Here is a 55,591-nt window from a genome sequence, read left to right on the forward strand (position 1 = left end):
AACATCGGCGGTGCATCGGTGGTGGTCAATGCCATCGACCCGAACACCAGCTACCAGCAGGGCCAGCAGTACACGATCATCAACGCAGGCGGCGGCGTCAGCGGGCAGTTCGTGCCGCCAACCACCACCTCTGCGTTCCTCTCACTGAGCCCGGTGTACACACCGAATGCTGCGCAGCTGAAGATCGATGTGAAGCAGACGGCGGCCTTCGTTACGGCTGCGCAGACCCGCAACCAGCTGGGCGTGGCATCGGCGCTGGACAGCCTGCCGCAGTCCGGCGCGGCGCTGGGCCTGTACAACACGCTGCTGGCCTACGACACCGCCACCGCGCGCAACGCCTTCAACCAGCTCTCCGGTGAAGTGCATGCGGCCAGCCGTGCAGTGCTGCTGTATGACAACTACCTGGAAGAGGGCATCCGCCAGCGTCTGGGCAGCGAGCTGCCGACGGTGCGTGGCGAGCGCGCTTCGGCATGGCTGGCCGGTAGCGGCAAGGTGTTCAAGCAGGACGGTGATGGCAACGGTGACGAGATCCGTGCCAACCGCAATGCACTGATGGCCGGCGTCGACTGGAAGCTCGGCGAGCACGTGGTGCTGGGTGCGGCGGCAGGCAGCGAGCGGCTGGACACGCGTCTGTACGATCGCCAGTCGCGTGCACGCCTGCGTGGCAATACCTATGGGCTGTATGCGCAGGGCGAGTGGAACAACGGGTTTGCGGTCGGTGGCAGCGTGTCGCGCGGTGATTACCGCACGCGCACCACGCGTGAAGTGCCGCTGCTGGCACAGACGCTGCACAGCCGCCAGGATTCGGATGTCACCATCGCCCAGATCGAAGGCAGCTGGACCTGGACCCATGGCAGGACGCAGCTGCAGCCGTACGTGCAGTTCACCAAGCACTGGGTGGACAGCGATCGCGCGGTGGAGCAGGGCGGCAGCGCAGCACTGGTACTGGAAGGCGGCAAGGACACGCTCAACGTCAGCACCGTCGGCGTACGCGGCCGCTGGGATGTGGGTAGCGGCGAGCGCTATCCGGCACAGCTGACGGTCGGGCTGGGCTGGCAGCACGCGTCCGGTGACACCGACGTGGCCAGCCGGCAGAGTTTCGCCGTCGGTGGCAATGCGTTCGATGCCTACAGTGCCGTGATGGCGCGCAATGCGCTGGTCAGCCAGGTCGGCGTAGCGGTTGGCCTGGGACGCAGCAGCCAGCTGTCGCTGTTCGTGCAGGGCCAGCATGGTGACGGTCGCAACGATATCGGCGGCCAGTTGAACCTGCGCGTCGGGTTCTGAGCTGGTTTGCCAACGGTAGATCCACGCTATGCGTGGATCCGTCGGGAGCGGGGGCTACAGCACCCGCTCCATTTCCACGGCGTCGATCCCGGCGCCGTGGCCGTCGGCCACCACGCGTACCGCCTGGAAGCCGAGGCCGGCATAGAAGCCCTGCGTATGCTGGCTGGTGCTGAGCGTGATGCGCTGGATCGACCGGTCTGCTTCAGCCTGGTGCAGGCGGGCCATTGCCAGCGCGCGTCCCAGCCCCTGTCTGTGGCGACCGCGTTCAACCATGCCCCAGCAGAAGCTGGCGCTGCCTTCGCCACAGTTCCAGAGGCCGCCACAGGCCACCACCTGGCCCTCGACTTCGATCACCTGGAATGCGCACTGCGCGGCGTGTTCATGCAGGAAGCGCTCGAAGTCTCCTCGCTCCTGGGGGGCGAAATAGGTCGGCACGTTGCTGTCGAAGATCGACAGGCAGGCGGTGATATCGCTGCAGCGGTAGGGGCGGGGTGTCATGAAGGAACGTCATCGTGGTGGCGCACTCATTGTGCGCGACGTCCGCATCATTGATGTCCGAACATGGCGAGCCCGGAAACCGGTTCGGGCGCAGACTGCAGGTCCCCGTCATCAGGAGGTTCCATGTCGAATGCTCATGCCCGTTTCGTAAAACTCCACCAAGGCGCCGATCTTTACGTGCTGCCCAACGTATGGGATGCCGGTGGCGCCCGCCTCGTCCAGCAGCAGGGGGCTCTCGCGGTGGGAACATCGAGTGCTGCGATGGCGTGGTCCTGCGGTCATGCCGATGGCGGTGCGCTGCCTGATACCGCGCTGCTGCAGCGGGTTTCCGAAATCGTTGGTGTGACCTCGTTGCCGGTCACGGTCGATATCGAGGACGGCTACAGCGATGCCCCCGACGTGGTCGCTGCGAGGGTGCTGCGCCTGGTGGAAGCGGGTGCGGTCGGGATCAACATCGAAGACGGCGCTGGCAGCCCTGAGGTGCTGGTGGCGAAGATCAGCGCCATCCGTTCTGCGCTTGGCGGGCGATCACTGTTCATCAATGCGCGCACCGATGTGTATCTGCGCGGACTGGCCGAAGGCGATGAGGCGGTCAGGATGAGCATCGATCGGCTGCAGGCCTATGCGCGCGCCGGTGCCGACGGCGGCTTTGTGCCGGGGCTGCGCGCGCTGGACGAGGCTGCTTCGGTTGCCGGTGCCGTGCCGCTGCCTCTCAACCTGATGTGGCTGCCGGGGATGGCGTCGTTTGCTGCGCAGTCGCAGGCCGGCGTGCGGCGGCTGAGCGCAGGGCCCGCGTTGTTCATGCACGCATGGACGGCGATGGCTGCGGCGACCACGGATTTTCTCGGCGACGCGATGGCGATGCCGGAGGGGGCGCCGGGGTATGCGGCCTTGAACCAGCTGTTCAGCGAAAGGTGAGGGCGCTGGGGACGACGGCAGCGGGAGGCTGGGGCATGGGCGGGTAGTCGACTCGACCGGGCCGAGACATCCACGCATGGCGTGGATCTCCTGCCGTATCTGGAGGAACAAGCCCCTCTGTTGAGGGGGGCCGACAGGGGCGGTGAGAGGCAGGCAAAGGGAGGGGCCCGGACGTTGCGCAGCAACGTCTGGGGCGAAGCGCGCGCAGCGCACTTCGCGTCCCCAGCCAGATAAATAAAAAAGGCCGTTGTCCGCTTCTACTCCTGCAGAACCGTCGAGCCCTGGCGGGCGCCGTTCCATCGGACATCCACGCATGGCGTGGATCTACTGCCGTATCTGGAGGAACAAGCTCCTCTGTTGAGGGGGGCCGACAGGGGCGGTGAGAGGCAGGCAAAGGGAGGGGCCCGGACGTTGCGCAGCAACGTCTGGGGCGAAGCGCGCGCAGCGCACTTCGCGTCCCCAGCCAGATAAATAAAAAAGGCCGTTGTCCGCTTCTACTCCTGCAGAACCGTCGAGCCCTGGCGGGCGCCGTTCCATCGGACATCCACGCATGGCGTGGATCTACTGCCGTATCTGGAGGAACAAGCCCCTCTGTTGAGGGGCTGCCCCGACAGGGGCGGGGAGAGGCAGGCAAAGGGAGGGGCCCGGACGTTGCGCAGCAACGTCTGGGGCGAAGCGCGCGCAGCGCACTTCGCGTCCCCAGCCAGATAAATAAAAAAGGCCACCCGAAGGGCAGCCTTTTTTATTTGTCTGGCGGAGAGAGGGGGATTCGAACCCCCGAAGCGCGGTTTAGACGCTTACACACTTTCCAGGCGTGCTCCTTCAACCACTCGGACACCTCTCCGGATCCCTGCCATCGGCAAACGCCTCAGCAGGGGCGCAAATTCTAGCGGGCGCAGCGGCAGGACACAAGCACTGGTTTGCAGGGCGAGAGGGCTGGACAGGCGTGGCACAATGGAACATCCGATGGAAGACGGTGGCCTGATGTCCTATCTCGTCCTTGCCCGCAAGTGGCGTCCGAAGCGTTTTGCCGAGCTGGTGGGCCAGGAACACGTGGTCCGTGCGCTCAGCAATGCGCTGGACAGCGGCCGGGTCCACCATGCGTTCCTGTTTACCGGTACCCGCGGCGTGGGCAAGACCACGATCGCGCGCATCTTCGCCAAATCGCTGAACTGCGAGCAGGGCACCAGTGCCGATCCCTGCGGCCAGTGTGCGGCCTGCCTGGACATCGACGCCGGTCGCTACATCGACCTGCTGGAAATCGATGCCGCGTCCAATACCGGCGTGGACGATGTGCGCGAGGTGATCGAGAACGCCCAGTACATGCCTTCGCGTGGCAAGTACAAGGTGTACCTGATCGACGAAGTGCACATGCTGTCCAAGGCTGCGTTCAATGCGCTGCTGAAGACGCTGGAAGAGCCGCCGGAACATGTGAAGTTCCTGCTGGCCACCACCGACCCGCAGAAGCTGCCGGTCACCGTGCTCAGCCGCTGCCTGCAGTTCAACCTCAAGCGCCTGGACGAAGATCAGATCCAGGGGCAGATGACCCGCATCCTCGCCGCCGAGGAGATCGAGTCTGACCCGACCGCCATCGTGCAGCTGGCCAAGGCCGCCGACGGCAGCCTGCGTGATGGCCTGTCGCTGCTCGACCAGGCCATCGCCTACGCCGGCGGTGCGCTGCGCGAGGACGTGGTGCGCGCCATGCTGGGGACGGTCGACCGTACCCAGGTGGCGGCCATGCTCGATGCCTTGGCCGAGGGCGATGGCCCGCGTCTGCTGCAGGTGGTGGCGGCGCTTGCCGAGTTCTCGCCGGACTGGAGCGGCGTGCTTGATGCGCTGGCCGAGGGCCTGCACCGCATCCAGGTGCAGCAGCTGGTGCCGGGCGCATCCGCCGCTGCCGAAGGACTGGATGCCAGCGTATTCGCCGAGCGCCTGCGCCCGGAAGTGGTCCAGCTCTGGTATCAGATGGCCTTGAACGGTCGTCGTGATCTGCCATTGGCGCCCAGCCCGCGCGCCGGCTTTGAAATGGCCGTGCTGCGCATGCTGGCGTTCCGCCCTGCGGCTGCCGTGCCGTCGGTGCCGCGTACCCCGGAATCCTCCGGTGGCAGCGCACCGACCGGTACGGGCCAGACCGGGGGCGGCGTTGCTGGCAGCCACGAAGGAGCTGCCCCGGCCGCCGCTGCTGCGCAGGGAGCCGTCGCCGTCACCCAGGCCGCTGCAGCACCGGCGCCGGCGGAGGCAACCGCACAGACCCCGACCCCGGCACCACAGCGCGAGCCGGAGCCGGAGCCGGAGCCGACCCCGGAACCGGATCCGTCGCCTGAACCTGAACCGGTTCCGGTCGAGGAACCCGGGTCGCCGCCGCCGATGAAGGTGCAGCTGGCTCCCGAGGCGGCCACGCCCAAGGCGCCCGCCGAGGCAGACGACCTGCCGCCGTGGGCGACCGACGAGGACACCGCCCGCGATGAGGCGCTGGCCGCCGAAATGGCGACGCCCGACGCGGCCATGGTCGCCCCGTGGCACGAGCCGCCAGCGCCGGCGCCGCAGCCGGTTGCAGAGGCTGTCGCGGTGCCGGAGCGTCAGTTCCGTGCGGAGGGCATCCCGATCGCCCCGGCCGTCGCGGCTGTCGCTTCCGACCGCGCCGCGGTGGGCAGCGTCAGCGATCTGGCCTGCGCCGAGGACTGGCTCGACCTGATCGCCAACAGTGGCCTGAGCGGTCCATCGCGACAGCTTGCGGCCAATGCGGCCTTCATCAGTTGCCAGCATGGGGTCTTGAAACTGTGCCTTTCGCCCGGATTTGAATACCTGCGCTCCGAGCGCGCGCTGGCAGCGCTGGGCGAGGTGCTGGAAAAGTCCCTTGGCCACGCGCTGAAGATCGTGGTCGAAACCGTGGAAACCGAGCAGGTCCCGGCCGAGACCCTGCACCAGCGCGCCGACCGCCAGCGTGGCGAGCGGCAGCAGGCTGCCGAGGCCATTTTCATGGACGATCCGGAAGTCCAGCTGCTGATCCAGCAGCACGGCGCCCGGGTTGTTTCCGATTCCATCCGTTCTTTTGACGAGTAAGACGACATGCGCGGCAATATCGCCCAACTGATGCAGCAGGCCCAGAAGATGCAGGAAAACCTGCAGAAGGCCCAGGAAGAAATCGCCAAGATCGAAGTGACCGGCAGCGCCGGTGGCGGCATGGTCAGCGTCACCCTGACCGGTGCCAAGGAGTGCCGCAAGGTGCGCATCGATCCGTCGCTGGCCAGCGATCCGGAAATGCTGGAAGACCTGATCGCCGCCGCCTTCAACGATGCGTCCAACAAGATCGACGCCGAGTCGAAGTCGAAGATGGGTTCGGCCACCGCCGGTATGCAGCTGCCGCCGGGCATGAAGATGCCGTTCTGATGTGCCGCGTGGCATCCGCACTGCCGGGTGCCACGCACTGTGTAGCGTCGAGCGTGCTCGACTGCCCGCAATTTCCAGTCGAGCACGCTCGGCTCTACAGAACACACCGCCGTGTCCGCACCGCTGCTTGAACAACTGATCGATGCACTGCGGGTGTTGCCTGGCGTAGGCCAGAAGACGGCACAGCGCATGGCCTACCACCTGCTCGAGCGCGAGCGCGAAGGTGGCAAACGCCTTGCCGGGACGCTGGCAGAGGCGGTCGAACGCATCGGTCACTGTGCGCAGTGCCGCGACTTCAGCGAAACCGAGCTGTGCCCGACCTGCGCCAATGGCAGCCGCGAGCGCAGCCAGTTGTGCGTGGTGGAATCGCCGGCTGACCGCCTGGCGATCGAGAACGCCACCGGCTATCGCGGCGTCTACTTCGTGCTGCAAGGGCGCCTGTCGCCGCTGGATGGCATCGGTCCGCGCGAGCTGGGTCTGGAGCAGCTGGAACAGCGTCTGGCCGAAGCGGAAGTGCAGGAGCTGATCATCGCCACCAGCGCCACCGTCGAAGGCGAAGCCACCGCGCACTACCTCGCGCAGTTGGCGCGTGCCCGCCAGGTGCGGCCGAGTCGACTGGCCCAGGGCCTGCCCCTCGGCGGTGAGCTGGAGTACGTCGATCGCGGCACGCTGTCGCACGCGTTCGGCACCCGCAGCGAAGTGCGCGACTGAGTCGATGCCGGGCATGCCCCGGCGTTACCGGCCTACAATGCGGTGACACCCCGCCGAGGCCGACCATGAGCAGCGAAACCCTCTTCAGCAAGATCATCCGTCGCGAGATCCCGGCCACCATCGTCTATGAAGACGAGGACGTGCTGGCGTTCAAGGACATCGCGCCGCAGGCGCCGGTGCACGTGCTGTTCATTCCGAAGAACGAGGTCATTCCGACCCTGGATGACCTGCAGCCGTCGCAGGCGCACCTGATCGGCAAGCTGGCCCTGGCCGCCGCCGAGTACGCGCGGCAGGAAGGCTTCGCGCAGGACGGCTACCGCATCGTGATGAACTGCCGCGAAGATGCCGGGCAGACCGTGTTCCATATCCACATGCATCTGCTGGCTGGCGCGCCGCTGGGTCATTTCGGCACGCCGGGGCACTGACGCGGTCATCCACACATGGCGTGGATCTACAGCGCACGCCAACAGCAGTAGATCCACGCCATGCGTGGATGAAAAAAGGCCGCCCCATGGGCGGCCTTCTGCATCATGCGTACCGGGCCTGGACTACCACCAGCCCCAGCCGCGGTAACCGCCCCAGTACGGGCCGTATGGGCCCGGGCCCCACGGTCCGTAGGGGTAGGGCACCACATCGACCTGGCGCTGCTCCGGCCACAGGTAGATCACGTCGGCCGCCAGCTTCGGCAGTCGGTAATCGTAATCACCGATACGGGTGTTGGCGTAGCCATCGATCTTGCCGATGAAGGTCACGTCGCGGCCGGCTTCGAACACGGCCGGATCGTAGAAGCCGGCACGGCAGGCAATGAAGCGGCCGTCACTGGCATCGGAGGAGGTCGTGTTCGGGCGGCCGCTACCGTTGAGCGGGCGCGAGATGATCTGGAAACAGGTCTCGCCCTGGGCGGGCTTGGTTTCGATGATCCGGCCACCCCAGCGCACCGGCGTGCCGACCTGCTGGGTGGCAACCGAGTCGCGCGGGGAAACCAGGCTGAACTGTCCCTGCAGCGGCTTGGGAGCCGTGGCGCAGGCCGACAGGGCCAGGGCGGCCACGGCGGTGAGGAGGAACTTGGTATTCATGGGGAGGCTCCGGAAGTCGGGCGATGCCTGCGCAGGTCCCGCAATAATGGGGCGAGCTCGGTACAAGTGCCAGCGTAGCGTGCATCAGCGAAACGCTGGCTGAGTGTGATGAGGCCCGGGTCGGGTCGTTGCGCGTTGACCCGCCGCGCCCAGTGCAGGGCGGGTTCGTGCGGTTCGCGGCCCAGCCCAAGCCGCGCATAGCGCTGCCCCAGCCGGTGCCAGGCGCGCAGCAGCGGGTCGCGCTCGCGTTCGCCACGGGCCAGCAGCCACGACATCCACGCCAGCGCCAGCAACGCGGCCATCACGAAGCCGGCCAGCAGCTGTCCCGGCTGCAGATCGTCCAGCCCGAACGGTTGCAGCAGTTGCTGCTGGCGGCGCGCGTCGAAGGACAGGACCAGTTCGTTCCAGCCCCTGCGCATCCAGTCGCGGACCTGGCCCAACTGCAGCCAGCGCTGCTGCAGGCCGGTATCGGCCCCGGCCTGCAGACGGTCGTCGAGCGTGTCCAGGATGCGCTCGGGTGCTACTGCCGCTGTCGGGTCGATGCGCACCCAGCCGCGTTGCGGCAGCCACACCTCGGCCCAGGCGTGGGCGTCCATCCGCCGCAGTACCCAGTAGTCGCCGATCCGGTTGCGCGTGCCGCCAGCGAACCCGGTGACCACCCGCGCCGGAATGCCGGCATTGCGCATCAGCACCACGAAGGCAGAGCTGAAATGCTGGCAGTAGCCGGCCTTGTAGTCGAACAGGAATGCATCGACGGGATCGCGGCCGGCGGCCGGTGTCTCCAGCGTGTACGAGAAGTCCGCGGTTATCCACGCGAGGGCGCGACGGACCACGGCGGCGTCATCGTTTCCTGCGTCCTGCCGCCACTGTCGGGCCAGGGTTGCCGTGCGGGGGTTGAAGCCTTCCGGCAACTGCAGCGCAGCGCGGCGCTGATACGACGACAAACTGGCATCAAAGCGCAGCGGCGGGGCCGAGTGCAGGCGCCACCGGCTCAACGCGGACAAGGTGCGGTCGCTGCTCAGGCTCAGGGCTGCATCAAGCCGGCTGCCTTCCGGTGCGGCGGTCGGGAGATCCAGCGCGACCAGCTGGCGACGGTCGGTGGGCTCGTAGTCGATCTGGTAGTTCCAGCCCTTCGTGCCGTGCTCGACCACTGCAGGGAGGAAACGCTCGGTACGGCGGTCGCGTTTCCAGACATGCCCATCGAACTGCGTCAGTACCGGCCCGCGCCAGTAGCGCTGTGCCGGTTCCGGAACCGCGCCGAAGAACTGCGCCCGCAGGGCCGGGGTGTCATCGGCCATCAGATCCAGCCACTTGTCCGGCTCCATCGTGTCCGACAGGCCGGGTGTGCCGACGGCGCGATCGGGAATGCCCCACAGCGGCGTGGCCAATCGTGGGAACAGCCAGAAGCAGGCCAGCGCCAGCGGCAGGCCGATCAGCAGCAGCCGACCGACGCCGCGAAGCTGCGCGGACAGCGGGGGTGGCGTACTGCGGCCTTCACCCTGTGCCAGTCGCTGCAGCGCAATCAGGGTGCTGATGCCGGCCAGCACGGCGAGCACGGTGGTCAGCGGCCCCTGGTCGAGCAGGAAGGCAGCGAACGGTGAAAACAGGGCAAAGCCGAGCAGGCTGCGTGCATCGCGCAGGGTGCGCAGCTCGCTGGACTTGATCGCCAGCATCGCCGCCAGCAGTGCACAACCGGTATCCCGGCCCGGGCGCACCGCCCCCATCTGCCAGACGATGGCGGCCAGCATGCCCAGCACCAGCAGTACGCGCACCGGCATCGGCAGCATGCCGCGCTGCGACAGTGCTGCAGTGACCAGTGCTGCCACGGCGATCAACGCGGCCAGCGTGGTGGGTAGCTGCAGCAGCAGCGGCAACAGGGCCAGTGCGGCGCTGGCCAGCGTCCACGTGCGGGAGTTGCGGTCCAGCAGCAGGGCAGACTCAGTCATGGGGAAGCAACGCCAGCGCGCGCAGGCACAGATGGTGGTGGCTGGCACCCTGGCCGGGGCCGATCGGTGGGTGCATCGGCAGCAGCAGCGTGTAGCGGCGGCCTTCGCGCTCGGCGCTGTCCACCCAGCGTGCCAGCCGCGCGATGCGGGCCTCCTGGCCCAACGGTGCCAGCGCGCGCCAGTCCAGCACCACTTCGATGCCTATCGGCTTCTCATATTCGCGTACCAGCAGCGTGTCGCGGCGCGCGGAGTGTTTCCAGGCAATGCTGCGCGGTGGATCTCCAGCGCGATACGGGCGCAGCTGATGCAGTTCCTCGCCGTTGGCGTGGGCGCGGGTGTGCAGTGGATCGCTGCCCTGCTGTGGCAACGGCGGCGCCTTCGCTTCGGCCAGCGGGTAGACCAGCAGTGGTTCTTCCGGCCACACCCATGACCACGCCCTGACCAGGCCAAGCGGTTGTGTGGTGGACAGGCGGATACGCGGCAGTTCCAGCCAACCACGGCGTTCGCTGGGCACTTCCAGCTCGGCTTCCCCGCGGCCGTGTGCGGGCAGGTCGAGCCACGCCTCGCTGTCGCCCAGCTGCAGGTGCAGGCCATGGCGCGCTCGCGGGTCGCGCAGCGACAGGTCCACGCGCAGGCGCAATGGTTGCCCGGCCGGCAGCGGTTCGGCGGAGATCGCGTCGATCTGCACACCCGACAGCTGCAGGTGCGCGGCGATGGCGCTGGCGATCGCTGCCGCGGCCAGCAGCAGCGCCAGCAACAGCGCAGGGTTGTTGTTGTAGTTCAGCGCGCCCAGCAGCATCGCGACCAGCAGGCAGGCCACAAACAGGCCGAAGCGGGTCGGCAGCACGTAGATGCGCCGTCGGTCCAGCCGTTGCGGCAACGACTCCGGCGTGCGTGGGCGTGCCAGCTGCAACAGTCGCCGGGCATGCGATGCCATCTTCAATCGACCGCGACGGTCTGCAGGATCGCGCGAGCCAGCGCCGGCCCCGAGCTCGACTCGGCTTCACCCACAAGGCGATGGCCAGCCACCGCTACGAACAGCGTCTGCACGTCTTCGGGCACCACGTGGCCACGGCCGAGCAGCAGCGCATGTGCCTTGGCCGCGCGCAGCAGAGCCAGGCCGGCGCGTGGCGACAATCCCACGCGCACGCCGGCGTGCTGGCGGCTGCGGGTCAGCAGTGCCTGCACGTAGTCCACCAGCGCGTCGCTGACATGCACCTGGCCGACCGCCTCGCGCAGTGCGCGTACCTGGGTGTCGTCCAGCTGGGGCAGCGCGCGGGCGATCAGGTCGCGACGATCGCTGCCACGCAGCAGCTCACGTTCCGCCTGCGCGCTGGGGTAGCCCATCGCCAGCCTCAGCAGGAAACGGTCCAGTTGCGAATCGGGCAGCGGGAACGTGCCCGACAGATCCACCGGGTTCTGCGTGGCGATCACGAAGAATGGATCGGGCAGGGCATGGGTTTGGCCGTCGAGGGTGACCTGCTGCTCGGCCATCGCTTCCAGCAGTGCGCTCTGCGTGCGCGGCGGCGCCCGGTTGATTTCGTCGGCCAGCAGCACGTGGGTGAAGACCGGCCCGGGATGGAACTGGAACTGGCGGCTGCCGGCGTCGTAGACCGATACGCCGAGTACGTCGGCCGGCAGCAGGTCGGAGGTGAACTGCACGCGCTGGAAGCTCAGCCCCAGGCTGCTGGCCAGGGCATGGGCCAATGTGGTCTTGCCGAGACCGGGCAGGTCTTCGATCAGCAGGTGGCCGCCAGAGAGCAGGGCCACAAAGGCCAGTCGAACCTCCTGCACCTTGCCCAGCACCAGTGCATTGACCTGGTCCTGCGCGTTGCGCAGGGACTGACGCAGTTGATCGGTTAGCATGCTGGGCATGGGGGACGAAGCTGTCATGGTCGTCTCAAGTTCGGTAACCGGTCGATTCTATCCATAGAGCAATGCAGGGCGAACAACGCGCACGTACGATTTTTCTCTGGTTATGGACGCTCGTCACAGCGGCCAAGCTGGTCGTGGCCGCACGCCTGCCGTTGTTCGTCGATGAGGCGTTCTACTGGCAGGAAGGCCAGCATCTGGCTGCGGCCTATTCGGATCTGCCGGGGCTGACGGCCTGGTTGACCCGGTTGGGTGTGGAGCTTGGCGGCCAGCACGTGCTGGCGCTGCGCCTGCCATTCCTGGCCATCGGTGCACTGCTGCCGCTGCTGGTATCGCGCATTGCGGCGCGCTGGTTCGGCAACGTTGCAGGTTGGCAGGCCGGCAGCTTGACGCTGCTGATGCCGTTGTCGGCCACGCTGGGTCTGCTGGCCGTACCCGATGTGCCGATGGCACTGGCGGCAGTGCTGTGCCTGGACGCCGGCGCACGCCTGCTGCGCAACGTAGACGCGTCCTCGGCGGTGAAGCTGGCGCTGGGCCTGCTGATCGGCGCGCTCAGCCACTATCGCTTCATCGGTGTGATCGGCGTCGGCTTCGTTGCCCTGCTGGCGCTGCCGCAGGGCCGGCGCATGCTGGCCGATCCGCGCGTCTGGGTGGCCCTGGCCGTTGGCGTACTGGCATGGCTGCCGCTGCTGGCCTGGAATGCCGACAATCACGATGCCGGTCTGAAGTTCCAGGTGGTCGAGCGTCATCCGTGGGCGTTCGAGTGGCGCGGACTATGGTTCCTGGTGATCCAGCCGATGCTGGTGACGCCCATCCTGTGCATCGCGATGTGGAAGGTGGCGCTGGCGGGTACCCGCAGTGGTGGCGGCGCGCGCGTGCAGTGGCGTTATTTCGGCCTGGTCGGCGGCGTGTCGACGCTGGGCATCTTCGCACTGGGCTTCTTCACCGACGTCGAGCGCATCAGCTTCCATTGGCCGCTGCCGGGCTACCTGGCGCTGCTGGTGGCGGTGCCGGTGATCCTCAACGGCTGGCCGCGCTGGTTGCGGCGTACCGGCTGGTGGCTGGCCGGGCTGGGCATGGTGCTGGCCTTCGGCTATTACCTGATGGCGTCCTCGTCATCGCTGCGCGAGCAGTTGGCCGGCGACAAGTACTACCCGCGCAACTTCGCCGGCTGGCAGCCGCTGGCTGCTGCGGTCCGCGAAGAACTGCAGCAGATGCCTGAAGGCAGCCGCGTACTGGCCGGCAACTTCAAGGTGGGCGCCGAACTGGGCTTCCAGCTGGGCCGCGGTGACATTGAAGTGCTGCCGCATCCGCTCAACGACAAGCACGGCCGTACCGCGCAGCTGGCGCAATGGAACCAGGTGCATGAAGGCGAGCGCGACGTGCCGATGCTGCTGGTGCTGTCGCCCAGCGATCAGCGTTTCCGCGATCTGCTCACCCGCTATCACGCCCTCTGCGAACAGGTCGGGCCGCTGCCGGCGCCGCGCGTGGTCAGCAACGATCATGGATTCCAGCGCTTCCTGCTGTTCCGCCTGCCGGTGCAGCGCGCGCAGGGCCCATGTGTAGCCCCCGCACTGGCTTGGCTGGACACCCCTTCCAACGGCGACGTGGTGAGCGGCACGCTGGCGATCAAGGGCTGGGCGTTCAAGGAAGGTGTCGGCCTGTCGCGGGTTGAAGTGCTGGTGGATGGTCGTTCGATCGGCGACGCCAGCTACGGGCGGGTGTTCGATATCCGACATGCCTGGCCAGACAGCACCGACCCGCAACATCCGGCTGTCGGTTTCGATGCAACGCTCGATACGGGTACGTTGTCACCGGGAAAACACTGGCTGGGCCTGCGCCTGCATGGTCGCGATGGCAGCGTGGAGCAGTGGCAGGAACAGCCCTTTGTGGTGAAGAAACGCTGAGGTGTCGTGCCTCGTGTAGCGGGCCGGGTTACGGCACCGCGAATCCGGCCCTGCGCAGCAATCCGCACAGTGCGATCAGTGGCAGCCCGATCAGGGCCGTGGGGTCGCGATTGTCGATGGCCTCGAACAGGCTGATGCCCAGGCCTTCGCACTTGAAGCTGCCAGCGCAGTCCAGCGGTTGTTCGATGGCCACGTAGCGGGCGATCTCCGGCGCCTGCAGCGCGCGGAAGTGCACCTGGGTCAGATCCATTGCCGTGAAGGATTCTCCGTCATGGGTGAGACTGATCGCAGTGTGGAAGCGCACCGTCTGCCCGGACATGGCCGCCAGCTGCGCGCACGCCGCCTCGACCGTACCCGGCTTGCCCAGCGGCTGCCCGTTCAGGTCCGCCACCTGGTCCGAGCCGATCACCCAGCTGCCGGGATGGCGGGCGGCCACGTCGGCCGCCTTGGCGCTGGCCAGGCGTGCCGCCAGCGCCAGCGGGGCCTCGTTGGCGTGCGGGGTCTCATCCACCTCCGGGCGTGCGCAGCCGAAGGGCAACCCCAACCGTTCCAGCAGGTCGCGGCGGTAGCGGGAGGTGGAGGCCAGGACCAGGGCAGGCATGCGGGAATTCCGGGGGCGGGGCGCGGCAGTCTGGCCCGGCACAGCCAGCCACAGCAAGCCTTTCATGGCAGTCATTTGACACGCGACCTGCCGATCCTTAATATTCGGCGGCTTATGTCCGCGAACGTACCCGAAACGCTGGATGCCTGGCGGATGGTCGTAGCGCGAAGGCGCTTCGACGGTCAGGTCTCCCTGGCTGAATTGACTCGCCTGCAGGGGCTTGTCGCAGATACCGAAGGCGAGTGTAATTACTCGCTCGAATTCGGTCGCGACGAGATCTTGCGGGTATCCTATGTGGAACTCAGCATCGATACCGCGTTGCCGCTGACCTGTCAGCGCAGCATGCAGCGTTTCCTGCTGCCGGTGAAGATGACCCAGAGGCTTGGCCTGATCCGCGACGAAGACGAGGAATCGTCCTTGCCGGAGGAATACGAGCCGTTGCTGGTGCCGGAAGATGGCCAGCTGCGCCCGTTGGACCTGGTCGAAGACGAACTGGTGCTGGCGGTGCCGGTGGTACCCCTGTCGCCGTACGGTGAGGCAGTCGACAAGGACTGGGCACCGACCGAAGAAGAAATTGAAAAGGCCAACCCGTTTGCGGCGTTGGCGGCATTGAAGAAACAATAGCAGCCGGTTGTCGTCGGCGGCTGCGGCGAAAGCGAAAAGTGTGCTGGACGCTGGCGTCCTGTGCGACGAAACGACGAAGCAAAACGAACCGAGTTTGGAGCAATCCCATGGCTGTCCAGAAATCCCGTGTTACCCCGTCCCGTCGTGGCCAGCGTCGTTCGCATGACGCCCTGAGCGCCAAGCAGCTGTCGACCGACCCGACCACCGGCGAAGTGCATCTGCGTCACCACATCACTGCTGACGGTTTCTACCGCGGCAAGAAGGTCATCCAGACCAAGTCTTCGGCTGTCCAGGAAGACTGATGTGCCGGAAGGTCGCTGCCCGCTGGGCAGCGGCCTTCGCCTTCTTTCCCGGGCACGCCGGTGAACGGCGGCTCGTGCAACAGGAAACATGATGAGCAAGCGGATCTACTCGAGGATCGCGGGCACCGGTAGCTATTTGCCGGAAAAAGTCCTGACCAACGCCGACCTGGAAAAAATGGTCGAGACCTCGGACGAGTGGATCCAGACGCGCACCGGTATCCGTGAACGGCACATCGCTGCCGACGGCGAAACCACCAGCGATCTCGGCTACCAGGCCGCGCTGCGTGCGATCGAAGCGGCCGGTATCGACGCCTCGCAGCTCGACATGATCGTGGTCGGCACGACCACTCCTGATCTGATCTTTCCCTCCACCGCGTGCCTGATCCAGGCCAAGCTCGGTGTGAGCGGCTGCCCCGCTTTCGACGTCAACGCGGCCTGTTCGGGCTTCGTGTTCGCACTCAGCGTGGCTGACAAATTCATCCGTTCCGGTGATGCCCGCCATGTGCTGGTGATCGGCGCGGAAACCCTGACCCGCATCGTCGACTGGGAAGACCGCACCACCTGCGTGCTGTTCGGTGATGGCGCGGGCGCGGTCGTGCTCAAGGCCGACGAAGAAACCGGCATCCTCAGCACCCACCTGCATTCGGATGGCAGCAAGAAAGAGCTGCTGTGGAATCCGGTCGGCGTCTCGGTCGGTTTCGGTGAAGGCAACAACGGTGGCGGCACCATCAACATGAAGGGCAACGACGTGTTCAAGTACGCCGTCAAGGCGCTGGACTCGGTCGTGGACGAAACCCTGGATGCCAACGGCCTGACCAAGTCCGACCTGGACTGGCTGATCCCGCACCAGGCCAACCTGCGCATCATCGAAGCCACCGCCAAGCGGCTGGACATGTCGATGGACCAGGTCGTGGTGACCGTCGACAAGCATGGCAATACATCGTCCGCCTCGGTGCCGCTGGCGCTGGATGCGGCCGTTCGTTCCGGCAGGGTCGAGCGCGGCCAGCTGCTGCTGCTGGAAGCGTTCGGTGGTGGCTTCACGTGGGGTTCGGCACTGCTGCGCTATTGATAGTGCGAGTTACGACAACGTGAAACCGTCGTTACGGCCCCTCTGGGGCCGTAATGCGTTAAAGGAGACTGTCATGGTTGAGCCCATCGTCATCGAAGGGCAGCGCGCCTGGCTGAAGCAGTACGGCGAAGGAAGCCGAGCAGTGGCCCTGGGCCTGCTCAATTTTGTTGCCCGCCGGTTCCATCTCGACGCCCTGCGCCCGCCGCCGCACCGCGGTGGCGACGCCGCGCGCGAAACCGAGGCCCGCCGGCTGGCGGAACTGCAGGCGCAGGGCGTGAACGTGCCCGCGGTGATCGGCAGTGGACATGCCGCGCTGGTGATCGGCGACAACGGCAGCTCGTTCAATACCTGCCTGCGCGAAGCCGACGATGCCGGCCGCGATCGCCTCGTGGCTGCGGCGATGCAGGCCATTGCCGAAGCGCACGGTCGTGGCGCCTATTTCGGCCAGCCGCTGCCGCGCAACCTCACCTGGGATGGCCAGAACGTCGGTTTCATCGACTTCGAAGAAGATCCGCTGGAAGTCATGGACCTGGCCGAGGCACAGGCGCGCGACTGGCTGATGTTCGGCTATGGCGTTGCCAAGTACTACGCCGACCGCCCCGAATGCCTGCAGGCGATGATGGCCGAGGCGATGAACGGGGTGCAGGCACCGGTGCGTGCGCACGTACACGCCGTCAGTGGCCGTCTGCAGCGCCTGGCACGGGTGTGCATGAAGCTGGGGCGCTCGGCGCGTGCGCTGGCCCACTCCATTTTCATCACCCACGGTGCCACCACGCTGGGCCTGCTGATGGTGGTCGGCCTGTGCATGGACTGGTTTGCCGACGGCGAGCTGGACATCCTGCAGCTGCTCTGCTGACAGCGGGGCAGCCCGCAGCATCGGGTAGTGCCGGCCGCTGGCCGGCATCACCCGCTGGCCGATCCGGCAGGTCGCCTCCATACGCCGTGCATACGCGCACGTACAGACGACACGGCATGTTCCCCCTTATCATGGCCCGCTTCGATTGCAACAAGCGGATGACCGCGTGACCCTATCCACCCTCGCTTTTGTCTTCCCCGGTCAGGGCTCGCAGTCTGTGGGCATGCTGGCCGAGCTGGCCGAACTGCACCCGCAGGTGCGTGAGGCCTTCACCGAGGCATCCGATGGTGCCGGCGTCGACCTGTGGGCGTTGTCCCAGGGTGGCCCGGAGGAAATGCTCAACCGTACTGAATACACCCAGCCGGCCCTGCTGGCCGCCAGCATCGGCGCGTGGCGCGCCTGGAACGCCGTTGGTGGCCCGCGTCCGTCGGTTCTGGCTGGCCACAGCCTGGGCGAGTACACCGCCCTGGTCGCCGCTGGCGCCCTCAGCCTGCACGACGGTGCGCACCTGGTGCGCCTGCGCGGCCAGCTGATGCAGGAAGCCGCTCCGGCCGGTGTCGGCGCGATGGCCGCCGTGCTCGGCGCCGAAGACCAGCTGGTGCTGGACGTCTGCGCGGAAGCCGCCGGCAGCCAGGTGGTCGTTCCGGCCAACTTCAACTCGCCGGGCCAGATCGTGATCGGCGGTGACGCTGCCGCGGTCGACCGTGCGCTGGCGCTGCTGGCCGAGAAGGGCGTGCGCAAGGCGGTCAAGCTGGCCGTCAGCGTGCCCTCGCACACCCCGCTGATGCGCGAAGCCGCCAACCGTCTGGCCGAAGTGATGGCGGGCCTGTCCTGGCAGCTGCCGCAGCTGCCGGTGGTGCAGAACGTCGACGCCAAGGTGCACGACGGCGTGGACGCGATCCGCACCGCGCTGGTGCAGCAGCTGTACCAGCCCGTGCAGTGGACCGGCTGCGTGCAGGCGCTGGCCGCGCGTGGCGTCACCCAGATCGCCGAGTGCGGTCCGGGCAAGGTGCTGACCGGCCTGGTCAAGCGCATCGACAAGGCCATCGACGGCCGTTCCCTGGCCACCCCGGGCGACTTCGAAACCGCCCGCGAGACGTGGTCGGCCTGATTGCCCCTGTTCCTGCCGACCGTGCCGGTGGCCGCTGCAAGCGGCACGGGTGCGGCGGCCGCCCCAGCCTGAGGAAAACATCATGAGCAAGCCCCTGCAGGGTGAAATCGCACTGGTCACCGGTGCCAGCCGTGGCATTGGTGCCGCCATCGCCGATCTGCTGGCCGCCCAGGGCGCCACCGTCATCGGCACCGCTACCACCGAGTCCGGCGCTGCCGCGATCGGCGAGCGCCTGGCCGCCCACGGCGGTCACGGCCGTGCGCTGAACGTCACCGACGCTGCCGCGCTCGACGCCGTGCTTGACGGCATCGCCAAGGAATTCGGCCCGATCTCGATCCTGGTCAACAACGCCGGCATCACCCGTGACAACCTGCTGATGCGCATGAAGGAAGACGATTGGGCGTCGATCATCGACACCAACCTGACCAGCGTGTTCCGCACCAGCAAGGCCGTCATGCGCGGGATGATGAAGGCGCGCAAGGGCCGCATCATCAACATCGCCTCGGTGGTGGGCGTGACCGGCAACGCCGGCCAGGCCAACTATGCCGCCGCCAAGGCCGGCATCATCGGTTTCTCCAAGTCGCTGGCCAAGGAAATCGGCTCGCGCGGCGTCACCGTCAACGTGGTCGCGCCGGGGTTCATCGACACCGACATGACCAAGGCGCTGCCGGAAGAAGCGCGTACCGCGCTGATCGGCGACATCGCCCTCGAACGCCTGGGTTCGCCGGAGGACATCGCCCATGCGGTGGCCTTCCTGGCCAGCCCGGCTGCCGGCTACATCACCGGCGAAACTCTCCATGTGAACGGCGGCATGTACATGCCGTAAGCAAGGGGCGCAGGGATCGCGCCGCAAGTGATTGATCTGCGAGGATTTTTGCTGCAATGCAAGGTCACGCCGGTTTCCACTACACTATCCCACGGCCATCGCCTTTGATGGCGACCACTTTTTGAACCACTACTCCATCTGGAGCGATATCCCATGAGCACCATCGAAGAACGCGTCAAGAAAATCGTCATCGAACAGCTTGGCGTCAAGGAAGAAGAAGTCACCAACAGCGCATCGTTCGTCGATGACCTGGGCGCTGACTCGCTGGACACCGTCGAGCTGGTGATGGCGCTGGAAGAAGAATTCGAGTGCGAGATCCCGGACGAAGAAGCCGAGAAGATCAGCACCGTGCAGGCTGCGATCACCTACATCACGGCCCACGTCAAGGCCTGATGCAGGACGTCAGTGCGCGCGCGGGCGTTGAGCTCGCCGCGCACGACACCCCATGGGGCCGCTGTTTGCGGCCCCGTGTGTTTGCGTACCACACCGAAGTAAACCGCGTTACCCGCAAAGAACGTTCGGGTCAGGAGAATCAGCAATGAAGCGTCGCGTCGTCGTAACCGGCCTGGGTATGGTCTCGCCGTTGGGCAATGATCTGGCCAGCAGCTGGGAAGGCATCACCCACGGTCGTTCGGGCATCGGTCCGCTGACCAACGTTTCTGATGCCTACCTGGAACGGTTCACCACCAAGATCGCAGGTGAGGTCAAAGGCTTTGACATCACCGCCGACAACGAACTGTTCGGCAAGTACCGGGTCAGCGGCAAGGATGCCAAGAAGATGGACCCGTTCATCCATTACGGCCTCGGTGCCGCCTTCATGGCCCTGCATGATTCGGGCCTGGAGATCACCGACGCCAACGCCGACCGCATTGGCGCCATCGTTGGCGCCGGCATCGGCGGCCTGCTCGGCATCGAAGAGCAGACCATCGAGTTCCACGAAGGGAAGAAGATCTCTCCCTTCTACGTGCCCAAGACCATCATCAACATGCTGCCGGGCCAGTTGAGCATCATCAGCGGCCTGAAGGGCCCGTCGTTCTCGGCGGTCTCGGCGTGCGCCACCTCCAACCATTCCATCGGCACCGCCATGCGCATGATCCAGTACGGCGATGCGGACGTGATGGTGGCCGGCGGTGCCGAACGCGGTTCCTCGCCGACGGCGCTGGGCGGCTTCTGCGCGATGAAGGCGATGAGCACCCGCAACGACGCTCCGGAACAGGCCTCGCGCCCGTGGGACAAGGACCGTGACGGCTTCGTGCTGGGCGATGGCGCCGGCATCCTGATCCTGGAAGAGTACGAGCACGCCAAGGCACGTGGCGCGAAGATCTACTGCGAGCTGGCCGGTTTCGGCGCCAGCTCCGACGCGTACCACATGACCGCGCCGAGCGAGAACGGCGAAGGCGCTGCGCGCTGCATGACCATGGCCCTGAAGGACGCGGGTGTCACCCCGGAACAGGTCGGCTACCTCAACGCACATGGCACCTCGACCCCGCTGGGCGACCTCGGTGAGACCATGGCGATGAAGACCGCCTTCGGCGACCACGCCTACAAGATGATGGTCAGCTCCACCAAGTCGATGACCGGCCACCTGCTCGGCGCTGCCGGCGGCGTGGAAGCGATCTTCTCGGTGCTGGCAATGCGCGACAACGTGATTCCGCCGACCATCAACCTGCAGCAGCCGGGCGAAGGCTGCGACCTGGACTACGTGCCCAACGAAGCACGCCAGGCCAAGGTCGACGTGGTGATGTCCAATGGCTTCGGCTTCGGCGGCACCAACGGCACGCTGATCTTCAAGCGCGTCTGATCGCACCGGCAGCGTCGAGCCGGGCTCGACTCCGCCAACCACGAGGCCGCCGCAAGGCGGCTTCCGTGTATCCGTCTCCCAGAACTGGCCGCCATGACCCACGCCCCGCTGATCCACCCGCTGCTGCACCCGATCGACCTGCTGGCCCTGCAGCAGCGCGACCCGGCGCGTTTCCCGCTGCTGATGGAGTCCACCGCCTCGGGTACCGCGCAGGGCCGCTGGAGCCTGCTGCTGGCCGCGCAGGGCGACACCCTGCAGCTGGACGCCGATGGCCAGGTGCGCGACCAGCACGGTGCGGTGCAGCCCGGCAGTTTCCTGCAGGCGCTGGACCGCGCATGGCACGCGCAGCGCCTGCCGCACGACGGCGGCCACGCGCTGCCGTTCCGCGGTGGCTGGGCGCTGATGCTGGACTACGAAGTGGCCAGCCAGGTCGAGCCGGTGCTGCCGGCGCGCGCGCGCGATGACGGTCACCCGACCGCACTCGCCCTGCGTTGCCCGGCCGCCGTGCTGCATGACCACCAGGCCGACACCAGCTTCCTCATTGCCGAGGCGGGCGAGCAGGCGCTGCTGGACACGCTGGTCGCCTTGCTGGCCGGCGAACTGCCGCAGGCCGGGCAGGGCTGGCAACCGCCGCAGTCGGTCAGCGAAGACGAGCCGCAGCGCTTCACTGATGGCGTGCGCCGTGTGATCGAGTACCTGCGTGCCGGTGATGTGTTCCAGGTGAACCTGTCACGGCGCTGGAGCGCGCAGTTCGCAGCACCGGTCAGTCCGCAGGCGCTGTACGCGCAGCTGCGGCGCGCCAATCCGGCGCCGTTTGCCGGCCTGTTCAGTGCGCACGGCCGGCATGTGGTCAGCTCGTCGCCGGAACGGCTGGTATCGGTGCATGGCGGCCACGCGCAGACGCGCCCGATCGCCGGCACCCGCCCGCGCTTCGAGGGCGACGACGATGCCGCGCGCATCCAGGAGCTGGTCGGCCATCCCAAGGAGCGCGCCGAGCACGTGATGCTGATCGACCTGGAGCGCAACGATCTGGGCCGCATCTGCCTGCCCGGCACGGTCGTCGTGGACGAACTGATGACCGTGGAAAGCTACGCCCACGTGCACCACATCGTCAGCAATGTCAGTGGCCACCTGCGTGCGGACGTGACCCCGGGCGAGGTGATCGCCGCCACCTTCCCCGGCGGCACCATCACCGGCTGTCCAAAGGTGCGCTGCATGCAGATCATCAGCGAGCTGGAGCAGGTGCCGCGCGGCGCGTACACCGGTGCATTCGGTTGGCTGAACCGCGATGGCGACCTGGACCTGAACATCCTGATCCGCACCGCCGAAGTGGATGGCAACGAGGTCAGCTTCCGTACCGGTGCCGGCATCGTGGTCGACTCGGACCCGGACAAGGAACTGGACGAAACCCGGGCCAAGGCCCGCGGCCTGCTGCGGGCGCTGGGGCAGCAGGGTTGATCGATTGCCGCCGCCGGGCATGGCCCGGCGCTGCCGGTCCTGGTGGGTGCCGACCGTTGGTCGGCACGGATGCTTCCATGGTCGTTCATCCACGCATGGCGTGGATCTACTGGAGATGGTGGGTGGGTGCCGACCGTTGGTCGGCACGGACGCGTGGCTTCGGTCATGACCCTACACCGGCGGCACGGTATCCTGCACGACGGAATCGAGTTCAGAGGTAGTCCATGGCGGGAGCCAAGCGCGGGTGTCTGTGGGTGGTAACACTGCTGCTGGTGCTGGCCGCCATCGTGGCCGGCGCGGGCGCGTGGTTCTTCTACAAGCAGACCCAGTTTGCCGACGTGCCGCTGACCCCCAGTGCGGACAGCGTGGTCATCGCCAGCGGCGATGGCATGAACAGCGTGCTGCGCAAGCTGCGCGAGGCCGGCGTGGACGAGGGCCAGGACACCCAGTGGCAGCTGCTGGCGCGCCAGCTCGATGCCGCCGGCAAGCTGAAGGTGGGCGAGTACGCACTGAGCAGGGATCTGACCCCGCGCGAACTGCTGCTGCGCATGCGCGCCGGCAAGGTGCTGCAGCACCGCGTCACCATCATCGAAGGCTGGAACATCCGCCAGCTGCGCGCCGCGCTCAAGCGTGCCGATCCGCTGCTGCACACCACCGACACCCTCGATGACGCAGCGCTGATGGACCGCCTCGGTTTCGCCGGCCAGCATCCGGAAGGCCGCTTCCTGCCGGAGACCTACGTCTACCAGCGCGGCGACAGCGACCTGGACGTGCTCAAGCGTGCCCACGGCGCGATGGAGAAGGCGCTGGACGAAGCCTGGGAAAGCCGCGCGCCGGATCTGCCGATCAATACGCCGTACGAGCTGCTGACGATGGCGTCGATCATCGAAAAGGAAACCGCGCTGGCCAGCGAGCGACCGCAGATTGCGGGCGTGTTCATGCGCCGCCTGAAGATCGGCATGCGCCTGCAGACCGACCCGACCGTGATCTACGGCATCGGTGCGGCGTATGACGGCAACATCCGCCGCCGCGACCTGACCACCGATACGCCCTACAACACCTACACCCGGTCTGGCCTGACCCCGACCCCGATCGCCATGCCCAGCCGCGATGCGCTGATGGCCGCTGCGCAACCGGCACCGGGCGATGCGCTGTACTTCGTCGCCGTGGGCGATGGCAGCGGCGCACACGTGTTCTCGCCCAGCCTGGACAAACACAACGCCGCCGTAGCCCGCTACCTGCAGCAGCTGCGCCAGCAACGCACCAAGGAGACCCCGGCGCAATGAGTTCCGCGCTGCTTCGCCATCCCCGTTTCGTCAGCCTGGAAGGCGGCGAAGGCGCGGGCAAGACCACGGCCATCAACGCCATCCGTGAGTGCCTGCGCCGCCACGGCCATGAGGTCGTACTGACCCGCGAACCCGGTGGTACGCCGCTGGCCGAGCGCATCCGCGGGCTGGTGCTGAAGCCCGATGCCGAGATCGCTGCCGAGCCGCTCAGTGCCGAGGCCGAACTGCTGCTGGTGTTCGCCGCACGTGCGCAGCATGTGCGCCAGGTGATCCAGCCGGCGCTGCAGCGCGGCGCCTACGTGCTCAGCGATCGCTTCACCGATTCCAGCTACGCCTACCAGGGCGGTGGCCGCGGCCTGGACCCGCAGTGGATTGCCGACCTGGAGCGCCGCGCCGTTGGCCTGCTGCCCGGTTTGACCCTGCTGCTGGACGTGGACGTGGCCGTTGGCCGCGCGCGTGCCAATGGCCGCGATCTGTGGCCGGACCGCATCGAAAGCGAGCAGGACGATTTCTTCCAGCGCGTGCGCGAGGTGTTCCGCAGCCGCGCACAGCAGGACCCGCAGCGCTTCGCGCTGGTCGATGCCGGCCAGGTGCAGGAGCGCGTGGCTGCTGATGTGGTCGCGCGTGTCGAACGCTGGCTGCAGCAAGGGGAGGGCGCATGAGTACGTTCTCGCCCTGGCAGCAGCGCGCGTTCGACCAGACCGTGGCCGCGTTGGATGCTGATCGGCTGGGCCACGGCCTGCTGATCTGCGGCCCGGCCGGGCTGGGCAAGCGTGAAGTGGCGCTCGCGCTGGCCGACCATGTGCTGGCACGCGGCGATGCTGCGCACGCCACCCGCACCCGGCAGCTGATTGCCGCCGGCACGCATCCCGACCTGCAGCTGATCAGCTTCATTCCGAACAAGAGCGGCGACAAGCTGCGCACCGAGATCGTGATCGAGCAGGTGCGCGAGATCACCAACAAGCTGGCGCTGACCCCGCAGTACGGCGTGGCGCAGGTGGTGATCGTCGACCCGGCCGATGCCATCAACCGTTCGGCGGCCAATGCGCTGCTGAAGACTCTGGAAGAACCGCAGCCCGGACGCTACCTGTGGTTGATCAGCAGTGACCCGGCGCGCCTGCCGCAGACCGTGCGCAGCCGCTGCCAGCGCCTGGAATTCAAGCTGCCGCCGCGCGAGGAAGCGCTGGCCTGGCTGCAGCAGCAGGGCCACAGCGAGGCGGCCGCGCGCGAGGCGCTGGATGCAGCACGCGGCCATCCTGGGCAGGCCGATAACTGGCTGCGCGAAGATGGCTTGAGCCTGCGTCGCGACGTCGGCCGCGAGCTGGAACAGTTGGCCGCTGGCAAGACCGGTGCGGTGGAACTGGCGCAGAAGTGGTGCGCCGATGACAACGCGGCGCTGCGCCTGCGCTTCGCCGCCGACCTGGCGCTGGCGCAGGCCAGCACCGATGCCTTGACCACGCCGGAGCGATTGCACAAGCTTGCAGCCTGGTTCGATGCGGCCAACCGCACCCGCGACCTGCTGCGCACCACCGTGCGCGCAGACCTTGCGGTGGTCGAGTTGCTGCTGGCCTGGAACAAGGTGAACGAGCGGCCTGCCGCAAGGGGAAATCGATGAGTGCCAGCAACGCCCGCCAGGGCATCCTGTCCCTGGCCGTGAAGGACAAAGCCGCGCTGTACAGCGCGTACATGCCATTCGTGAAGAATGGCGGCATCTTCGTGCCCACGCCCAAGCGTTACTTCCTGGGCGATGAAGTATTCCTGCTGCTGACCCTGCCTGATTCCAGCGAGCGCCTGCCGGTGGCTGGCAAGGTGATCTGGGTGACCCCGGCCGGCGCGCAGGGCAACCGCACGGCCGGCATCGGCGTGCAGCTGGCGGACGGCCAGGAAGGCGAGACGGTGCGGCACAAGATCGAGACGATCCTGGCCGGCCTGACCGGTTCGGACAAGCCGACGCATACGATGTGATGTGGGCGGATTGCCCCTCCCGGTAGAGCCAGGCCATGCCTGGCTGATTCGGGGAAATGGGCCGGGAAACACGATGTGAAAAGGTGTTGACGCCCTGAAAAACCGCCCTATAATGAGCGGCTCAGCAACACACCGGGCGGTTAGCTCAGCGGTAGAGCATTGCCTTCACACGGCAAGGGTCACAGGTTCGATCCCTGTACCGCCCACCATGTTGCAGAACGAAAGAAGCCTCCAGCGATGGGGGCTTTTTTGTTGCCCGTGATTCAACCGGGCTCCTTTCCCCCGGCTGTGATCGCATCGCCGAGGCCGGTCTGCGCGGCACGCGCGATCTGGCGTGCGGCCAGCAGCAGACCGTTTCGATGGAAGTCGCCGATCTGCTCGTCGGTGCCGCCGACCACGCGCGTGTGCTCTGCCGCGTGCAGAAGATCGAGCATGGTGTTCAGTGCGGACAGTGAACGGCCGAGGGAGGCAATGGTCTGCGCGTTGAGTGTCTGCGTGGTGCACGGCTGGCCGTCTTCGCCATCTCCCTTGCGTACCGCATCAAGGAAGGTGAAGAACATCGGCTGCGATGACGGGATCTGCTGCTCCTTCAGTGCTCACTCGATCTCGCGCGCGAGGTCTTCAGGCACGTCGCTGGCGATGTCGCCGATCAAGGCAAGCAGGCGAGGATGGAGGACGGTTTTGTTGGTCATGGCGGAACCCTCACTGGCGTAGGACCACCTTCCGTAGTGAAGGTGGCGGACGGTGCGGGTTGGCGTACCGGGGCAAACACAACGGAGTGAGAAAACACCCGGCGGATCGAGTGATCCCCACGCACCGCCCGCCATTGAGGGCCGTCGGTGCATTCTTGCGGCTACGCACTGCTGCGCAACCAATCCGTCAGGTTTGCTTTTTCGAGACGCCAATCCCGGCCAAGGCAACTTGCCTCGGCCCGGCGATCATCAAGTCGAACAATCACGTCGGTCTGCAAGGAAAGTTCTCAACTACCCCTAAGCAGGCCAAGCGTTTTCTGTTCTGTGCCGTCGAGCACCAGCCCGCTGTGCAGCCCGTCACTGATGGCACAAATCGCCGCCCCTGCCGGGCGTGCATATGACGACTCCGCAGGAACGCCACCATGGCGATCGCGTCACCTCGCGCGGTGCTTGCGGGAACATGTCACGGATGGAGGCAGAGGGTTCCATCCATGCGCTGTTCCGGCGCCCTTGGCGGGCGTAATCTCGGCCCATTGTTGTGCCCCTCCCATCCTTGGAATGCCACCATGCCGCTCGCCCGCATCGATCTTCGCAAAGGTAAAACCGTGGAGTACCGCCAGCGTGTCGGCGAGGCGATCTACCAGGCCATGCGCGCGGTCGGCGTGCCGGAAAACGATCGCTTCCAGATCTTCCAGGAGCACGACGGCGGCACGCTCGTGTTCGACCCGGGTTACCTCGGCATCGCCCGCAGCGATGACTTCATCTGCATCCAGATCACCTGGAACGAAGGGCGCACGCTGGAGCAGAAAAAGGCGTTGTACCTGGGCATTGCCGATGGCCTGCATGCGGCAGTGGGTATCCGCCGCGAGGATGTGTTCATCAATCTGGTGGAAGTGAAGAAGGAGAACTGGTCGTTCGGTAACGGCCAGGCGCAGTACGTGAGTTGATGCGCGAAGCGCATCCACGCATGGCGTGGATCTACTGGATCCGTCGCGAAGACGTGTTCATCGATGTTGTCGGTGCCAGAGCCCTGCGTCACAGTGTCGCAGCAGGTAAACCCTGAACGCGGTCCAGGGTTGGCCCTGGGCCCGTAGAATGGCCGCGTGCGCCGCTCTGCTCTCCACCGCCGGTTCCAGACCCTGGCATGGCTTGCCATGCTGCTGGTGCTGCTTGCCCCGCTGGTGAGCCGCTGGCTGGCAGATGCGCACGTTGCTGTTGCTGCACCGGTGGCGGTCATGGACCACACCCTGCACGCACAGCACGCGATGGAAGGGCACCACGACCACCACGCGATGGCAATGCAGCATGGCGAAGCCGCACCGAAGCCGCCGGCCGATCCACACGCCGACCACGAGATGGGCGTGGACTGCGACTACTGCCTGATTGCCGCACGACTGATCACCCTGCTGGTGGCGGCGCTGCTGTTGATGATGCCGCTGGCACCGGTGTGCCGCGCGCTGCGTGGTGCGGTGCAGACGTTGCCGCAGCGGATCAGCGGCACGTTGGGAGCGCGTGGGCCACCGGTACTGCTGGCCGCTTGAGCCCTGCGCGTGCGCCCTTGGATTGATTCTCCCGAGCTGCCAGGCATGGCCTGGCACTACTGCGTGCGCGTTTCCCGAACTCCTTGAGCTTCCCTGCGACTGCGGGGTGGCCTTGCATGCCGTGAAACAATGAAAACAAACCCCAACTCCGTGCGCCTGCGTCGGGCGGCGCTGTCTGTCGCTTGTGCGCTGCTGCTGCACTCCGCTTCTGCCCTTGCTGCCGACGCGGCACCACCGACCACCCTGGATACCGTCCGCGTGGTGGATACCCGCAGCGGTGCGCTGTCCTCCACCGCCAGCACCGGCTCGGCCCTCGGCCTGAGCGTGCTGCAGACCCCGGCCAGCCTGACCGTGATTTCGCGCGAGCAGTTGGAGCAGCGCGGTGATTCCAATCTCAACGACGCGATCACCCGCGCCGGCGCGATCAGTGCACTTCCCCATCCGGGCAACGGCCTGAGTGCGCTGTCCAGCCGTGGCTTTACCGATGGCGCCTCGGTGATGCGCCTGTACGACGGCCTGCGCCAGTACGGCGGTGTGGGCATCACCTTTCCGTTCGATACCTGGTCCATCGAGCGCATCGAAGTGCTGCGTGGGCCGGCCTCGGTCATCCATGGTGATGGCGCCATCGGCGGCGTGGTCAACATCGTGCCGAAGAAGCCTTCGCGCGGTGCCATCGAGAACGAGGTAAGCGTCACCCTGGGCAGCGAAGACACCGCGCGACTCGGATTCGGCAGTGGCGGTGCGCTCACGCCGGCGCTGGCTTACCGCGTGGACGTCAGCGGCAACTACAGCAGCGGGTGGGTCGACCGCGGCCACAACGGCGATGCCACGTTTTCCGGTGCGTTGCTGTGGCAGCCACGGGCGGATCTGCAGTTCACGCTGACCCATGCGCAGGGCTACCAGAAGCCGATGCGCTACTTCGGTACGCCGTTGATCGATGGGCGGCAGCTGGATGCACTGCGCCACGAGAACTACAACGTGGCCGACAGCGTGATTCGTTTCCGCGACCGCTGGACCCAGCTTGATGCGCTGTGGACGCCGAACGAGAACGTGGAGTGGCGCACGCGCGTCTACCAGATCGACAGCCAGCGCGATTGGCGCAACGCCGAGGCCTATGTCTCCAACGAGCGCACCGGCCTGATCGACCGCTCCGGCAACACCCAGATCACCCACAACCAGGACCAGACAGGGCTGACCTCCACGCTGCGCCTGCTGGGGAATGCGGGCGGACTGCCCAACAGTTTCGCCGTTGGCTTCGATGCCAACCGTGCGCATTTCAAGCACACCAACAACACCTATGCGGGCAGCTCGGGACCGGTGGATCCCTTCAACCCGGTGCCCGGCGGGTTCGTCAGCGATGCACCCAACCTGCCGCGCTACCGCAACAGCGCCGAGCAGGTCGCGCTGTTCGTGGAAGACCGGCTGGAACTGAGCGAGCGTTGGTCGGTGCTTGCTGGCGTGCGTCACGATCGCGCCACGATCGATCGCAACGACCTGGTCAGCGGCCAGCGGGCGTTCTCGAAGACCTACAACAGCACCGGCTGGCGCGCGGGCACGGTGTTCGCGGTACAACCGTCGATGACCCTCTATGCGCAGTACTCGCAGGCGGCGGACCCGGTCAGTGGGCTGTTGATGATCAGTCCGGCCAACGGCGTGTTCGATCTGGCCAAGGGCAAGCAGATCGAGATCGGCATGAAGCAGGCCTTCGATGGGGGCGAGTGGACGCTGGCAGCCTATCGCATCCGCAAGACCGGGCTGCTCAGCCGTGACCCGCTGCAACCGGACCGTCGCGTGCAGGTGGGTGCACAGACCTCAAAGGGAATCGAAGCCTCGTTGAACTGGGCCTTCGCGCTGCAGTGGTCGCTGGATGCCAACGCGACCGTGCTCAAGGCCGAGTTCGAGGATTTCCTGGAAGCCACCGGCACGCCGGCGGTGATCGTCTCGCGTGATGGCAACGTGCCGCCGAACGTGGCTGAGCGCCTGGCCAACGCCTGGTTGAGCTGGCAGTTCCTGCCCGACTGGAGCGTGGCCAGTGGCGTGCGCTACGTGGGCAAGCGCTATGCCGACAACGCCAACACGCTGCAGCTGCCGGGTTACACCACCACCGATCTGGCCCTGACCTGGCAGGCAGCCCCACGTACACGGGTGACCGCGCGCGTGTTCAACGTGTTCGACAAGGCGTACTACGCCACGGCGTACTACACCAGCACGCAGTGGCTGCTGGGCGCCGACCGGCGCGTCGAATTCACCTTCGACCAGCGCTTCTGAGGACGGCTGCCATGTCGCTGCGATCCACTGCCAAGCGCTGGACCTACCTGGTGCACCGTTGGCTGGGCATTGGTGGGTGCCTGCTGATGTTGCTGTGGTTCGTCAGCGGCATGGTGATGCTGTTCATCGGTTACCCGAAGCTGACGCCGGGAGAACGCTTGGCCGCGCTGCCCGCACTGGCAGATGCGCGCGGCTGGCAGGCACTTTCCGTGCTGCCGGACGCCGTGCGACAGGAGCCTGAGCGGGTCGTGTTGACGACGCTGCGTGGCGAGCCCGCCTACGTGGTGCGCTCCGGGACGCACATGGGCGCGTGGTCGGCGCTTACCGGACAGGCATTGCCGCCTGTATCGGCGCAGCTGGCCGAAGTCTCCGCCGCGCAGTTCGCCGGTGGGCCGGCTTTCGTTGGCGCGATGCCGCTGGACGAGGATCGCTGGACGCATTCGCGCGGCCTTGATCCGCACCGGCCGCTGTACCGCGTCGGCGTGGGTGGCGCAGAGCCTGGTGATGTCTACGTGTCCTCGCGCACCGGCGAAGTGGTGCTGGATGCACCGCGCCTGCAACAGCGCTGGAACTATGTGGGTGCGTGGCTGCACTGGCTGTACTTCCTGCGTATGCAGTCGGTGGACCCGGTGTGGACGTGGACGGTGATTGTGCTTTCAGCGCTGTGTACGGTGGCCGCGATCAGCGGGGTCGTGGTCGGCATCTGGCGCTGGCGGTTTCGCGGGCAGTACCGCTCAGGGTCGAAGACGCCGTACCAGGAACCGTGGATGCGCTGGCATCACCTGATCGGGTTGATGGCGAGCGCATTCGTGTTCACCTGGATCTTCAGTGGCCTGATGTCGATGAATCCGCTGGGTGTTTTCAGCAGCTCACGCGCCTCGCTCAACGCTGCGCGCTATCAGGGTGAGGTTCGGGCGGATGCAGGCGTCATCGCACAGCCGGCTGCGGTACTGGCTGCAGTGCACACGCCGCAGTTCGTGCCGGTCGAGATCCAGTGGCGACGCATCGGCGGTGAACTGTTCGCTGTGGCGCTGGACGGCAACGCCGATTCACGGGTGGTCACGGAGCGTGGCGGCGCACTGCAGGTATCCACTGCATTCGGTGCAGACTGGCTGCAGGGCAGGGTAGCGGCGATGTCCGATGCGCGCCTGCGTGAGTTCACCATTCTGCAGACGCCCGATGCTTACTTCTATCCGCGCGCTGCAGAGGCGATGAATGGCGCCGCGGTACGTCGCTTTCCGGTGGCGATGGCTGACTTCGATGATGCTGAGGCAACCCGCGTCTATGTGGACCTGGCCACCGGCGATCCGCTGTTGACGATGGGCAAGCGCGAGCGCGCAGGTCGCTGGCTGTTTTCCTTCCTGCACAGCTGGGATCTACCCGCGCTGCTGCGACAGCCGAACAGCCGCTTGGTCGTGCTGCTGTTGCTCAGCCTGGCAGGTACCGCGCTGTGCGCGACGGCCACGGTGATCGGCTATCGGCGGTTGCGGATGACATTCTCGCGGCGGAAACGGTAACGCCAATACCTCTGGGTGGAAGGCTGTGAGACTATCCGGAGTTCCTGGGCAACGAGGGGCTGCGGTCCGTAGCCGATGTCTGCGGCCAGGAAAGTGCAGGGGCTCAATGCTTGCAGTGCTTCGATGGTAGTCCCTGGATAGGATTTCCACACAACGTAGATGGAGCAAGGATGAATTACGTTTCGATGGGTGTTCTCGCAATTGGAATTGCAGCTGCGTCTTCAGGCGCACAGGCCAAATCGTTGCCGCGTCTGTACAACTTCCCGACCACCACAACTGCCTCTGTTTCCAACGCACTTCCGGCGCCGGGACAGGTTATCCAGCTTTCCGCGCAGGTCGATGGCCAGGCGCTGGGGCTGTATCACATTCCGGGCAACGATCAGATCGGTGGGACGGTCGAGTTCAAGGTCAATGGCCAGGCGGTGGGCAAGGTGCAGGTCAGTACGGTCAACACGCCGTTCCTCGGTACGGTTTCCGACCTGGACAAGGGGTGCTGGGCTGCCATCCGTGACGTCCAGGTCTGCACGCACAAGTACGCCTACGGCCGTCCGGCCAAGGTCGCGATCAACTACACCGTTCCGGCAGGTTTCACTACCGCATCGATCACCGCGACGTTCAGTGGCGATGGTCAGTTCTCGCAAGGGTCTGTGTCGGCGCCGGTCAACCTGCGCAACATTCCCACCTTTGGTGAGATCCGCGGCATGGGCAACAAGTGCCTGGATGCCGAGGGCGCCAACACCGCGCCGGGCACCGCCATCCAGGTGTGGGATTGCACGCCGGGCACCGCACAGCAGCTTTGGACGGTGAAGCCCAATACCTCGACCATCACGGGGGTGCCCAGCAATCGCGTGCTCGATATCGTGGGCTATGGCACCAGCAACGGAAGCCGGATCCAGCTCTACGACGCGCATGGTGACTGGAACCAATCGTGGAAGTTCACCAACACGTCCATCGTCGGTGTGGCCAACAAGGTGCTGGATGCTACCGGTGCGTCAAGCGCCAACGGCACCAAGATCCAGCTGTACAGCAATGCGCTGACCAGCAACCAGAAGTGGGAGTTCAATCCCGCCAACGGCTCGATTGTCGGTGTCGGTGGCAAGTGCCTGGATGTTGAGGGTGCGAATTCCGCGGATGGCACCCGCGTGCAGTTGTGGGATTGCACGGGCGTGCCGCAGCAGCGCTTCGAACTGGGCGCGGACGGGTCTATCCGTGGGCTGGGCGGCAAATGCCTGGAAGCGGCTGACGGTGCGAGCCATGACGGGAATCCGATCCGCATGTGGTCCTGCAATGGTGGCGCGCACCAGTCCTGGCGGCTGGTAGGCGAGATCCGCAACCCGCAGACCAACATGTGCCTGGATGACCCGGGCATGGGTAACACCAATGGCTCGAAGGTGCACATGTGGATGTGCCAGGGCACAGAGAATCAGCGCTGGGAATTCTCCTCCTACTGACTTTTCGGCCCGATGCAGTGTGGAACCGTGCGCCTTCGCGCGCACGGTTCTTTGCAGGGACAGGTCAACCGCCTGCCATGCAGGTTTACATCCGCAGCCACCGCGTCGACACCGCCACCAGCAGCAGCGCCATCGCCACGCCGACGAAGGCGGCGATGAGGCCGAAGTGATTGGCGGCGAAGCCGATCAGCGCCGGGCCGGCAAGAATGCCTGCAAATCCAAGCGTGGAGACCGCAGTGATGGCGATCGCCTGCGGCATCCGGTTCTGGCTGCCAGCCAGCGAGAACAGCGCCGGTGCGATGTTGGCGCAGCCCAGCCCGACCAGCACGTAGCCGCCCAGTGACGCCTGCCACGGCGTGACCAGGGTGAGCACCAGCACGCCGGCGCAGGCCAGCAGCGCACCGGCCACGATGGCCTTCTGCCGGCCGATGCGCTCCACCAGGCGGTCGCCGAACAGGCGCGCCACGGTCATGGTCAGGGTGAAGGTGACGTAGCCGATGCCGGCATGGCTGGCATCGACCTGGCGGATGTCGGTGAGGAACACCGCACTCCAGTCCAGCATCGCGCCTTCCGCCAGGAACGCGATGAAGGCAAGCACGCCGATGAACATGACGATGCCGCGCGGCCACGCCAGCAGCGGTGCATCGTGTGCGACGCGCTCGCCACGCCAGTAGCGCGCCGACAGCAGTGCGACCACACCCATCATCAATACGCCGAGCAGCACCGCCGAGATCGGCGCCATGCGCGCGCTCAGCAACAGGGTCATCGTCGCCGCGCCGAGGAATCCACCGATGCTGAAGAACGCGTGGAAGCCGGACATCATCACCCGCTGCGCTTCGCGTTCCACCACCACGGCCTGTACGTTCATGGTGCAGTCCATCGCACCCACGCCGGCACCGAAGACGAACAGCACCAGGCCCAGCATCCACACCGACTCGGCCAGCGCCAGGCCGGGTACCGTTGCGCAGATGATCAGCGTGGTGGCGACCATCACCCGGCGGCAGCCCAGCCGTGCGGCGAACAGGCCCGACAACGGCATGGCCAGCAGCGAGCCGGCGCCCAGGCAGAGCAGCACCAGACCCAGCGTGGCGTCGTTGATGTCGGTGCGCGCCTTGGCGAAGGGCACCAGCGTGGCCCACAGCGCAGTAGCGAAGCCGGGAATGAAGAATGCAGCGCGGGTCGCGTGCTGTTCGGCACGCGGTCGGTTGGCGAGGGACATGGGCGGTACGGTCAGGGAGGTGTCGGATGTACGGCGATACCGGCGGCACGGAAACGGGCGGCCAGCGCAGGTGGTGCCGAGGTGGTCAGTACCAGATCGTCGATGTCGTCCAGGCCGGCGATCTGCCAGTTGCCGCGTGCGCCCAGTTTTTCGGTGGTGGCGGCGACGATGATGCGGCTGCTGCAGGCGACCATCGCGCGCTTGAGCGTGGCTTCCTCGGCGTCCATTGCCCACACGCCGGTATCGACGTCGACGGCGCAGGGGCCGGGCAGAAAGACATCCGCCCGCAGGTGCTGCACCTGGGCCAGCGCCTCGGCACCGACCGCGCCGCCGCCTGCGGCCAGGCGCCCACCGATCAGCTGCACGGTGGTGCCGTCCTGCCACGCCGCGGCGGTGGCGATCTGTGGCGCGTTGGTGATCACCGTCAGCCCCAGCGCACCCGGCAGCTGCTGGGCGATGGCCAGGTTGGTCGAGCCGGCATCGATCAGCAGGACCTGGCCGGGCTGCAGCAACGTGCAGACACGGGCGGCCAGCTCATCCTTGCCGGTGCGGTCCTGGGTCATCCGTTCGCGCAGCGGTACCGCCTTCGGGGCCGGCAGCACCGCGCCACCATAGACGCGCTGGCACAGGCCCTGGGCGGCCAGTTCACGCAGATCGCGGCGGATCGAATCTTCGGATATGCCATAGCGGCGGGCCAGTTCGGCGGCCACTACGCGCCCCTGCTGGCGCAGCTCCTGCAGGATCAGCTGGGTACGTTCGGCGGGGAGGGCGGGGTCGGAGTTCATGCTTCAATTGTGCATAAACGCGCATGAACGTGCAACATCGAGTGCCCGGCCAGAAGTTGGCGAGACGGGCTGTACACACTCCAACTGCAGCGATGGTGAATCGCGCGGGCGCTGGCGCTGCTCATTCCCTTTCCCGCGCGGCATCATGGCGAGGCACCCGGCACGGAACCCTGCATGTCCTCCACCGTTCATCACAAGCTGCGCATCGGCGCCGATCAGTTCACCGGCCAGAAGGTGGTCGACCAGCAGTTCCACGAGTGCGATTTCTCCGGCGCGGACCTCACCGCCACCGAGTTCGTGAACTGCGGTTTCTACGACGCCGACACGCGCACCGGGTGCCGTTTCAGTGGTGCCACGTTGAAAGAAGCCAGCTTCCGCCAGTGCGACATCAGCATGTGCAACTTCAACTTCATCAAGGCGCTGGGGCTGGAAATCAGCGAGTGCCGCGCGCAGGGCGCCGATTTCAGCAACGCCAGTTTCATGAACCAGATCACCACGCGCAGCTGGTTCTGCAGCGCCTTCATCAAGAAGACCAACCTGCGCTATGCCAACTTCTCGCGGGTGACGCTGGAGAAGTGCGAGCTGTGGGAAAACCGCTGGGAAGGGGCCAACGTCAGCGGTGCCAGTTTTGCAGGGTCGGACCTGTCCGGTGGCCAGTTCGATGGCATCGACTGGAACACGGCCAACTTCACCGATTGCGACCTGACCAACTCCGAACTGGGTGAGCTGGACGTGCGCAGCACCAACCTGCGTGGCGCCACGCTGGATGTGCAGCAGGTGGCGCTGCTGATGCAGCGGATCGGCATCACCGTGGTGCCTTGAGCGTGCGTGGCGGCGCTATGCCGGCGCGGTCGGCGCATGGGCCACCCAGCCCTTGAAGCTGAAGCCGGCGTAGAACAGTTCCACGTTGTCGAAGCCAGCCTCCTGCAGCAGCGCCACTTCCTGCTCGGGCGACAACAGCGGTAGACGCTCGGCGATCGCGGCGGCTGCGCGCTGCGCATCGGCACGTGGAATGCCGGAGGCCTCGCCGAACGCAGCATAGCGCTGCAGCCAGCGATGCTTGCCGGCCGCGTCCTGCGGCACGCTGTGGTGGGCGACCACCAGCGGCGCACCCGGACGCAGTCGTTGCCGCAGTTCGCGCAGGGTGTGCAGTCGTTGCTCAACGGTGAGGAAATGCAGGGTGAGCAGGCAGGTGGCGCCGTCGAAGACGGTGGGCGGGGCATCGTCGACGTAGCCTTCCAGCAGCGTGACCTGCGCCATCAATGGCCCCAGGGTCTGTTCGGCCAGCGCGAGCATTGGCGCGGCCGGATCGATACCGAGCATCTGCCACTGCGGGTGCGCTTCGGTGAAGGCCTTGAGCTCCAGGCCGCCACCTGCGCCGAGCACCAGCACCTGGCCATCGTCGGGCACATGTTCGGCCAGCAGCAGGTGGGTCATCTGCTGCAGTCCTAGGAAACCCGGCACCTGCCGCAGCGGGCCGTCGGCGTAGCGGGCGACGGCGTGGGGATCGGAGAAGGAAGGCATGCTCATTCCTGGCGGGTAGATTCCGAGGTCATGGTGCTTGCGGCGTGGCGTATCAAGTGCTTCGCATACCATTCTGGTCTCAGGAGTTGAGACACCTGGGCTGGACACTATTGCATCCGCAGCAGAGGATCACACGCATGCCCGTCAGTTTCGAAACCGGCGACATCTTCGCTACACCGGGGTTGAGCAGCTACGCCCACGGATGCAACTGCGCAGGGGCAATGGGCAAGGGCATCGCGGTGGCGTTCCGTTAGCACTGGCCGGCGATGTATGAAGCCTACCGACGCCTTTGCATGGCTGGTGAATTCGCCCCGGGAGATGTCTTTGTATGGGAGGAGGGGGCTGTCACTGTGTTCAATCTGGGCACACAGCTCAACTGGCGCACGAAGGCTGAGTTCAGTGCGGTAGAGCGAGCGCTGTCGGAGATGCTGCGCGAAGCCGAGGTACGCGAGGTACCCGAGATTGCGCTGCCGAGTATCGGTGCCGGGTTGGGGGGGCTCGAGTGGCCGCGGGTTCGCGCGCTCCTCGAGGCGTTCGGTGCTGCGACGCCGATTCGCCTGCGAGTTTGCGAGACGTTTGTCGAAGGTGTGCCGCTGGCGGCGTGACTGCGGATGCCCCGGTTGAGGCGCTAGTCCAACGCCTTCCCAAGCACCTGCCAGATCTTCGGGTCCCGGCACTGCGACACATTGAAGCGCACGTAGTCGGCAGCCCGCTGCGACTGGCTGAAGGCATTGCCGGGAGCCACCACCACGCCTTCGCGCAGGCACTGCCGTGCCACGGCCGATGCATCGCGGCCATCGGGCAGCTGGCACCACAGGAACAGCCCTGCTTCCGGTTGCAGCCATGGCGTGATGCCCAGCTTCTGCACCTGCCGCAGGGTGTGCTTGCGCGCATCGGCCAGGCGCGTGCGCACCGCCTGCATGTGCCGGCGGTAGCCGCTGTCGGTCAGCGTGATCTGCATCAGGTGTGCGGCCAGGTGCCCGCCGCCGAAGCTGGTGGCCAGCTTCAGATCGGTCAGTGCCTCGATCCAGTCCGGGCGCGCGGCGATGTAGCCGCAGCGCGATGCCGCGGAGATGGTCTTGGAGAAACTGCCGACATGGATTACCCGCGACAATCCATCCAGCGCTGCCAGCCGCGGCGCCGGACGCAGCTCGAAGTCGGCGAAGATGTCATCCTCGATGATGATCAGTTCGCTGCGTTCGGCCAGGCCCAGCAGGCGATGGGCCGTGGTCGCCGACAGCACCGCGCCGGTCGGGTTGTGCAGTCCGGAATTGGTGATGTACAGGCGCGGCGCATGTTCCTGCAATGCGCTGGCGAACACTTCCAGATCCGGGCCGGTGTGCGTGTAGGGCACGCCGATGGCCTGCACCTGATGCGCCTTCAACAGTGCGTGGTAGTTGAAGTAGCTCGGATCATCGACCAGCACGCAGTCGCCGGGCTTCAGCAGGAAGCGGCAGATCAGGTCGACCGCATGCGTTCCCGATTCGGCCAGCAGCAGCTGCTCCATCGACGCTTCGATGCCCAGCGTGGCCGCGCGTCGCTGCAGCGTCTGCCGCAGTGCCGGCAGGCCGAGTGGCCCGGCGTAGTCAACCAGGTGTGCGGCGTCGGCGCGGGCCATGCGGCGCAGGCCACGGCGCAGGCCATCGTGGTACAGCCAGTCGCTGGGCATCCAGCCGCAGCCGGGCTTGAGGTGGCCGGGTGGGGTTTCCAGTGATTGCCGCGATACCCACAGCGGGTCCACCGCGCGATCAAGGCGCGGTTCCATCTCGGCCAGCGCCAGCGGTGCTGCCGGGCCAGTCACATAGAAGCCGGAGCCGGCGCGCGCGGCGATCACGCCCTCGGCCGCCAATCGTTCGTAGGCCTCGACCACGGTGGACACGGAAACGGCCATCGCCACCGCCTGCGCGCGCACCGAGGGCAGGCGGCTGCCCGGGCCATCCAGGCGCGAGCTGATGCGTGAGCGGACGGCGTGGATGACGCTGTCGATGCGGCTGGGTGGTCGGGTCATGAGGGCGACTGTAGGGGAATTGTGAGCAGTACAGTTACTTGTGACTGTACTGGATTGTAGCTGTGTATCGCCGGCGCCCGGTGGCTCAATGACGGGCACAGCCGGCTGTCGCCCGGTACTTCTGGAGCAGGGTGTGGAACGGTCGGCAAGCGGGTGGATCAATGGCTTCATCGGTGTAGTGATCTTCGCCGGCTCCTTGCCGGCCACCCGTCTGGCGGTAATGGAACTGGACGCCAGCTTCGTTACTGCCGCGCGCGCCAGCATTGCCGCGTTGCTGGGGCTGGTACTGCTGCTGGCATTGCGGCAGCCGCGCCCGCTCAGAAGCGATCTGCCCGGCCTGGTGCTGGTCAGCTTGGGCGTGGTGGTGGGCTTTCCCCTGCTGACCGCGTTGGCCCTGCGCCATGCAACGTCAGCCCACACCATCGTGTTCCTGGGACTGCTGCCACTGAGCACAGCAGTATTCGGCGTCCTGCGCGGCGGTGACCGGCCACGCCCGGCATTCTGGGTGTTCTCGCTGCTGGGCAGCGCCTGCGTGGTCGGCTACGCCGCACGCAACGGCATCGAGGCCTCGCTGCAGGCCGACCTGCTGATGCTGGCGGCGATCGTGGTCTGCGGGCTCGGCTACGCCGAGGGCGGCCGCCTGGCCCGGCATCTGGGCGGTTGGCAGGTGATCAGCTGGGCACTGCTGTTGGCACTGCCGGTGATGCTGCCGCTGATGGTGGCGATGCGCCCGGTCTCGTTCACGGCGGTCGCTGCCTCGGCCTGGTGGGCGCTGGGGTATGTGGCGGTGTTCAGCATGCTGATCGGGTTCCTGTTCTGGTATCGCGGTCTGGCCCAGGGTGGCATCGCCGCGGTTGGCCAGCTGCAGCTGCTGCAGCCGTTCTTCGGCCTGGCGCTGGCGGCGATGCTGCTGCACGAGACCGTCAGCGCGGGCATGCTGCTGGTGACCGTAGCGGCGGTGATCTGCGTAGCCGGTGCCCGTCGCTTCAGCCGCTGACAGCCCAGCCCCATCGTCTCGCGATACCGTTGGTGTATCGCGCGGTCGTGCAAACAGTATTGGCCGAGGAGGATGGCGCTCGCCGATGCTGGCTGTATGAAACCCAATTCCAGTATCTCGTTCGAAGGCCAGGTGGGCCTGGTGACCGGTGCCGCCGGTGGCCTGGGTCTGGCCTACAGCCGCCTGCTGGCGCAACGTGGCGCGCATGTGGTGATGCATGACGTGGGCGCCGCAACGGACGGCACGGGCGCCGATCCGCAGCGCATCGCCACGGCGGTGGCGGCGCTGGGCAGCCAGGGCCTGCCGGTCGAGGCCGCCAGCGGCCCCATCAACGAGCGCAGTGGTTGCCATGCGCTGGTGCAGGACATCCTGCAGCGCCACGGTCGCCTGGACTTCATCATCCACAACGCCGGCTGGGTGGCCTATGCCGGTATCGAAGCGGTGGAGGACGATGCGCTGGAGCAGATGTTGTGCCTGGCCGCGAAGACACCGCTGTGGCTGGCGCAGGCGGCATGGCCCGCGATGCGCGCTGCCGGCGGCGGACGCATCGTGCTGACCACCTCCGATCGCGCGCTGTACCCGCAGTATGCGCAGCGCGGCCTGTGCGGCTACGCGATGGCCAAGCTGGCCGCGCAGGGGCTGGTCAATGTGCTGGCCCTGGAAGGCGCCGAACATGGCATCGTGGTCAACGCGGTATCGCCGGTGGCCAAGACCCGCATGTGGGGCATCGACGGAGAGCCGGATGAACTGCATCCCGATGCCGTGGCCACCGGGGTGGCGTTCCTGGTTTCCACGCGCTGCCGGCAGGGTGGCTGGATTCTGCGTGCCAGCAACGGCCAGTTCCATGCACTGCGGTTGCAGGAAGCAGAGCACGTGGACTATCCACGCGACCTGCGCGCGGTGGCCGCCGACAGCATCGAATCGGTGGCCCTGCAGTGGCCGGTCATTGCACGGCCGAGTGTCGACGCGCGCGGCTGAGCGCGTACCCTAGGCGGGTCTCCACCTGCCTGCGATGAAATGATCGATCTGCGCCTGCTCCGCCAGTTCGTGGCGGTGGCCGAAGAACTGCACTTCCATCGCGCCGCTGCACGCCTGCACATGTCGCAGCCGCCATTGACGGCGGCCATGCGGCGCCTGGAAGACGAGGTGGGCACGGGATTGATCGTGCGCGGCAACCGCACGCTGGGCTTGACCGCGGCGGGGCAGACGCTGCTGGTGGAAGCGCGCGCGACGCTGCAACAGGCCGAACAGGCGCTGCAGCGCACGCGCGAATCGGCGGCAGGGCAGACCGGCAGCCTGCGCGTAGGTTACGTCGGCAGCGCACTGTATGGGCGCCTGCCGGCGCTGATCCGCCAGTTCCGCCACGCGTTTGCGCAGGTGCAGCTGCATCTGCACGAAGCCACTTCGCGGCAGCAGCAACAGTGGCTGCGCGAAGGGCGCATCGACCTCGGCATCCTGATTCCACCGATCATTTCCGCAGAACTGCATCTGAAGGCGTTCGACCATGATCGGCTGGCCATTGCCCTGCCGCGCGCGCATCGGCTGGTGGCACAGCAACGGCTGGATGTCGCAGACCTGATGGACGAGCCCTTCGTGTCCTGGCCCTCTGCTGAAGGGATCGGCTTCCATGCACAGGTGCTGGGCCTGTGTACCGCTGCCGGCTTCACGCCACGGGTCGTGCAGGAAGCGCAGGGCATGCACGCAGTGCTGTCGCTGGTGGCCGTGGAAGCGGGCGTGGCGATCGTGCCGGCAAGCATGAGCGGGTTCCGTCCCGAAGAAATCGTCTATCGGCCACTGGATGGCGGCAATGCTGCGTTCGAACTGCAGTTCTGCATGCGCCCGGAATCGCCGACGCCGGTGCTGCAGAATTTCCTGGCGATGGCAGCGCAACCGGTAGTGTCGTGATTGCCGGCTGAGCATCCGTGCTGCATGCGCGGGTAGGGCGGTTGTCTGCGTCGTGCATGCCTCCGGAATGTGATCCGGCCTGCAGTTCTGTCCCTGGAAATCGCGCCTGCAGCAAGCCTGATGCACAGGCGCGGGCAACCCCTACATACCGCCTCGGCGACAACGACCAGCATATCGCCGTCGGCCATCATCGGCCGGCTGGGATTGGCGTCCCACAATCAACTCTGGCACGTGATCGGCAGGCGCACGGATGGCGCCTTCCGGTCACGTGACCCGCTGTCCGTGGTGGGCGATGTGTGGGGATCACCATGATCCGCCGGTCAGTCCCAGAGTTGTCCGGTACGCCAACCCGCATCGCCCGCCGCCTGTTCGTGGTCAGCCACGAATGCGTTGATCGCGCTTGCCTCGGGGGTGGCAATGCGCGTCGTGCATGGGGAGCGGCGGCGGGCGGTGCATCTGTCTGCTCAACAAGGACGGGCGAACAGATGGTCGGCCATGTAATCGATGAACACCCGCAGGCGCGCGCTGGGATGACGATTGCCGGGCCAGAGCAGTGAGAATTGCCCGCGCTGCGGCTCCACCATCGGCAACACCTGCTGCAACCGGCCATCGGCCAGTGCTTCGGCCGCCAGGAAGTCGGGCATCCAGGCGACGCCCATGGCGCCGATTGCAGCGGCCAGCAGCGCTTCCATGTTGTTGCAGGTCATTGCTGTAGTCAGAGCGGCGCCGGCGTCGCCATCGACGCCGGGCAGGCTCCAGGGTTGCAGCATGCCGGTGGTCGGGAAGCGGAAACGCACCGCCTGCAGCGTACGCAGTTCCGGCAGCGACTGTGGCCAGCCGTGTGTTCGCAGGTAGACCGGCGCTGCGCACAGCACGAAGTGGAAGCTGCCGAGGCGCCGCGACATCAGGCTGGAGTCGGCCAGTTCACCGCTGCGTATCACTGCATCCAGTCCTTCGCTGACGACATCGACCAGGCGGTCATTGAAATCAAGTTCCAACTGCACCTGCGGGTAGCGCTGCTGGAAGCCGGGCAGCACCGGCAGCAGAAAACGGTAGCCGATGGTGGGCAGGCCAATCCGCAGCAGCCCGCGGGGAGCGAGTTGACGCTGCGCAAGGTCGGCCTGGGCCTCGGACAGTTCATCCAATGCACGGCGGCAGCGCTGCAGCAGCAGGTCGCCTTCGTCGGTGAGGTGCATGCGGCGCGTGGTGCGGTGGAACAGTCGCGTACCCAGGTCCTGTTCCAGGCGGGCGATCCGCTTGCCCACCGCCGAAGCGGACAGGCCCAGTACGCGCGCGGCGCCGACAATGCTGCCGGCCTCGGCGGTGCGGACGAAAGCCAGTAGTGCGGAAATGGAATCCATGGCGGGATGATTGCGGAACACCTGGCCGTAATCAAACGCCTGTGAGCCTGTTTTTACCCGATCGCGGCCTGTTCATCATCAATGCCCCGATTGCAGGAGGCCCCGATGGCCCGTTTCTTGATGGATTCCCAGCCCGTGCAAGGGCGTTGGGCCCTGGTGTCGGTGTGCCTGGCGGCGCTCGCGTTGCCGTTGTCGTTCTCGGCCGGCGCGGTAGCGGTGCCGGTGCTGGCCATCCAGTTGGCCAGCTCGCCCGCTTCGTTGGCCTGGGTGACCAACGCCTTCATGCTCAGCTTCGGCAGCCTGCTGCTGGCGGCAGGGGGACTGGCGGACCGCTATGGGCGACGCCGGCTGTTCCTGCTGGGCAGCGGCGGTTTCGCGTTGGCGACGTTCTTCGTCTGCATGGCGCCGGATCTGTTCTGGCTGGACCTGGCGCGCGGTCTGCAAGGCGTGGGCGCTGCCGCAGCATTGGCATCGGGTAGCGCGGCGCTGGCGCAGGCGTGGCACGGCCAGGCCCGTATGCGTGTGTTTGCCCTGCTGGGCACCACCTTTGGCGCCGGCCTGGCGCTGGGGCCGCTGCTTGCGGGCGCGCTGCTTGAGGCGATGGGTTGGCGAAGCGTGTTTGCCGCCGGTGGTGTGCTGGCTCTGCTGGCATGCATGCTGGCAGTGCGCGTGCTGCCAGAGAGCCGCGGGCAGGCCGGGCGGCTGGACGTGCCGGGCATGCTGGCTTTCAGCCTGATGCTGAGCATGCTGACCCTGGCGCTGTTGTGGCTGGGCGAATTCGGCCTGCCCGCAGCGCGGGTACGGTGGGCATCGCTGGCGGCCGCGCTGCTGGCGGCTTCGTTCGTACTGATCGAGCGCAGGCAGCCGGCGCCGTTGCTGGATCTTTCGCTGTTCGCGCAGCGGGCATTCGTCGGTGTGCAGCTGCTGCCGGTGGCAACCTGCTTCGGCTACGTGGTGCTGCTGGTGGTGCTGCCGCTGCAGTTGCTGGGCGTGCATTGCCAGGGCGTCGCCACCGTCGGCGTGCAGATGCTGGCGCTGTCCGCGCCGATGCTGGTGCTGCCACTGCTGGCCGCGCGCTGGGCCGGCCGGATGGGAAGCACGCGCCTGTGCGTGGCTGGGTTGCTGCTCTGCGCGTTGGGGCTGTATCTGCTGTCGCGGCAGGCGGTACATCCGCTGCCTGCGCAATGGATCCCGCCGCTGCTGCTGATCGGTGCAGGCACCGCATTGCCCTGGGGGTTGATGGACGGGTTGTCGGTCAGTGTGGTGCCGGTGCAACGCGCGGGCATGGCGGCGGGGATCTTCGGCACGGTGCGGGTAGCGGGCGAGGGCATCGCACTGGCGGCGGTGACCGCATTGCTGGCGACGCTCATCAGCCACCGCCTGCAGGGCGCATCTGCTCCGGCACTGGGCAGGGCGGCGGCCTATCTGGCAACCGGAGCATTGCATTCGGCCCAGCCGCTGCTGCCCGGAGCAACGGCCCTGCAGTTGCGCCAGCGGCGAGGCGCTGGCGCAACTGCTGCACATGCTGTCAGCGCTGACCGCCGGCAGTGCCTTGCTGCTGCATGTGCTGCTGCGGAGCTCAACGGCCGTTGCCGTGCCCAGAGCCGGTAACTGATGGTGGCGGTGACCGCCTCAGGGAAGCCCGTCTGCGGCACCGCGGATGCTCATCCAGGCGCCGCCGTCCGGGCCGCTGCCGGCGCGGACGCGGAAGCCGTGCAGTCCCGCAATGGCGGCCACGATCGACAGCCCCAGGCCAAATCCTGGAGCTTGCCCGGCACTGCTGCTGCCGCGGAAGAAGCGCTGGTAGATCAAGGTGCGGTCCTGCGGCGGGATGCCCGGCCCGTTGTCGATCACATCGATGCGGGGCGCGCCGTGGTCGTCCACCGCGCGCAGCAGGATGCGCCCGTGCGCGGGCGTGAACTGCAGGGCGTTGGACAGCAGGTTGGCCACCGCTTCGAACAGCAGCTCGCGATCGCCGCGCAGCACGCCGATCTGCGGCGCGACCTGCAGCTGCAGCTCCTGTTGTTTCTCCTCGGCCAACGGCAGGTAGAACTGGTGCAGCTCCTGCAGCAGGTCGGCGATGTCGACCTTGTCGAAGGCGGAGCGGCGCTGGTGGCTTTCCAGCTCGGACACGCGCAGCAGCGCAGCGAAGCGCGCCATCAGCATGTCAGTCTCCGCCAGCGCCTTGTCCAGCGGGTCCGCATGCGGGTCGTGCTCGTCCAGGCCCACGCGCATGCGGTAGAGGTGCGCACGCAGCCGGGTGAGTGGCGTGCGCAGGTCATGCGCGATGCTGTCGCACACGCCTTTGACCTCGGTCATCAGCTGTTCGATGCGTTCCAGCATGGCGTTGACGATGCTCGACAGCCGATCGATTTCATCGCGCCGGTTGGACACCGGCAGCCGTTGCCCGAGGTCGCCGGCGATGATCCGGTTGGTGGCCGCTTCGATCTGCTGGATCCGCTTCAACGGGCGCCGGCGCAGCAGATGCCAGCCCACCAGCCCGGGAATGACGGTCAGTGACACGCCCCACAGCAGCGCATCGAGGATGATGCTGTTGACCGCCATCAGCTTGCCGTTCTGGCGCACGAACACCAGTGTGCGGCCATCGCGGGTCACCACGCCGAGCGCGCTGCCACCGCTCTCATGCGGGCCATCGACCAGTGTCCAACCCGCCACAGGATGCGAGTTGCCATCCAACGGCAGTCCCTCGGGAATGGCCGTCAGCGGCCCCGCCATCGGCATGCCGGCGTTGTCGAACAGCCCGTACGTATACACCTGGTGCAGGTCGAAGCGCTGGCTGTCGCGCAGCGCGTCATCCAGGGCAGGGCCGTCGAAGCTCATGAACAGATGAGCGCGCTGCTGCAGACCCGATTCGGTCAGGTCGTTCAGGTAGTCCGAGATGCGCCAGTACATCACCCCCAGCAGCATGCTCGACCAGGCCACGAACAGGATGCAGTACAGGCCAAGAAGGCGGCTGCTGGACGAGCGCCACTGATCAGGGTTGCGCGTCGAAGACATAGCCGGTTCCCCTTACGGTCTTGATCGGCTGCGTGCGGCCGGGCTGCTCGATGCGTTTGCGCACACGGCCGATATGCACGTCGATCAGGTTGGTGCCCGGATCGAAGTGGTAGCCCCAGACTTCCTGGAACAACATGGTGCGGGTGACCACCTGGCCGGCATTGCGGACCAGGAATTCGAGCAGCTTGAATTCGGTCGGCAGCAGGCTGATCTCCTGGCCGCCGCGGCGCACCGAGCGGCTCATCAGGTCCAGTTCGAGATCACCGGCGCGCAGCACGCTGTCGGCTGTGCCCGTCTGTCCATGGCGGCGGATCAGCACCTCCACCCGCGCTGCCATTTCATCCGAAGCGAACGGCTTGGTCAGGTAGTCGTCGCCACCGGCGCGCAACCCGCGCACGCGCTCGTCCACGTCCGACAATGCGCTGATCATCAGCACCGGCGTGGTCACGCCTTCGCGGCGCAGCGTGGTGACCAGGGTCAGCCCGTCCACGCCCGGCAGCATGCGATCCAGGGTGATCACGGCGTAGTCGCCGGCGCGTGCCAGTGCCAGGCCATTGCTGCCATCGGCCGCCAGGTCGACCTCGAAGCCGTGGCTGCGCAGCTCGGTGGCGATTTCCTCCGCGGTGACAAGGTCGTCCTCGATGGTGAGTACGCGCGGCATGGGCCACTTTGCAGATTGGGACCAGCGCATCCTCGCAACCACGGGCGTGCACTGCAAATGAAAAATGTTTCATGCGTTTTTCGCTGGATCGCAGCGCGGGGTCTTCTATATTCGGCGCCGAGCGCTCCCCCCGGCGCGTGGAACCTGCTGCCGATGACCCTTCCGTATTTCGTCCTGCCGGCTGCGGCCAGGCGCCTGCCCCGAACCTGGCGCCTGCCGCTGCTGTTGCTGGCCCTGGCGACCCTGCTGGCCGGCTGTGGCAAGGACGCGCCCAAACCAGGCGCCGCGACGCCGGAAGTGACCGTGCTGACGCTGCAGAACCAGTCGCTGGCGCTGGAGCAGGAGCTGCCGGGACGCACCATCGCCTCGCAGGAATCGGATGTACGCCCGCAGGTGGACGGGGTGCTGGTGAAGCGGCTGTTCGAGCAGGGGCAGCTGGTGAAGGCCGGGCAGCCCCTGTTCCAGATCGAGCCGGCGCTGTACCAGGCCGCCCTGAACGAGGCGCAGGCCAACCTGAAGACCGCCGAAGCGGCGGCCGTGACCGCGCGTCTGCGGGCGCAGCGGATGCAGGCGCTGGGCAAGGACCAGCTGGCCGCACGCCAGGACGTGGACGATGCCATCGCCAGTGGCCAGCAGGCCGCTGCGGCAGTGCAGGCTGCGCAGGCGGCGCGCGATACCGCCAGCACGCGGCTGGGTTTTGCCACAGTCACCGCACCGATCGCCGGTCGCATCGGGCGCGCGCTGTTCACCCCCGGTGCGCTGGTGACGTCGGCGCAGGCCGACCCGCTGGCGCGGATCCAGCAGGTGGATCCGATGAACGTGGATATCACCCAGTCCAGCAACGAGTACCTGGCGCTGCGTCGTGCCATTGCCGAGGGTGGGGTGCAGGCCAACAGCGCGCCGGTGCGGCTGCGCTTGTCCGATGGCACCGACTACCCGCTGCCGGGCACGCTGGAGTTCGCCGACATCGATGTGCAGCAGGAGACCGGCAGCATCACCCTGCGTGCGCAGTTCCCCAACCCCGAAGGACAACTGCTGCCGGGCATGTACGTGCGCGCGCAGGTGGGCCAGGGCACGCAGCAGCAGGCGCTGCTGGTGCCGCAGTCGGCGGTGGACCGCAGTGCCAAGGGCGAGGCGCAGGCGTGGCTGGTGGACAAGGAGGGCAAGGCGCGGCTGCGTATCTTCCGCACCGCACGCGCGGTCGGCAACCAGTGGCTGGTGCTTGATGGCATCAGCGCCGGCGAGCAGGTGGTGGTGGCGGGGGCGCAGGGCCTTGCCGACGGCATGCCGGTGCGGGTGAAGCCCGCGCCCGTGGCCGCGCCGGCCGGAAAGGACTGAGCGCATGCTGCCGCGCTTCTTCATCCACCGCCCCGTATTCGCTTGGGTACTGGCGATCTGCATCATGGCGTTCGGCACGATTGCGGTGACCCAGCTGCCGGTCGAACAGTATCCGGACATCGCACCGCCGCAGGTCAACATCACCGCCAACTACACCGGCGCGTCTGCGCAGACGGTGGAAGACAGCGTCACCCAGGTGATCGAACAGCAGATCAAGGGCATCGACCACCTGCTGTATTTCTCTTCCACCAGCTCGTCTTCGGGGCAGGCGCGGATCACGGTCACCTTCGACCAGAGCGCCAACCCCGATATCGCCCAGGTGCAGGTGCAGAACAGCGTCAACCAGGCCATCAACCGCCTGCCGCAGGAAGTGCAGCAGCAGGGCGTGACCGTGGCCAAGTCGCAGGGCGACTCGCTGATGGTGGTGTCGCTGTACGACACCAGCCGGCGCATGGAGCGGGTGGACGTTTCCGACTTCCTGGTCAGCAACGTGCAGGATCCGATCAGCCGCATTGCCGGCGTCGGCGAGATCAATGTGTTCGGTTCGGCCTATGCGATGCGGGTGTGGCTGGATCCGCACAAGCTGCGTGCCTACGACCTGATGCCGTCGGATGTGCGCAGTGCGATCCAGGCGCAGAACACCCAGGTCACGGCCGGTGAACTGGGGGCGCTGCCGTCCAGTGCGACGCAGAGCCTCAATGCCACCGTCACCGCGCAGTCGCGCCTGCAGACCCCGGAACAGTTCCGCGCGATCATCCTGCGCACGCTGCCCAGTGGCGCGGCAGTGCACCTGGGCGATGTGGCGCGGGTCGAGATCGGCGCGGAGAATTACCAGACCAGCAGCTACCTCAACGGCTATCCGGCCGCAGGTTTCTCGGTGACCCTGGCCTCCGGCGCCAACGCGCTGGCCACCGCCGATGCAGTGCGCGCGGAGCTTGAGCGGCTGCGGCCTACGTTCCCGCCCGGGCTGCAGGTCGCCTATCCACGCGACAGCACGCCGTTCGTAAGGGTCTCCATCGAAGGGGTCATCCACACCCTGATCGAGGCGATCGTGCTGGTAGTGGTGGTGATGTTCCTGTTCCTGCAGAACGTGCGTGCCACCCTGATCCCGGCGATCACGGTGCCGGTGGTGCTGCTGGGTACTTTCGGCGTCCTCGCGGTGGCCGGCTTCACCATCAACACGCTGACCCTGTTTGCGATGGTGCTGGCCATCGGCCTGCTGGTCGATGATGCGATCGTGGTGGTGGAGAACGTGGAGCGCATCATCCACGAAGAGCATCTGCCGCCACGCGAGGCGACCGAGAAGTCGATGGGCGAGATCACCGGTGCGCTGATCGGCATCACCGTGGTGCTCGGCGCGGTGTTCCTGCCGATGGCGCTGTTCGGTGGTTCCACCGGCATCATCTACCGGCAGTTCTCGATCACCATTGCATCTGCCATGGCGCTGTCGGCGCTGGTCGCGCTGACCCTGACCCCGGCGCTGTGCGCGACCCTGCTCAAGCCTTCGTCGGCACAGAAGCCACCGGGGCGCTTCTTTGCTGCGTTCAATCGCGGCGTCGAACGCAGCCAGTCGGCCTACCAGAGCAGGCTGGGGGGCGTGGTGGCCCATCCGCGGCGCTGGATGGCGTTCTACCTGCTGCTGGTGATCGCCATGATTGCCTTGTATGCGCGCATGCCGACCGGCTTCCTGCCGGTGGAGGACCAGGGCCAGGTGACCTTCCAGTTCTCCACGCCGGAAGGCACGCCGATGGCGCGCACGGAGGCGCTGGGTGAGCAGATCAGCCGCTACTTCATGGAGCATGAAAAGCAGAACCTGGACGTGGTGTTCGTGGTGGTCGGTCGCAACAATGCGGGTACCGGCCAGAATGCGGGGCAGGGCTTCCTGGCTCTCAAACCCTGGGACGAGCGCAACGGCGACAACACTGCGGCGGCGATCATCGCGCGCGCCAATGCCTATTTCCGCAAGCTGCCCGATGCCAAGGTCAATGTACTCGCTCCGCCGGCCGTGCGTGGCCTGGGCCAGTCCAGCGGTTTCGAACTGTGGCTGCAGGACACCAGCGCGGCCGGTCGCGTGGCCTTGCAGGCGGCGCAGGAACAGGTGGTGCGCGCGGCCGGCGAAGATGATGGGCTCACGTCGGTGCGCTTGAACGGGCTGGGTGACAAGGCCGAGCTGCGGCTGGACATCGACCACGCCCAGGCCAGTGCGCTGGGTCTGGCCCAGGCCGACATCAATTCCACGCTGTCTGCCGCCTGGGGCGGCAGCTACATCAATGATTTCCTGGACCGCGGTCGGGTCAAGCGTGTCTACATGCAGGGCGACCAGCCCTACCGCAGCGTGCCCGACGACATCGGTCAGTGGTATGTGCGCGGCGGCAACGGTCAGATGGCCTCGTTCGCCAGCTTCGCCAGCAGCCACTGGGCGCGTGGGCCGCAGCTGCAGCAGCGCTTCAACGGCCTGCCTGCGATGCAGATCCAGGGCAGTGCGGCCGAAGGGCGCAGCTCGGGTGAAGCGATGCAGCGCATGCAGGCGCTGGTGGCCGATCAGCCTGGGTTCGATCTGCAATGGAGCGGGCTGTCCTACCAGGAACAACTGGCCAGCAACCAGACCCTGTACCTCTATGCCGCGTCGATCGCCTTCATCTTCCTGTGCCTGGCCGCGCTCTACGAGAGCTGGACGGTTCCGGTAGCGGTGGTGCTGGTGATCCCGCTGGGCGTGATCGGTACGGTGCTGGCGACCACGGCTGCGGGCTTCGTCAATGACATCTACTTCCAGGTGGGATTGCTGACCACGATTGGACTATCGGCAAAGAACGCGATCCTGATCGTGGAGTTCGCCGAAGCGCGCTACCGCGCAGGCAGTTCGGCGGTGGAGGCGGCACTGCAGGGCGCACGCCTGCGCCTGCGGCCGATCGTGATGACCTCGCTGGCCTTCGTGGCAGGCGTCATTCCGCTGGCATTGGCCACCGGCGCCGGCGCGGTCAGCCGCCGTGAGATCGGCATGAGCGTGATCGGCGGCATGCTCTCGGGAACGGTGCTGGCAGTGGTGCTGGTGCCGCTGTTCTTCGTGCTGGTACGGCGGCTGGGCAGGGCGCGGCCGGTGCACTGAGGGCAGGGCCGCCAGCTGTCATCGGTATGCCGCAGCGCCATCACCCGGTCTTGGCCTGGGCATCGGTACGGTAGATCGTCCCCGCCCCCAACGGAGACCTGCCATGTGGTTGCTCGACCGACTCTGGCCCCCGCGCCCTGCGCTGCCCGCCGAAACGCTGCCGCCTGCAGCGGACACGCCCTCGCGTCGAACGCCGTTGAAGCGCCCGTTGCGCGTCGGCCGGGCCAGCATGGCGCCGTGGCAGAAGATCGCGCCGCCGCTGCGGCGCAGCCGGCACTAACCGGTACGGTCGGCGGGGTGGTTCACCCCGTCATTGACCGGAATCGTTCCCAGCGCGAACGGATCGATGCCTTCCAGGCAGGCCACGTTGTAGCCGTACTGGTCCGGGTTGGAGCGGCGGCGGTGGTGCGTGTAGATGCCACAGACGCCGCAGAAATAGTGCTCGGCCACGTGGGTGTTGAACTGGTACAGGCGCAGATGAGCCTGGCCGCGCACGATCTGCAGCCCGTCCCGTGCCACGCTGGCGGCGATGGCGCCGCGGCGCCGGCACATCGAACAATCGCAGCGGCGCGGGTCGACGATGCCCTCGGGCAGGTCCAGCAGCAGCTCGACCGTGCCGCAATGACAACTGGCCCGGTGCTGCGCCTGCACGGCTACGCCGGCCACGGTGGTGATGCCCATCTCTGCTCCCTGCGCGCCTTTGGTGGGTGCCAGTATGCCCCTGCCGGGCCAGCCTGAACCGGTTGTAGATGTCGCCGTGAGGCGGCTTGTGGCTAACTATGCCGCCCCGGGACCTCGACAGGACGCCAGTGAAAGCCGCAGGACGATGGATGACAGGATGTGTGATGGTGCTGCTGGCGCTGTGGGTGGCCGGTCTGTTGACCTACCAGATGCCGGGGCCGGGCTGGCTGGGCGGCGCTGTGGCGTTGCTGTGGTTGCTGGCCGCCGCCTGGGCGGCCTGGCAGGTGGCGCGCGGCCGTGGCACGCGCAGGCTGTGGGCGGCCTTTGCCGGCGCTCTGGCGCTTGCGGGGCTGTGGTGGCTGCTGCTGACCCCGCGCCAGGACCGCGACTGGGCCGATGACGTGGCGCAGCGCCTGCACGTGGAATCTTTCGATGGCCGCCACGTGGTGCTGGACAATGTGCGCGATTTCACCTGGCGTACCGAGACCGACTACGACGCGCGCTGGGTGCGCCGCAGCTACGACCTGGACCAGCTGCGTTCGGCCGATCTGGTGCTGTCGTACTGGATGGGCCCGGCGATCGCCCACACCCTGGTCTCGTTCGGATTCGAGGACGGGCGCCACCTGGTGTTCTCACTGGAAATCCGCAAGGAGCGCGGTGAATCGTTCTCGGCGCTGGGCGGCTTCTTCCGCAAGTTCGAGATGACGCTGGTCGCCTCCGAAGAAACCGACATCATCCGCACCCGTACCAACGCGCGCGGCGAGGATGTCTACCTGTACCGCCTGCACGGCATGGACCGCAACCAGCTCAAGACCCTCTTCGCTGCCTACATCGACCAGGCACGCCAGCTTGATGCCAAGCCCGGCTTCTACAACACCCTGACCAGCAACTGCACCACGATCGTCTTCGATCTGGCGCGGCATATCGCCCCGCGCCTGCCGCTTGACTACCGGTTGCTGGCCTCGGGCTACCTGGCCGAGTACGCGCAGGAGGTGGGCGCGCTCACCCCCGGCGTGCCGTACGCCGAACTGCACGCCAAGGGCCGCATCACCGAGCGCGCGCTGAAGATGGCCCCCGACGATGATTTCTCCACCGTGATCCGCCAGGGCATCCCCGGCACCGAGCAGGACCCGCAGCAATGACCCCGATGATCCTGTTCCGCTGGCAGCGCGTGCTGCCGGCGCTGTTGGCTGCCCTCCTGCTGCTGGGTGGCAGCGGCTGCGCGATGGTCACCGTCAAGCAGGTGGCGTCCAGCGATTACCTGGTCAACAAGCGTGCCGACGTGCTCAACACCGGCAAGCTCAGCCCCGCCTCGCGCGAGACGCTGAGTGCGGCCGGGCTGGACGAATCGCAGTGCGAGAAGGACTTCCTGGTCTGCCGCAGCACGCTGTTGATGACCGATGACCTCAACGTCGAGCAGCGCTTGTCGACGCTGTCCGAACTCTGGGTGAAGGCCGCTCTGGCACTGACGCCGAAGAAGCAGGCGGCCAACGAGCCGCCGATGAGCGATGCGGCGCTGGATGCGTGGCTGGAGGCGGCGCGCTACGGCTACGCCTATCTGTTCTACAGCGGACGCTCGCCCTCCGATCGCGCATTCGAGGACCGGCAGACGCAGGTGCGCGATTACTACAACTACGCTGCCGAGAAGGCCGCCGTGGTGTTGTTCGCGCGCGCTCGCGCCGCAGCGTTGGCCGGCGAGGACTACACCAAGCCGGTGTCGGCGGGCAGCTGGACGCTGGCGTCCGATTTCCAGCGGCTGTCGCTGAAGAGCATCCCCAAGCAGCTGGTGCCGGCAGGCACCGTCAGCTTCGTCGGCATGCGCAGCACCTATCGCCGCGATGGTTTCGGCGCCGAACTGGTGATGGTGATGGACCCGCCGAAGCTGGTGGTGCCGGCGGTCGCCGCGGAAGGGGCCAAGGCCGAAACGGCACAGGCGCAGGCCACGAAGGACGACCAGGAAGACGGCACCCGCCGTGGACGACGCCACCAGCACGACGATTCGGTGCCCGAGTACAGCGAGATGTCCTCGATCAACGTCACCGCATTGCTGCGTTTTGAAGGCAATACGCTGGAGGATGTGATGCGCACCCGCCAGGTGCTGCTGGATGGCTATTCGCCGGAGGCGACCGAGCGCATCAGCCTGCATGGCGAAGAGGTGCCGCTGGCGGGCAACTTCACTGCTGCCTACGGCCTGTGGCTGGCGCAGAGCGGGTTCGCCACACAGTCGCTGCGTACCCTGTTCGGCATGAGCGAAGGTATCGGCGAGCCGCACATCTACCTGATGCAGCCGTGGGATCCGAACCGCCGCATCATCTTCATGCTGCATGGCCTGGGCAGCAGCCCGGAAGCGTGGGTGAACCTGGCCAACGAGATCATGGGTGACCCTGAACTGCGCCGCGAGTTCCAGGTGTGGCAGGTGTACTACCCGACCAATGCGCCGATCGCGCTGAACCGCTATGAGATCGCCAACGCGTTCAACGACACGCTGAAGCATTTCGACCCGAACGGCAGCACTCGTGCCTCCAGGGACATGGTCTACATCGGCCACAGCATGGGCGGCGTGCTGGCGCGGCTGCTGGTCAGCGACTCCGGCGACGTGCTGTGGAACGATCTGCTGGCCAACTATGACCTGAAGGGCGAACGCCTGAAGCGGGTGCAGTCCAAGCTGGGGCCGCTGCTGCACTTCAAGGCCGAACCGAACGTGGAGCGTGCGATCTTCATCGCCGCCCCGCACCAAGGCACGGACATCGCCGGCAACAAGGTCGGTCGCCTGATCGGCCGCCTCGTTCGCCTGCCGCTGACCATCCTCGGCAAGTTCGAGGATGTGTTCCTGGCGCTGGCGCAGGCCGAGCAGCAGGTGGATGGCACGGCCAAGCCGAAGATTCCCAACAGCATCGACAACCTCAAGGCCAGCGACCCGTTCGTGAAAGCCGCTGCACAGCTGCCGATCACGCCGGGCCTGAAGTACCACTCGATCATCGCCCAGCGCAAACCGGAACTGCCGGTGGAGAAGTCCGACGATGGGCTGGTGCCGTACTGGAGCTCGCACCTGCCGGGCGCGCTGTCGGAGAAGGTGATCATTTCCGGCCATAGCGTGCAGGAAACCCCGCAGGCGGTGCTGGAAGTGCGCCGCATCCTGCACCAGGACATCGATGAAGTGGGCACGGTGGCGCGGCCCTGATCGCGGCGTCCGCCGGGCGCGCCCCGGCGGAACCCGCAGCGCGTCTACACCCGCCTGGCGATCACGGTGGCGAACGCGGCCAGGCCCAGGGTGATGGCCAGGCACAGGATGTAACCGGTATGCGGGGCGCGTTCCACGAACAACGCGAACAGCGCGCCGGATACCGCCAGTGCGGTGGTCACCGACAGCGCTTCGCTCAACTGCAGGGCCGAGGTGTTCGCGCCCTGTTCGTGTGGCGGTGACAACGACAACGTCAGCACCGACAGGCTGGCGTAGATCATGCCCATGCCGAAGCCGGTCAGCGTCCAGCCGACCAGGGCGACCGGCAGTGGCACCGCAGTGAACAGTACCGCCAGCGTCGCGGCGATGCCCACGGTCATCAGCGGCGTGCCGACGCGCAGCAGTTGCTGGCGCGACCAGCCGCGCTGCTGGTGGCCCTGCAGCCACGAGCCGGTGAACCAGCCCAGCGCACCCAGGCTCAGCACCGCACCGGCCCAGCTGGGCGACAGCCCGCGCTCGCGCTGCAGCAGCAGGGGCAGGTAGGCCTCGCAGGCGAAGAACGCGGCAGCGGCCACGCCACGCAATGCGATCACGCTGGGCAGGCCGCGGCGCAGGCGCAGGGTGCCGGCGGGCAACAGGCGATGCACGCAGAACAGCAGCGCCAGCATTGCCACACCGATGCACAGCAGCGCCGGCACGCCCTGTTGCTGCCCACCCAGGTACAGCAGCAGGGCAGCCAGGGACGCGCCGGTGGCCCAGCGCACGATGCTGCCGCGGCCATCATGGGCAGCACCGGTCGCTGCAGCCTGCATGCGCGCCAGCGCCGGTCGCAGCAGC

General features: G+C 66.8%; 51 protein-coding genes, 2 tRNA genes and 1 pseudogene (2 of these 54 only partly in view). 37 read left to right on the forward strand and 17 right to left on the reverse strand.

What is annotated here, in order from left to right:
• A protein-coding gene (locus tag AC27VL_RS03705; RefSeq protein WP_488765568.1) for an autotransporter-associated beta strand repeat-containing protein crosses the window boundary here: on the forward strand, positions 1-1,284 show its 3' portion. It extends 7,947 nt beyond the left edge of the window; only the last 1,284 of its 9,231 coding nucleotides appear in the window; the start codon falls outside the window, past its left edge; the stop codon is at positions 1,282-1,284.
• A gap of 54 nt (positions 1,285-1,338) precedes the next feature.
• On the opposite strand, the gene AC27VL_RS03710 is transcribed toward AC27VL_RS03705, so the two are convergent.
• Positions 1,339-1,782 (reverse strand): GNAT family N-acetyltransferase, encoded by a 444-nt coding sequence (locus tag AC27VL_RS03710; RefSeq protein WP_488765569.1) that lies wholly within the window; start codon positions 1,780-1,782, stop codon positions 1,339-1,341.
• A 63-nt stretch (positions 1,783-1,845) separates the two neighbouring features.
• Between AC27VL_RS03710 and AC27VL_RS03715 the strand changes: the two genes are divergently transcribed.
• Positions 1,846-2,700 (forward strand): isocitrate lyase/PEP mutase family protein, encoded by an 855-nt coding sequence (locus AC27VL_RS03715; protein WP_488765570.1) that lies wholly within the window; start codon positions 1,846-1,848, stop codon positions 2,698-2,700.
• Between the two features lie 751 nt (positions 2,701-3,451).
• Here AC27VL_RS03715 and AC27VL_RS03720 read toward each other — a convergent pair.
• A tRNA-Ser gene (locus AC27VL_RS03720) sits at positions 3,452-3,544 on the reverse strand.
• A gap of 140 nt (positions 3,545-3,684) precedes the next feature.
• On the opposite strand from AC27VL_RS03720, the gene dnaX reads away from it, so the two are divergent.
• From dnaX to AC27VL_RS03740, 4 genes are all read left to right on the forward strand, one after another.
• Positions 3,685-5,763 (forward strand): DNA polymerase III subunit gamma/tau, encoded by a 2,079-nt coding sequence (dnaX, locus tag AC27VL_RS03725; protein WP_488765571.1) that lies wholly within the window; start codon positions 3,685-3,687, stop codon positions 5,761-5,763.
• Between the two features lie 6 nt (positions 5,764-5,769).
• A complete protein-coding gene (locus AC27VL_RS03730; RefSeq protein ID WP_025879376.1) occupies positions 5,770-6,090 on the forward strand; it encodes a YbaB/EbfC family nucleoid-associated protein in 321 nt (106 codons plus the stop codon).
• Between the two features lie 111 nt (positions 6,091-6,201).
• Positions 6,202-6,801, forward strand: a complete 600-nt coding sequence (gene recR / locus AC27VL_RS03735) for a recombination mediator RecR (protein ID WP_089239142.1) — start codon at positions 6,202-6,204, stop codon at positions 6,799-6,801.
• Positions 6,802-6,866: 65 nt separating this feature from the next.
• Entirely contained in the window at positions 6,867-7,226 is a 360-nt protein-coding gene (locus AC27VL_RS03740; protein ID WP_100551690.1) for a histidine triad nucleotide-binding protein, read from the forward strand.
• Between the two features lie 123 nt (positions 7,227-7,349).
• Here AC27VL_RS03740 and AC27VL_RS03745 read toward each other — a convergent pair whose 3' ends face one another.
• The 4 genes from AC27VL_RS03745 to AC27VL_RS03760 are packed head-to-tail and all read right to left on the reverse strand — an operon-like array spanning position 7,350 to position 11,716.
• Positions 7,350-7,877 carry a Slp family lipoprotein gene (locus AC27VL_RS03745; RefSeq protein ID WP_100551691.1) on the reverse strand — a complete coding sequence of 176 codons (528 nt, stop codon included), beginning with the start codon at positions 7,875-7,877 and terminating at the stop codon, positions 7,350-7,352.
• Entirely contained in the window at positions 7,874-9,823 is a 1,950-nt protein-coding gene (locus AC27VL_RS03750) for a transglutaminase TgpA family protein (protein ID WP_488765572.1), read from the reverse strand. The genes AC27VL_RS03745 and AC27VL_RS03750 overlap by 4 nt, the downstream gene beginning before the upstream one ends.
• A complete protein-coding gene (locus AC27VL_RS03755; protein ID WP_100551693.1) occupies positions 9,816-10,760 on the reverse strand; it encodes a DUF58 domain-containing protein in 945 nt (314 codons plus the stop codon). Before AC27VL_RS03755 ends, AC27VL_RS03750 begins: the two co-directional genes overlap by 8 nt.
• A 2-nt stretch (positions 10,761-10,762) precedes the next feature.
• Positions 10,763-11,716, reverse strand: coding sequence for an AAA family ATPase (locus AC27VL_RS03760; RefSeq protein WP_100551694.1), 954 nt, complete (start codon positions 11,714-11,716; stop codon positions 10,763-10,765).
• Positions 11,717-11,760: 44 nt separating this feature from the next.
• On the opposite strand from AC27VL_RS03760, the gene AC27VL_RS03765 reads away from it, so the two are divergent.
• Positions 11,761-13,602, forward strand: a complete 1,842-nt coding sequence (locus AC27VL_RS03765) for a glycosyltransferase family 39 protein (RefSeq protein WP_488765573.1) — start codon at positions 11,761-11,763, stop codon at positions 13,600-13,602.
• Between the two features lie 28 nt (positions 13,603-13,630).
• Here the strand turns inward: AC27VL_RS03765 and AC27VL_RS03770 are convergent, their stop codons facing one another.
• The gene (locus AC27VL_RS03770; RefSeq protein WP_488765575.1) at positions 13,631-14,203 is read right to left on the reverse strand and encodes a Maf family protein; all 573 of its coding nucleotides are present in this window, start codon (positions 14,201-14,203) and stop codon (positions 13,631-13,633) included.
• 114 nt (positions 14,204-14,317) lie between these two features.
• Here AC27VL_RS03770 and AC27VL_RS03775 point away from each other — a divergent pair, with 114 nt between their 5' ends.
• The 14 genes from AC27VL_RS03775 (at position 14,318) to AC27VL_RS03840 (ending at position 25,710) form a co-directional block, all read left to right on the forward strand.
• On the forward strand, positions 14,318-14,827 hold the full coding sequence (locus AC27VL_RS03775; protein WP_088101178.1) for a YceD family protein: 510 nt from the start codon (positions 14,318-14,320) through the stop codon (positions 14,825-14,827).
• 107 nt (positions 14,828-14,934) lie between these two features.
• Positions 14,935-15,129 carry a 50S ribosomal protein L32 gene (gene rpmF, locus AC27VL_RS03780; protein ID WP_025879386.1) on the forward strand — a complete coding sequence of 65 codons (195 nt, stop codon included), beginning with the start codon at positions 14,935-14,937 and terminating at the stop codon, positions 15,127-15,129.
• 91 nt (positions 15,130-15,220) lie between these two features.
• Positions 15,221-16,198 (forward strand): beta-ketoacyl-ACP synthase III, encoded by a 978-nt coding sequence (locus AC27VL_RS03785; RefSeq protein WP_488765576.1) that lies wholly within the window; start codon positions 15,221-15,223, stop codon positions 16,196-16,198.
• A 73-nt stretch (positions 16,199-16,271) separates the two neighbouring features.
• Positions 16,272-17,054, forward strand: coding sequence for a BUD32 family EKC/KEOPS complex subunit (locus AC27VL_RS03790; protein WP_100463422.1), 783 nt, complete (start codon positions 16,272-16,274; stop codon positions 17,052-17,054).
• A 166-nt stretch (positions 17,055-17,220) separates the two neighbouring features.
• Positions 17,221-18,165, forward strand: coding sequence for an ACP S-malonyltransferase (gene fabD, locus AC27VL_RS03795; RefSeq protein WP_089239160.1), 945 nt, complete (start codon positions 17,221-17,223; stop codon positions 18,163-18,165).
• 82 nt (positions 18,166-18,247) lie between these two features.
• On the forward strand, positions 18,248-18,991 hold the full coding sequence (gene fabG / locus AC27VL_RS03800; protein WP_059063244.1) for a 3-oxoacyl-ACP reductase FabG: 744 nt from the start codon (positions 18,248-18,250) through the stop codon (positions 18,989-18,991).
• A gap of 153 nt (positions 18,992-19,144) precedes the next feature.
• Positions 19,145-19,384, forward strand: a complete 240-nt coding sequence (acpP, locus tag AC27VL_RS03805; RefSeq protein WP_025874077.1) for an acyl carrier protein — start codon at positions 19,145-19,147, stop codon at positions 19,382-19,384.
• A gap of 145 nt (positions 19,385-19,529) precedes the next feature.
• Complete coding sequence (fabF, locus tag AC27VL_RS03810; RefSeq protein WP_100551697.1) at positions 19,530-20,792, forward strand: beta-ketoacyl-ACP synthase II; 1,263 nt, start codon at positions 19,530-19,532, stop codon at positions 20,790-20,792.
• A gap of 93 nt (positions 20,793-20,885) precedes the next feature.
• Positions 20,886-22,250, forward strand: coding sequence for an aminodeoxychorismate synthase component I (locus AC27VL_RS03815; RefSeq protein ID WP_100551698.1), 1,365 nt, complete (start codon positions 20,886-20,888; stop codon positions 22,248-22,250).
• A gap of 224 nt (positions 22,251-22,474) precedes the next feature.
• Positions 22,475-23,536 (forward strand): endolytic transglycosylase MltG, encoded by a 1,062-nt coding sequence (gene mltG / locus AC27VL_RS03820; RefSeq protein ID WP_100551699.1) that lies wholly within the window; start codon positions 22,475-22,477, stop codon positions 23,534-23,536.
• The gene (tmk, locus tag AC27VL_RS03825; protein WP_049467276.1) at positions 23,533-24,198 is read left to right on the forward strand and encodes a dTMP kinase; all 666 of its coding nucleotides are present in this window, start codon (positions 23,533-23,535) and stop codon (positions 24,196-24,198) included. The genes mltG and tmk overlap by 4 nt, the downstream gene beginning before the upstream one ends.
• Positions 24,195-25,151 (forward strand): DNA polymerase III subunit delta', encoded by a 957-nt coding sequence (locus tag AC27VL_RS03830; protein WP_099819206.1) that lies wholly within the window; start codon positions 24,195-24,197, stop codon positions 25,149-25,151. Before tmk ends, AC27VL_RS03830 begins: the two co-directional genes overlap by 4 nt.
• Positions 25,148-25,501 (forward strand): PilZ domain-containing protein, encoded by a 354-nt coding sequence (locus AC27VL_RS03835; RefSeq protein ID WP_025874071.1) that lies wholly within the window; start codon positions 25,148-25,150, stop codon positions 25,499-25,501. The genes AC27VL_RS03830 and AC27VL_RS03835 overlap by 4 nt, the downstream gene beginning before the upstream one ends.
• 134 nt (positions 25,502-25,635) lie before the next feature.
• A tRNA-Val gene (locus AC27VL_RS03840) sits at positions 25,636-25,710 on the forward strand.
• Positions 25,711-25,764: 54 nt separating this feature from the next.
• Here AC27VL_RS03840 and AC27VL_RS03845 read toward each other — a convergent pair.
• Positions 25,765-26,061, reverse strand: coding sequence for a hypothetical protein (locus AC27VL_RS03845; RefSeq protein ID WP_488765578.1), 297 nt, complete (start codon positions 26,059-26,061; stop codon positions 25,765-25,767).
• A 698-nt stretch (positions 26,062-26,759) separates the two neighbouring features.
• On the opposite strand from AC27VL_RS03845, the gene AC27VL_RS03850 reads away from it, so the two are divergent.
• The 5 genes from AC27VL_RS03850 (at position 26,760) to AC27VL_RS03870 (ending at position 32,970) form a co-directional block, all read left to right on the forward strand.
• Positions 26,760-27,140, forward strand: coding sequence for a tautomerase family protein (locus AC27VL_RS03850; protein ID WP_100551701.1), 381 nt, complete (start codon positions 26,760-26,762; stop codon positions 27,138-27,140).
• 207 nt (positions 27,141-27,347) lie between these two features.
• The gene (locus tag AC27VL_RS03855) at positions 27,348-27,734 is read left to right on the forward strand and encodes a DUF2946 family protein (RefSeq protein ID WP_100551702.1); all 387 of its coding nucleotides are present in this window, start codon (positions 27,348-27,350) and stop codon (positions 27,732-27,734) included.
• A 129-nt stretch (positions 27,735-27,863) separates the two neighbouring features.
• Positions 27,864-30,002 carry a TonB-dependent receptor gene (locus tag AC27VL_RS03860; RefSeq protein ID WP_488765579.1) on the forward strand — a complete coding sequence of 713 codons (2,139 nt, stop codon included), beginning with the start codon at positions 27,864-27,866 and terminating at the stop codon, positions 30,000-30,002.
• A gap of 11 nt (positions 30,003-30,013) precedes the next feature.
• Positions 30,014-31,519, forward strand: coding sequence for a PepSY-associated TM helix domain-containing protein (locus AC27VL_RS03865; RefSeq protein WP_100551704.1), 1,506 nt, complete (start codon positions 30,014-30,016; stop codon positions 31,517-31,519).
• A gap of 242 nt (positions 31,520-31,761) precedes the next feature.
• Positions 31,762-32,970 (forward strand): RICIN domain-containing protein, encoded by a 1,209-nt coding sequence (locus AC27VL_RS03870; RefSeq protein WP_223880304.1) that lies wholly within the window; start codon positions 31,762-31,764, stop codon positions 32,968-32,970.
• 85 nt (positions 32,971-33,055) lie between these two features.
• On the opposite strand, the gene AC27VL_RS03875 is transcribed toward AC27VL_RS03870, so the two are convergent.
• Together AC27VL_RS03875 and AC27VL_RS03880 are read right to left on the reverse strand one after the other, a co-directional pair.
• A complete protein-coding gene (locus AC27VL_RS03875; RefSeq protein ID WP_191078640.1) occupies positions 33,056-34,189 on the reverse strand; it encodes an MFS transporter in 1,134 nt (377 codons plus the stop codon).
• A gap of 11 nt (positions 34,190-34,200) precedes the next feature.
• The gene (locus tag AC27VL_RS03880) at positions 34,201-34,974 is read right to left on the reverse strand and encodes a DeoR/GlpR family DNA-binding transcription regulator (protein WP_100551707.1); all 774 of its coding nucleotides are present in this window, start codon (positions 34,972-34,974) and stop codon (positions 34,201-34,203) included.
• Between the two features lie 174 nt (positions 34,975-35,148).
• On the opposite strand from AC27VL_RS03880, the gene smqnr reads away from it, so the two are divergent.
• Entirely contained in the window at positions 35,149-35,796 is a 648-nt protein-coding gene (gene smqnr, locus AC27VL_RS03885) for a SmQnr family pentapeptide repeat protein (RefSeq protein WP_100551708.1), read from the forward strand.
• A gap of 15 nt (positions 35,797-35,811) precedes the next feature.
• On the opposite strand, the gene AC27VL_RS03890 is transcribed toward smqnr, so the two are convergent.
• Positions 35,812-36,498: a class I SAM-dependent methyltransferase gene (locus AC27VL_RS03890; RefSeq protein ID WP_100551709.1), complete on the reverse strand. Its 687-nt coding sequence runs from the start codon at positions 36,496-36,498 to the stop codon at positions 35,812-35,814.
• Between the two features lie 266 nt (positions 36,499-36,764).
• Here AC27VL_RS03890 and AC27VL_RS03895 point away from each other — a divergent pair, with 266 nt between their 5' ends.
• Positions 36,765-37,103, forward strand: a complete 339-nt coding sequence (locus tag AC27VL_RS03895) for a macro domain-containing protein (RefSeq protein WP_488765581.1) — start codon at positions 36,765-36,767, stop codon at positions 37,101-37,103.
• A 23-nt stretch (positions 37,104-37,126) separates the two neighbouring features.
• Here the strand turns inward: AC27VL_RS03895 and AC27VL_RS03900 are convergent, their stop codons facing one another.
• Positions 37,127-38,506 (reverse strand): aminotransferase-like domain-containing protein, encoded by a 1,380-nt coding sequence (locus AC27VL_RS03900; protein WP_488765582.1) that lies wholly within the window; start codon positions 38,504-38,506, stop codon positions 37,127-37,129.
• A 133-nt stretch (positions 38,507-38,639) separates the two neighbouring features.
• On the opposite strand from AC27VL_RS03900, the gene AC27VL_RS03905 reads away from it, so the two are divergent.
• The 3 genes from AC27VL_RS03905 (at position 38,640) to AC27VL_RS03915 (ending at position 41,408) form a co-directional block, all read left to right on the forward strand.
• The gene (locus AC27VL_RS03905) at positions 38,640-39,503 is read left to right on the forward strand and encodes a DMT family transporter (RefSeq protein ID WP_100551712.1); all 864 of its coding nucleotides are present in this window, start codon (positions 38,640-38,642) and stop codon (positions 39,501-39,503) included.
• A 96-nt stretch (positions 39,504-39,599) separates the two neighbouring features.
• Entirely contained in the window at positions 39,600-40,481 is an 882-nt protein-coding gene (locus tag AC27VL_RS03910; RefSeq protein ID WP_100554055.1) for an SDR family NAD(P)-dependent oxidoreductase, read from the forward strand.
• A 39-nt stretch (positions 40,482-40,520) separates the two neighbouring features.
• On the forward strand, positions 40,521-41,408 hold the full coding sequence (locus AC27VL_RS03915) for a LysR family transcriptional regulator (RefSeq protein WP_488765585.1): 888 nt from the start codon (positions 40,521-40,523) through the stop codon (positions 41,406-41,408).
• Positions 41,409-41,872: 464 nt separating this feature from the next.
• On the opposite strand, the gene AC27VL_RS03920 is transcribed toward AC27VL_RS03915, so the two are convergent.
• Positions 41,873-42,769: a LysR substrate-binding domain-containing protein gene (locus AC27VL_RS03920; protein WP_488765586.1), complete on the reverse strand. Its 897-nt coding sequence runs from the start codon at positions 42,767-42,769 to the stop codon at positions 41,873-41,875.
• 105 nt (positions 42,770-42,874) lie between these two features.
• Between AC27VL_RS03920 and AC27VL_RS03925 the strand changes: the two are divergent.
• Positions 42,875-44,384, forward strand: a pseudogene (locus AC27VL_RS03925) (MFS transporter).
• Between the two features lie 17 nt (positions 44,385-44,401).
• On the opposite strand, the gene AC27VL_RS03930 reads toward AC27VL_RS03925, so the two are convergent.
• Both AC27VL_RS03930 and AC27VL_RS03935 read right to left on the reverse strand, forming a co-directional pair.
• Entirely contained in the window at positions 44,402-45,787 is a 1,386-nt protein-coding gene (locus AC27VL_RS03930) for a sensor histidine kinase (protein WP_488765587.1), read from the reverse strand.
• On the reverse strand, positions 45,765-46,448 hold the full coding sequence (locus tag AC27VL_RS03935; RefSeq protein ID WP_100551715.1) for a response regulator transcription factor: 684 nt from the start codon (positions 46,446-46,448) through the stop codon (positions 45,765-45,767). The genes AC27VL_RS03930 and AC27VL_RS03935 overlap by 23 nt, the downstream gene beginning before the upstream one ends.
• A 153-nt stretch (positions 46,449-46,601) precedes the next feature.
• Between AC27VL_RS03935 and AC27VL_RS03940 the strand changes: the two genes are divergently transcribed.
• The 3 genes from AC27VL_RS03940 (at position 46,602) to AC27VL_RS03950 (ending at position 51,172) form a co-directional block, all read left to right on the forward strand.
• On the forward strand, positions 46,602-47,786 hold the full coding sequence (locus tag AC27VL_RS03940; RefSeq protein ID WP_100551716.1) for an efflux RND transporter periplasmic adaptor subunit: 1,185 nt from the start codon (positions 46,602-46,604) through the stop codon (positions 47,784-47,786).
• Positions 47,787-47,790: 4 nt separating this feature from the next.
• Entirely contained in the window at positions 47,791-50,892 is a 3,102-nt protein-coding gene (locus AC27VL_RS03945) for an efflux RND transporter permease subunit (protein ID WP_100551717.1), read from the forward strand.
• A 103-nt stretch (positions 50,893-50,995) separates the two neighbouring features.
• Positions 50,996-51,172: a hypothetical protein gene (locus AC27VL_RS03950; RefSeq protein WP_488765588.1), complete on the forward strand. Its 177-nt coding sequence runs from the start codon at positions 50,996-50,998 to the stop codon at positions 51,170-51,172.
• Here AC27VL_RS03950 and AC27VL_RS03955 read toward each other — a convergent pair.
• Positions 51,169-51,573, reverse strand: a complete 405-nt coding sequence (locus AC27VL_RS03955; RefSeq protein WP_089239261.1) for a GFA family protein — start codon at positions 51,571-51,573, stop codon at positions 51,169-51,171. The genes AC27VL_RS03950 and AC27VL_RS03955 overlap by 4 nt on opposite strands.
• A gap of 164 nt (positions 51,574-51,737) precedes the next feature.
• Here AC27VL_RS03955 and AC27VL_RS03960 point away from each other — a divergent pair, with 164 nt between their 5' ends.
• Together AC27VL_RS03960 and AC27VL_RS03965 are read left to right on the forward strand one after the other, a co-directional pair.
• Positions 51,738-52,715, forward strand: coding sequence for an Lnb N-terminal periplasmic domain-containing protein (locus tag AC27VL_RS03960; protein WP_488765695.1), 978 nt, complete (start codon positions 51,738-51,740; stop codon positions 52,713-52,715).
• Positions 52,712-54,754: an esterase/lipase family protein gene (locus tag AC27VL_RS03965; RefSeq protein WP_488765589.1), complete on the forward strand. Its 2,043-nt coding sequence runs from the start codon at positions 52,712-52,714 to the stop codon at positions 54,752-54,754. Before AC27VL_RS03960 ends, AC27VL_RS03965 begins: the two co-directional genes overlap by 4 nt.
• A gap of 44 nt (positions 54,755-54,798) precedes the next feature.
• Here the strand turns inward: AC27VL_RS03965 and AC27VL_RS03970 are convergent, their stop codons facing one another.
• Positions 54,799-55,591 carry the 3' portion of an MFS transporter gene (locus AC27VL_RS03970; RefSeq protein ID WP_488765591.1) on the reverse strand. It continues 629 nt past the right edge of the window, so only the last 793 of its 1,422 coding nucleotides appear in the window; the start codon falls outside the window, past its right edge; its stop codon occupies positions 54,799-54,801.

Source organism: Stenotrophomonas sp. 14P6.2.3, from assembly GCF_057799055.1.

Bases quoted from the DNA above. Each gene is read 5' to 3' on its own strand.
- AC27VL_RS03710 (WP_488765569.1), bottom strand. From the start codon at position 1,782: ATGACACCCCGCCCCTACCGCTGCAGCGATATCACCGCCTGCCTGTCG.
- AC27VL_RS03715 (WP_488765570.1), top strand. From the start codon at position 1,846: ATGGCGAGCCCGGAAACCGGTTCGGGCGCAGACTGCAGGTCCCCGTCA.
- dnaX (WP_488765571.1), top strand. From the start codon at position 3,685: ATGTCCTATCTCGTCCTTGCCCGCAAGTGGCGTCCGAAGCGTTTTGCC.
- AC27VL_RS03730 (WP_025879376.1), top strand. From the start codon at position 5,770: ATGCGCGGCAATATCGCCCAACTGATGCAGCAGGCCCAGAAGATGCAG.
- AC27VL_RS03740 (WP_100551690.1), top strand. From the start codon at position 6,867: ATGAGCAGCGAAACCCTCTTCAGCAAGATCATCCGTCGCGAGATCCCG.
- AC27VL_RS03745 (WP_100551691.1), bottom strand. From the start codon at position 7,877: ATGAATACCAAGTTCCTCCTCACCGCCGTGGCCGCCCTGGCCCTGTCG.
- AC27VL_RS03750 (WP_488765572.1), bottom strand. From the start codon at position 9,823: ATGACTGAGTCTGCCCTGCTGCTGGACCGCAACTCCCGCACGTGGACG.
- AC27VL_RS03755 (WP_100551693.1), bottom strand. From the start codon at position 10,760: ATGGCATCGCATGCCCGGCGACTGTTGCAGCTGGCACGCCCACGCACG.
- AC27VL_RS03760 (WP_100551694.1), bottom strand. From the start codon at position 11,716: ATGACAGCTTCGTCCCCCATGCCCAGCATGCTAACCGATCAACTGCGT.
- AC27VL_RS03765 (WP_488765573.1), top strand. From the start codon at position 11,761: ATGCAGGGCGAACAACGCGCACGTACGATTTTTCTCTGGTTATGGACG.
- AC27VL_RS03770 (WP_488765575.1), bottom strand. From the start codon at position 14,203: ATGCCTGCCCTGGTCCTGGCCTCCACCTCCCGCTACCGCCGCGACCTG.
- AC27VL_RS03775 (WP_088101178.1), top strand. From the start codon at position 14,318: ATGTCCGCGAACGTACCCGAAACGCTGGATGCCTGGCGGATGGTCGTA.
- rpmF (WP_025879386.1), top strand. From the start codon at position 14,935: ATGGCTGTCCAGAAATCCCGTGTTACCCCGTCCCGTCGTGGCCAGCGT.
- AC27VL_RS03785 (WP_488765576.1), top strand. From the start codon at position 15,221: ATGAGCAAGCGGATCTACTCGAGGATCGCGGGCACCGGTAGCTATTTG.
- AC27VL_RS03790 (WP_100463422.1), top strand. From the start codon at position 16,272: ATGGTTGAGCCCATCGTCATCGAAGGGCAGCGCGCCTGGCTGAAGCAG.
- fabG (WP_059063244.1), top strand. From the start codon at position 18,248: ATGAGCAAGCCCCTGCAGGGTGAAATCGCACTGGTCACCGGTGCCAGC.
- acpP (WP_025874077.1), top strand. From the start codon at position 19,145: ATGAGCACCATCGAAGAACGCGTCAAGAAAATCGTCATCGAACAGCTT.
- fabF (WP_100551697.1), top strand. From the start codon at position 19,530: ATGAAGCGTCGCGTCGTCGTAACCGGCCTGGGTATGGTCTCGCCGTTG.
- AC27VL_RS03815 (WP_100551698.1), top strand. From the start codon at position 20,886: ATGACCCACGCCCCGCTGATCCACCCGCTGCTGCACCCGATCGACCTG.
- mltG (WP_100551699.1), top strand. From the start codon at position 22,475: ATGGCGGGAGCCAAGCGCGGGTGTCTGTGGGTGGTAACACTGCTGCTG.
- tmk (WP_049467276.1), top strand. From the start codon at position 23,533: ATGAGTTCCGCGCTGCTTCGCCATCCCCGTTTCGTCAGCCTGGAAGGC.
- AC27VL_RS03830 (WP_099819206.1), top strand. From the start codon at position 24,195: ATGAGTACGTTCTCGCCCTGGCAGCAGCGCGCGTTCGACCAGACCGTG.
- AC27VL_RS03835 (WP_025874071.1), top strand. From the start codon at position 25,148: ATGAGTGCCAGCAACGCCCGCCAGGGCATCCTGTCCCTGGCCGTGAAG.
- AC27VL_RS03845 (WP_488765578.1), bottom strand. From the start codon at position 26,061: ATGTTCTTCACCTTCCTTGATGCGGTACGCAAGGGAGATGGCGAAGAC.
- AC27VL_RS03850 (WP_100551701.1), top strand. From the start codon at position 26,760: ATGCCGCTCGCCCGCATCGATCTTCGCAAAGGTAAAACCGTGGAGTAC.
- AC27VL_RS03855 (WP_100551702.1), top strand. From the start codon at position 27,348: ATGCTGCTGGTGCTGCTTGCCCCGCTGGTGAGCCGCTGGCTGGCAGAT.
- AC27VL_RS03860 (WP_488765579.1), top strand. From the start codon at position 27,864: ATGAAAACAAACCCCAACTCCGTGCGCCTGCGTCGGGCGGCGCTGTCT.
- AC27VL_RS03865 (WP_100551704.1), top strand. From the start codon at position 30,014: ATGTCGCTGCGATCCACTGCCAAGCGCTGGACCTACCTGGTGCACCGT.
- AC27VL_RS03875 (WP_191078640.1), bottom strand. From the start codon at position 34,189: ATGTCCCTCGCCAACCGACCGCGTGCCGAACAGCACGCGACCCGCGCT.
- AC27VL_RS03880 (WP_100551707.1), bottom strand. From the start codon at position 34,974: ATGAACTCCGACCCCGCCCTCCCCGCCGAACGTACCCAGCTGATCCTG.
- smqnr (WP_100551708.1), top strand. From the start codon at position 35,149: ATGTCCTCCACCGTTCATCACAAGCTGCGCATCGGCGCCGATCAGTTC.
- AC27VL_RS03890 (WP_100551709.1), bottom strand. From the start codon at position 36,498: ATGCCTTCCTTCTCCGATCCCCACGCCGTCGCCCGCTACGCCGACGGC.
- AC27VL_RS03895 (WP_488765581.1), top strand. From the start codon at position 36,765: ATGTATGAAGCCTACCGACGCCTTTGCATGGCTGGTGAATTCGCCCCG.
- AC27VL_RS03900 (WP_488765582.1), bottom strand. From the start codon at position 38,506: ATGACCCGACCACCCAGCCGCATCGACAGCGTCATCCACGCCGTCCGC.
- AC27VL_RS03910 (WP_100554055.1), top strand. From the start codon at position 39,600: ATGAAACCCAATTCCAGTATCTCGTTCGAAGGCCAGGTGGGCCTGGTG.
- AC27VL_RS03915 (WP_488765585.1), top strand. From the start codon at position 40,521: ATGATCGATCTGCGCCTGCTCCGCCAGTTCGTGGCGGTGGCCGAAGAA.
- AC27VL_RS03920 (WP_488765586.1), bottom strand. From the start codon at position 42,769: ATGGATTCCATTTCCGCACTACTGGCTTTCGTCCGCACCGCCGAGGCC.
- AC27VL_RS03930 (WP_488765587.1), bottom strand. From the start codon at position 45,787: ATGTCTTCGACGCGCAACCCTGATCAGTGGCGCTCGTCCAGCAGCCGC.
- AC27VL_RS03935 (WP_100551715.1), bottom strand. From the start codon at position 46,448: ATGCCGCGCGTACTCACCATCGAGGACGACCTTGTCACCGCGGAGGAA.
- AC27VL_RS03940 (WP_100551716.1), top strand. From the start codon at position 46,602: ATGACCCTTCCGTATTTCGTCCTGCCGGCTGCGGCCAGGCGCCTGCCC.
- AC27VL_RS03945 (WP_100551717.1), top strand. From the start codon at position 47,791: ATGCTGCCGCGCTTCTTCATCCACCGCCCCGTATTCGCTTGGGTACTG.
- AC27VL_RS03950 (WP_488765588.1), top strand. From the start codon at position 50,996: ATGTGGTTGCTCGACCGACTCTGGCCCCCGCGCCCTGCGCTGCCCGCC.
- AC27VL_RS03955 (WP_089239261.1), bottom strand. From the start codon at position 51,573: ATGGGCATCACCACCGTGGCCGGCGTAGCCGTGCAGGCGCAGCACCGG.
- AC27VL_RS03960 (WP_488765695.1), top strand. From the start codon at position 51,738: ATGGTGCTGCTGGCGCTGTGGGTGGCCGGTCTGTTGACCTACCAGATG.
- AC27VL_RS03965 (WP_488765589.1), top strand. From the start codon at position 52,712: ATGACCCCGATGATCCTGTTCCGCTGGCAGCGCGTGCTGCCGGCGCTG.